Origin of the sequence: Nocardia sp. CA-129566 (assembly GCF_050956075.1) — a bacterium.
Taxonomy (GTDB): Bacteria; Actinomycetota; Actinomycetes; order Mycobacteriales; family Mycobacteriaceae; genus Nocardia.
This window is the reverse complement of record NZ_CP192085.1, coordinates 7,802,308-7,857,209: the sequence shown is the minus strand read 5'-3', so window position 1 is coordinate 7,857,209 and position 54,902 is coordinate 7,802,308. Positions and strand designations below refer to the sequence as shown.

The window sequence follows — 54,902 nt, the reverse complement described above, 5'->3', positions numbered from 1 at the left end:
GGCAGCATTCTGCGCAGTCTGTCCCAGGTCGGCGCGACCGTCTTCACTCCGCAGTTGGCCAGCGTCATCGCCCAGGTCTGCGCCGACTTCGAAGCCTTCACCCCACTGGTGCAGGCGCTGATCACGGTGGCGCGCACCATTGCCGACAACCAGACCATGCCGACCTCGCAACTGGTCGGCAGGCTCGGTCCCGCCTTCGACGGCGGCGGCAAGTTCGCGGGCGCGACGATTCAGGTGCTCGATCAGATCCGCGATATCAAGGTCCTGCAGAGCGACCGGGAGCACTACGACCGCGGTGTTGCCGCGATGACCGGGAGCATTCTGCCCGCGCTGGGCACCACACTCAGCACCGCGGGCGGATATTTCGCCGACGGCACCGACATGCTCGCGCCGATGCTGAATGTGTTGGCGCAGATGGTGCCCCGGCCACAGCAGTCCGCCGCCGAACTGCGGGCGCTGCTGGAACGGCTGCGGGCCGCCATGCCGGATACGGCCGATGGCCCGGTGCTGAATCTCGAGGTAGATCTGCGCGGTGTGCCGGGTATCGCGGTGCCGCTGCTCGGTCGAGCGGGTGTGCGATGACGGTGCGTGCCGCCGCGTGGCGGCTCGGTGTCTTCGCCGCGGTGATGATCGTGGTGCTGTCGCTGGTGCTGACGGCGATCAAGCGGCCGGTGGCCGGTGACACCGAGGCGCACGACGCGCTGTTCACCGATGCCAATGGCTTGAAGGTCGGCGATGACGTGCGCATGTACGGCGTGCAGGTGGGCAAGGTCGAGGGCATATCGCTCGACGGCGTCAGGGCCGAGGTTCGGCTCACCGTCAAGACCTCGACGCCGATCTACGACAACAGCACCCTGGCCATTCGCTACCAAAATCTCACCGGCCAGCGGTATATCGACCTGCAGCAGCAGCCGAATCCCGGTGTCCGACTGGCCGCGAACGCGGTTGTCGACACCAAGATGACGGTCCCGTCCTTCGATGTGACCAGCCTGTTCAACGGCCTGAAACCAGTGCTGGCCACCATGTCCGCGGAAGCGATCAACCAGTTCACCGAGAGCATGCTCGCGGTGATCGAGGGTGACGGTTCCGGGCTGGGTCCGGCGATGGATGCCATCGGCAAGCTGAGCACCTACGTCGGCGACCGGCAGGCGGTGATCGCGACGCTGGTGCGCAATATGTCCGATATCGCCGACCGCGTCGGCGGCCGGGTGCACTATCTGGTCCCGCTGCTGGCCCGGCTCACCGATATTTTCCAAGCGCTGCAATCGAATATCGGTGGACTGGCCGAATTCGCGATGAACGCGCCCTCGGTGCTCGGCCCACTCGAACGGCTGCTCGCCACCGTCGGCCTGAGCGCCGACAGCGGCGCCGATATCGACGGGCTCATCCGCAGGCTGTTCCCCGACCCGCAGCTGGCCGTCGACGTCTTCGGCAAGCTGCCCGGCCTGCTCGCCTCGATCGACAACGCCGTGCCGCGCACCGTCGCGGGCTGGAAACCGGAGTGCAGCAAGGGAAATGCGGAGCTGCCGAAGCCGGTGCAGGTGCTGATCGGTGGACAGAAGGTGGCGGTATGCAACGGATGAATCGCTGGTTCGGCGGCAATGGACCGATCCTCGACGAGCCGTCGCGACTGCGCAAAGAGGTGCGGCTCGGCATTATCGGCGCGGTACTTGTGGTCATCGCGATGGGCGCGGCCGCGGCGCTCTACGTCATACCGTTCGGCAAGGCGACCTATACCGCGGAGCTGTCGGAGGCGCAGTCGGTGAAGTCCGGTGACGACATCCGCCTTGCCGGCGTCTCGGTCGGCACGGTGAAATCGCTGGAGTTGAAGCCGGATAAGGTCATCATGCGCTTCACCGTCGACTCCGACGTTTTCGTCGGTGACCAGACCTCGCTGGACGTGCGCATGCTCACGGTAGTCGGTGGCCACTACGTCGCGCTGTTCCCGGCGGGCACCGCGCCACTGGGCGACAAGCCGATTCCGACCGACCGAGTTCGCCTGCCCTACAGCCTGGTGCAGACCTTCCAGGACGCGACGGCACCGATCGGCAAGATCGATGGCGATACCCTGCGGCGCAATCTCGCGGCGCTCGACAAATCCGTCGAGGGCGCACCGGAGAGCCTGCGCACCACCCTGGACACCGTCGGTGGCTATATCGATGCCATCGATCGCCAGCGCACCCAGGTATCGAACGCCATTGCGGTGGCCGATGAATACGTGACCATGTACGACGGCGCGAAAAGTGATCTGCGCAGATTGATGGACAACGCCAATCTGCTCGAGACCGTCCTCATCGATAAGCGCGCCGAACTGCGCGCGTCGGTCGCGTTGCTGAACAGCGTGGTTCAGCGGATTGCCGCGCTCGCGCCGTCCTGGGATTCCACCCTGAAGCCCAAGGCCCAGCAGCTCGCCGATGCCCTGCCGCGGCTGGAACAGCTGGGTGGTCGGCTGGAGCCGATCATCGCCTCCGCGCACGACCTGAGTGAGAAGTTGCGGGGGCTGGTGATTCCCGAGGGCGGGCTCGTGGTCGACCAGTCCGGCGAAACCATGACGGCACCAGCGGGTCTGGATCCGGCGCAGGTCTTGGGTACAACGGTGTGTGTGCCGCTGCCCGGAAAGGCGTGCTGATGCTACATCGTGTGCTCGGCTCGCAGGCCTTCATGTCGATCGCGGGTGCCGTCGTGGTCGCCGCACTGGCCACTGCCGGATATCTCATCGCCTTCGATCCGATGAAGAAGACCGAATCCCATTGCGCGATCATGCCCGACAGCATCGGGCTGTACGCGGGCAATCAGGTGACGATGCGCGGGATCACCGTCGGCACGGTGACCTCGGTGGCGAACCAGGGCAAGACCGTGCGGGTGGATTTCGACGTCGACGCCGACTATCCCGTCTACGCCGACGCGTCGGCGACCACCGTGTCGGATACCGTGGTCGCCGATCGCAATCTGGCCGTACTGTCCAGCGGCAAGAACACCGCGCACTGGGACCGAGGGCAGTGCATCACCAAGACACTGACACCCAAGAGTCTCACCGAAACGCTGACCGCGCTGTCATCGCTGTCGGATCAGCTCATCGGACCCGATCCGGCCCAGCCCAATTCGCTCGCGAAGGGGCTCGCCTCGCTCGATGCGGCGACCGCGGGCACCGGCCCGCAGGTCAATGAACTGATCCGCAAACTCGGGTCGGCGCTGAAATCGCCCGATGCCGATATCGGCCATCTGGCGGGCATTTTCGATGCCTTCGCATCGGTATCGCAGAAGGTGAACCAGTATTGGGGGGATCTGCAATCCATGCTGGTCCGGATCGGACCGGCGCTGGATCAGGCGAGTACCGAATTGCTCGGTCCCGCGGTGCAACTCTTCGACGGCCTGCGCCAGGTTCTGCCCATGCTCGATGACATCACCACGATGTTCGGCGATCCGATTCTGCGCGCGCTCGACGCGAGCGTGCCGCTGATCAAGCTGTTGCGCGCCAATGTCGGTTCGCTGCGCGATGTCGTGCTCATGACACCCGCCCTCATCTCGGCATTCCGTACCGTGGTCGCCGATGGCGCGCCCGGCATCACCTATGCGCCGCCCAAGGTGGCCATTCGGCAAGACAACGCCGAACAGGTCTGTGCCGCGGTGAATGCCGTCGCGCCCGGCAAATGCGTCGGTTCCGAGAACGGCATGGTCGATATGCAACTCGTCCCGCTGGTACTGGGATTGGCAGGTGGACGATGAGGAAGCGGCTGGCGGCGGTCGTGCTCGCGGCCGCAATCGCCCTGGGCGGCTGTGCTTTCGATCCGTCGTCGGTGCCGGTGCCCGGCACATCGATGTCCGGACCCACCTATCGGGTGCGGATCGAATTCGCGAATGTGCTGAACCTGCCCGCCAAGGCCAAGGTGATCGCCAATGGCGCGCAGATCGGCACGGTCGACAAGGTCACCGTCGTCCCGGCCGCCGATGCACCCGCGGGCCGTGGCGGATTCGTGGTGGTCGATACCGATATCGCGAAGTCGGTGCAGTTGCCGACCACGACCATCGCGGAACTGCGGCAGAACACCGTGCTCGGTGATATCCACATCGCATTGACCACGCCGTCCAATGGTTTCGGTTCGCTACTCGGACCCGGCGGCAGCATTCCGATCGACCGGACCAAGCCGCCGGTGCAGCTCGAGGACACCATGGCCGCCATGGCCTTCTTCGTGCAGGGTGGTGCGGTCGGCCAACTCCAGGACATCATCAACCGCTTCAATTCGGTACTGCCGCAGGATCCCCGGGAGACGGCGCGCATTTCGAAGGTTATGGGCGGCGACGCCGCGGATCTGGCCGCCGATCTGGACCAGGTGGATGCGCTGCTGAACGGTCTGGTCACCAATTCCCAAGTGCTGCACGATATTCAGCCCGAGCTGGACAATATCCTCAGCGCGGATTCGGTGCGACAGGTGAATGCGGCGACGAATTCGATTGCCGGAGTGACGAATATCTTCGGCGCGCTCGGACCCGTCGGCACCTCACTGACCTGGCTGGCGCCGCTGGTGCAGTCCAATGACGCCATGCTGCGGGCCTTCGTCCCGCTGCTCACCGGCGGGCCATTGGACCTGCGGTCGCCGTCGAATATGGCCATGCTCGTCGCGTTGTTGCGCGACAAGATCATTCCGTTCGTCGAGCACGGTCCGAAGGTGAATGTCACCGGCGTCGAGACCGATGCGGTGGCCGAATCCGAGCAGGTGGATCGGATCATTCACACGTTGCGCATGATCGGAGCGGTCCGATGAAGGTGGGTTCGCTGGCCTCGCTCGGCGGTATCGCCGCCATCCTGATCCTCGGCGCGGGCTATCTGACGTTCGGCGTTGTGCGGTTCGATCCGTTCGCCGATTACACCGATGCCTCGATGGTGCTGCGGAATTCGGGCAGTCTCGGGGTAGGTTCGCCGATCCTGCTCACCGGCATGCAGGTCGGCAAGGTGACTTCGGTGCAGAACACCGCGGCCGGGGTAGAGGTCGGCTTCCGCGTCGACAAGGGACATAAGCTGCCGACCGACAGCACCGTCACCATCGAGCAGCTCTCCGCGCTCGGCGAACCGTATGTGCAGTTCGTGCCGAACACCGATGGCGGTCCGTACCTGAAGGACGGACAGCGCCTGGACACCAAGGACATTCGCACACCGCTGTCCATTCCGGAGGTGGCGCGGCTGGTCACCAAGACCATGAACCAGCTCGACCCCACCGTGGTCGGCTCGATCGTCGATACGCTCGGCAAGTCGATCTCGGGCACCGCGCCAGTGATGCCGGAACTCGCGCGCTCGGGCGATCTGCTCGCCGCCACCATCATGACCAGGGCACCGAAGATCGCCGAATTGCTCAATAGCTTTCAGCTCGCCGCCGGCGATATCGCCTGGGCCGGTCCGGCCACCACAGTCGGCGCGCCGAATCTGGTGCGGTTCGGTCAGGCGCTCGACGATCTCGTCGCGGCGGTCGGTCGGCTGGTCACGGCCGGGAACAGTCCGCAGATGTACCTGGAGGGCAATGGCCTTGTGCCGTTTCTGCAACGGGTGACCGAGTGGATGGACAAGGTCGGGCCGGAGCTGAAATCGCTGATCCCGGGATTGCGGCCGCTGGCCGACGCGGTCACCGCCGGCGCACCGCGCGTCGACCTCAGCAGCCTGATCGGTCAGGCGCTCCACGAAACCGGCGATGACGCCGTCAAGGTGCGCGTCGGTGTCAAGTAGTGCGCAGTCCGGAGGGAACACGCGCCGAAAAACCTGATCTTTCCCGCCGTGACTTCGGTAGCCTGCCTGCAGAGTTTTCGTGAAGGTAGTCCCTACTCGGCACGAAGGCGGTGCGATGGTGGAATCCGGCGGTGCGGCACCCGGCGGCAATCGCGGAACCGATAACACCCGCGTCATGACCATCGCGGCCATCGTCGCCGCCGCACTCGCGCTGGTGGTCGCGATCGTGCTGCTGCTGGGATCGAATCAGGATTCGAACGACGACGGGCCGACCTCGATCGTGCATTCCACCTCCGCGACGGTACTGACCACCGCCCGCCCGGCCCCCGCGCCCCCGATCTCGCCGCCATCGAATCGCTCGCCGACATCGGTGCATATAGGGCACAAGCGCGGCGACGACTGCTCACACGACAACATCATCGCCCAATGGGACCTGCGCAACGGACTGTGGGTCTGCACACCCCTGCTGCAGGGCGCCGAGCTACATCAGGTCGGCGACGACTGCTCCCATGACGGCATTGTGGCGCAGTGGGGCCGGTCGCCGGAGGGCCACTGGACTTGCGTCCCGCAGAACCCGAGTGTTCAAGAGGTCCCGCCGGCGGCCGAGACCCCGGTCCCCGCCCCGGTCCAGACGCAGCCGAACCCGGCCCCGAACCCAGCGCCGGTACCGGCACCGGCGCCGAATCCAGCGCCGGTACCGGAGAATCCGGTCCCGAATCCAGCGCCGGAGAATCCGGTCCCGAATCCGGCGCCGGTGCCGGAGAATCCGTTCCCGCTTCCGGCGCCGGCACCGATGCCGGACAATCCGTTCCCGGGTCTACCGCCGCTGCCCAGGATTCCGGGTCTGCCATAGCTCGGATTGTTCGGGAAAATCGTTCGACAGGGCTGAGATGCTCGGTTGGTGATCGTTGTCCCCGAATTCTTCGCCGATCGTCTCGTCAGGATGGAGCCCGCGGCACGGGTGTGGGTGGATGGTCTGCCCGAGCTCGCGGCCCGCTACGCCGAGCGGTGGCAGCTGCGGTTCGAGGGCGAGCTCATGCACGGTTACGGCGGTTTGGTGCAGCCCGCTGTGCGTGCCGATGGCAGTCAGGTGGTGCTCAAACTCGGCTATCGCACCCCGGAGACCAGGGACGAACCGGTCGCGCTCGCGGCCTGGCAGGGCAATGGCGCGGTGCGATTGCTCGATAGCGACGCCGAGCACGGCGCCCTGCTCCTCGAACGGCTCGATCCCACCAGGTCATTGGAGTTCGAGCCCATCGACGACGCGGTGCGGATCATCTCCGTGCTGCTGCGCAGGCTCGCCATCCCGGCACCGCCCGGCATCTCCCGCGACCTGCGCACCGAAGCCGAGCGTCTGGTCGAGGAACTGCCGAAGGATTGGCAGCGCTTGGGCACCCCCTTCCCGCGCACGTTGCTCGACGCCGCCGTCGAGGTCTGCGCACAGCTCGGCCCGAGTGCGGACCGGCTCCTGGTGAACGAGGACCTGCACTATGAAAACGTCCTCGGCGGTGCTCGCGAACCCTGGCTCGTCATCGACCCGCAGCCCTTGGCAGGCGATCTCGAATTCACCACCCTGTCCCTGCTCTGGAACCGCCGAACCGAATCCAGCCTGGATGACCGTTTCGCCGCCGTCGTCGATATCGCCGGACTCGATCCGGATCGTGCCCGCGCCTGGACCCTGGTGCGAGCCGTGCGGAACTGGCTCTGGTTCGTCGAAGACGAGGACACCGAGGACTTCGGCTGGCCCGCCGTCCAGGTCATCGCTGCGTGGGCCGTGCGCTGACATATCGGCGATGCGAAGAAAACGACTCCACGCCACCCGCCCGGCCGACGCCCCATGGCGAAACCGCCAGCGTCCCAGACCAACTGAGACGAGGCCGCCCAACTTTACCGCCCGCCGCCCGGCCCGCCGTCGCTACTGGTGAACGCCGCCGGGTGCACTACGTGCCGAAGGCGGGCAGCACGAACCGCTCGACTAGCGTCCGTTCCTCGGCGGGATCGGTCGCGGGCCAGAACAATAGCGAGAGCACGACGCGGACTATCCACTGTCCGGCGATCAGATCGTCGCCGGTGCCGGTGAGCTGCGTTGCGGCGCTGGCCAATCGGGTATTGCTCGCGAGGTATTCGTCGACCTCCGCGGGGGTGGTCGTGGCGAGGAAGGCCGTGGCGACCGGGTCGGCGCGGACGGCGGTCAGGGCCGCGAGAATCGCGTGGGTGATGCGGTCGGAGCCGGTGTGGGCCGCGGCGGAGTGCTGGATGGTTTCGGCGATGCGGGCGGTGGCCTCGGCCAGGACGGCATCGCGCAGTGCCGATTTGCCGCCGACGTAGCGGTAGACGGTGGCGCGAGAGCAGCCGGCCTCGGCGGCGACGTGATCGATATTCAGTCCGGCCATGCCCTTGCGGGCGATGAGGTCGGCCGCGGCGGCATGGATGCGCTCGATCGCTAGGTCACGGCGGTGGCCGCCAGCGAGCCAATCGGTCATCGCGACCTCCTGATGCTCCGACGAAGAAATCGGAATTCTCCGACAGATACGATTGAAAAATTTTGTCTCAGCGTGAGACATTCTAGACGAGATCGCCCAGCGGAGCGGCAGGTGGGCGGCAGGCCTCGAGACGGCGCGCGATCTGTGGATTCGATGCCGAATTATCAGTTTTCCCAGGCTATTGACGCAGGTGGTCGAGGCCGCGAAATCTGGTGTGCGGAAGTAGAAATCGTGCGTCGGAAAGGCGGAGCGAATGACCCGCGCGCTGAATGACATCGACCTGTTCGACCCCGGGCTGCTCGACGATCCCTACCCGCTCTACGACCGACTGCGCACCGACTCGCCGGTGTACCGCATCGCGGATACCGGTTTCTACCTGATCAGTCGCTGGGACCTGGTCGTGGAGGCGACCACGCGCGCCGCCGACTTCTCCTCGAACCTCACCGCGGTTCTGGTGCGACAGCCCGATGGTTCGGCCGGGGCCTTCGATCTGGACGGCGGGGGACAGGCGATCCACGTCCTGGCCACCGGTGACGACCCGACCCACCAGGCCCACCGCAAACTGGTGCTGCCCGCCTTGGTCGCCAAACGCATTCGCGCACTGGAACCCGCCATCGTCGCCACCGCGGATCGCCTGTGGGCGCGGGGTTTCGACGCCGGACGCATCGAATGGATGTCGGCCATGGGCGACCGACTGCCGATGACCTTGGTGGCCGGCCTGATCGGCCTGCCCGACCAGGACATTCCCCAATTGCTCGCTTGGAGCTATACCAGCAATGAACTGATCGACGGCGTGCTCACGACCGACCGGCTGGTCGCTGTCATAACCGCCGCCACCGAACTCGCGGGCTATCTGCGCCAGCAGCTCGTGCGAGCCTGCGGCGATCCGGGCGACGACCTGCTCGGTGATCTGGCGAAGGCCTGTGCCGCAGGCGAACTCACACGCGATGTCGCCGTCCTGATCCTCATCCAACTCGTCGGCGCTGGCGGCGAATCCAGCGCGGGACTCATCGGCAACGCGACCCGTATTCTCGCCACCGACCTCACTCTCCAGACCCGTCTGCGCACGGATCCGGACCTGCTCACCCCGTTCCTCGAAGAGGTCCTGCGCCTGGAATCCCCGTTCCGGGCCCACCACCGCCACGTCGTGCGCGACACCACGCTCGGCGGCACCGATCTCCCCGCAGGTAGTCACCTGCTCCTACTCTGGGCCGCCGCCAACCGCGACCCCGCCGTCTTCGCGGCCCCCGACGAACTTCACCTGGACCGCCCGGCCCAGCGCAATCACCTGGCCTTCGGTAAGGGCATCCACTTCTGCGTCGGCGCGGCCTTGGCCCGGCTGGAGGCGCGCGTGACCCTGCAGACCCTGCTGACTCGGACGGCCGCGTTCCGGCTCGCACCCGATCCCGATGCGGCCCAGTGGGCTCCGAGCATCTTGGTGCGCCGCCACCGCCGCCTCGACCTCGTCGTCGAATAGGCTCCAGCGGCCACAAGCCGTCGCGCGTCTGCGAGCAATCGCCGATTGAGCCCTTGTGCAGCACGGATGCTCATCCGACGCGAGCGGGTATCGGCGGCGTTTATCGAGGCACTGGTTTCGTCCCACATGCCGGAGTTCTCCTTCGCGGGAAATGTGGCCTTGCGGAGGACCGAGCTCCTCCGACGGAAGGAGTTACGGTCCGCACCAACCGGGCATCATGGTCTGCGTGGTGGATTCGGGTGTGACCAGGGGCGTGGACTGGCTGCTCGATGCGCGCGCCCTACCGGTTCGGCTGGGGGTGCTGCTGACATCGGCGATCGGCTGTCTGCTGCTGCTTTCGGATGCGCCGGGTCCGGTGGACTGGATCATCGGCCTGCTCGCGGTGTGCGCGACGGCGGGCGCAGTTCGATGGCCGTTCGCCACAACACTGCTGGTGACCGGGCTGTTGGTGCTCGGCTTCGAGATCGGCGGTACGGGTCCGCTGGTGCCGAAGGTGGGTGCCGCCATCGCGCTCATCGAACTCGCCGCCCGCCGCGGTGGGTGGCAGCCGTGGGTGGCGGCGGGAGCGTTGGGCGGGGCGTATCTGCTGCATCCGGCCGGGGCGGCCGCCGCGACCGGCTACCGAGCGCTCGTGATGGCCGGTGCGCCACTGCTGATCGGACATCTGCTGCACGCCGCCCGCGAGGGTGCGGATCGGGCCCGGCGGGCCGCAGGGGAGATCGCGCAACGTCGCGAGGCCGATATCGCGGCCGCACGGGCCATGGAGCGGACCGCCATCGCCCGGGAATTGCACGACCTGATCGCCCATCACGTCTCGTCCACCGTGCTGCGGGTGGGTGTGGCCCGGCATGCGGTACCGGACGCGCCGCCCGCGGTGCGTGAGGTGCTCGACGATATTCACGCCAGTGGCACCGAAACCCTCGCCGATCTGCGCCTGCTCGTCTCCGTGCTACGCGATCCGGCGATGGCGGGCGAATCCTTCGTCGCGCCAGCGGATCTGCCGGTAGCGATCGCTGCCGTCGCGGAGCGGGCCGAACAGCTGGGGACCATGGTGACGGTGCAGGTCGACGCTGCCGTGACGGAGGTGGACGCGCTACGGGCGTTGACCTTGCTGCGCCTGGCGCAGGAGGGTGTGGCGAATGTGGTCAAACATGCGGGTTCGGGTGCCACGGCCCGGCTGACGATCACCGTACGCGCCGATGGCGCCGTTGATTTCGTCTTGTGCAACAACGGGATCGGGGCAGCGAATGGCGCCGGGCACGGCCTCGGATTGGTCGGATTGCGCGAGCGCGTCGAGCTGCTGGGCGGTGAGTTCATCGCCGGGCCGGGTGATTCCGGTTGGCGACTCGACGCATCCCTGCCGCCCGCGATTCGGGTGGCGTCGTGAGAATCCGGGAGAGCGTGCGGCCATGACCATTCGAGTATTGATCGTCGACGACCAGCAATTGGTCCGGGCCGGGCTGCGCATGCTCTGCGAGACCGATGACGAACTCGAGGTCGTCGGGCAGGCGGCCAGCGGGGGAGAGGCCGTGCGGCTGGCCGAGCAGACCACACCCGATGTCATCCTGATGGACCTGCGCATGCCGGGAATGGACGGAATTCGCGCCACCGAACGGATTCTCGCGATGCGGCCATCGATCCGCATCGTCGTCCTGACGACCTTCGACGATGATGACCACCTGTATCCCGCGCTCGCGGCGGGCGCCTGCGGATTCCTCGTCAAGGACGCCTCGCCCACCGATCTGCTCGATGGCATCCGCCGTGCCGCCGCGGGCGAATCGCCCTTCACTCAGGCGGTACTGCAGCGCCTGGTGGATTCGGCGGTATCCGCGCGGGAGGCGACCACGACGAACGATGATTTCGATGCACCGCAAGGACTTACCCGACGCGAAGCCGAGGTGCTCGCCTTGGTATCGACGGGTCTGTCCAATGCCGAGATCGCCGAGCGCCTACATCTGGGCGTCACCACGGTCAAAACGCATATCGGCAATCTGATGACGAAAACCGGTGCCACCAACCGGGTTCGACTCGCCGTACTCGGCGCGACGAACGAGCGTCGGCGCTGAGTCCTCAATGCGGATGCTGCGCCGCATATCTCGCTCGTTCGAGCGCCCGCCGCCGCGCCCGCTCCGGATTCTCCAGATCCGAGGGCAGCCCGTGCTTCGCCAGTCGATGCGCCCGATTCATCGGCATGAAGGCCGCGGTGTAGAAGAGCGCGAGCAGCAGTGCCAGCAGCACCATCGACCCGCGCAACCACAATTCTCCTGGAAACAAGAGGAATACGGCGAACAGCGGACTGAACGGCACCAGGCCGCGCACGATATGGCGCGGGGTCGCGTATCTGCCGGTGAGGTCATTGCGCACCCACTCGCGCAACGAATCCGGCAGGCGCCGTCCGAAGGCGTAGCCGAGCCACTGGAAGGGATTGGGCCGGTTACTCATGCGTGTGCTCCTGCTGTGGCGGCAAGCGACCGCCGTGCGGCCGTATTGACCCGGGTCAATACCTCGTGCAGTTCCTCCAGATCCGCCAAGGTCACCCCGAGCCGCTCCACCACCGCGGGCGGAATCTTCACGGCCTGCTTGCGCAGCTCCACTCCGGCCGGGGTCAGATCGACAACGAGGTTCCGCTCGTCGCGGCTATCGCGTCCTCGGGTGATCAATCCGGCCGACTCCAACCGCTTGAGCAGCGGTGACAGGGTCGGCGAGTCCAGCTGGATCGCCTCGGCGATGGCCTTCACCGACATCGGCGCCTCACCCCACAGCGCCAACATCACCAAATACTGCGGATGGGTGAGCCCGAGCGGTTCCAGCAGCGGTCGATACACGCCGAGTACCGCCCGATTGGCGACGGCCAGCGCGAAACATACCTGTCGATCCAGCCGCAGCGGATCTTCCATCTCCATGGCTCCTCCTAGGTCCCCATTTACTGTAGCGCGTGAATAGTTAGTGCATGAACTATTGTGACCGACACCCCATCGGATGTGCGGGATCCACGAGCCGGGCATCGTTAGCGTGGAGACATGGGTCCCGACCGTGCGTACCTGCGCATTCAGGAGCTGGACGCCGTGCGCGGCGTCGCCCTGTGCGGGACTCTGGTCGTCGATATCTGCCAGCTCACCGATATGCGGGCCACGGTCGAGCCCGGAATCGTCGATCCGATACGGCACCTGCTCTCCGTACTGTTCGAGGGACGGTTCTTCCCGATCTTCTCGTTCCTGTTCGGGCTGAGCTTTTCGCTGTTGCTCGACCGCGCAGCCCAGCGCACCGATCGCCCGCGACTGGTACTGGCGCGCAGACTGATCGCCCTCGGTGTCCTCGGCCTGATCCACCAGGTGTTCCAACCGGGTGAGGCGTTATTGCCATACGCGATCGTCGGATCGGTGATTCTGCTGCCCGCGGCGAGCCTGCCGCGCTGGGTGCTGCTGCTTGCCGGGTTGGTCTGCACCATCGGGGTGCCGGTCGCGCTCGGCGGCGGATTCGGCCTGGTACCCGGCCTGTTCCTACTCGGCCTCGCCGCCGATCGCTTCGGCCTCGCCGAGGATCTGAGCGAGCTGGGCTGGCAGGTCGTGGTGGTCTTCGCGCTGGCCGCGCCCGCCGCGGTGGTCGTGGGGACGTGGGAGTACCGCATACCGTATGCCGAGCTGTGGACCGGCAGTGTGGCGCCGTTGGCCGGACTGCTCGGCGCACTCGCGTATCTCACCGGAGTCCTGCTCGTCCTGCGCACCGAGACCGGCGAGGTATTCGCGGAGGTGCTCGAGCCGATGGGCCGGATGGCGCTGACCAACTATCTCTCGGCAACCGCGCTGATCCTGACCGCCGACCCGTGGCTGCACCTATCCGATTCCAACCGCTACGGCACACTGCTCGGCCTGGCCTTCGCGATAATCGCGGTGCAGGCGCTGTGGAGTTACCACTGGCTGCGCTGGTTCCGCTATGGCCCATTCGAATGGGTCTTGCGGTGCGTGACCTGGTGGCAGCTGGTGCCCAATCGCCTGACGCGGCAGGAACGCCGGAAACTCACAGTGGCATACGGGCGCGGTCGCTAGGGAAATCTCAGCACACTACCGCTTGGTCGGTGATGCCTTCTCGGAGATCACCGAAATGTTGTTGAGCGGTTTCGCTTTCGGGCTGACCGGCCTGAAACTCGGTGTCGTGCTGGACGATACCGGCGATGACCGGCCGTGCTTGCTCGGTGTCGTGCTGGACGATACCGGCGATGACGGGCCGCGCTTGCTCGGTGTCGCGAGTGCCGTTGTCGCCGTGGTGGTTGTGCCGCGGCTGGTGTGGTTGCTGACCGGCCTACTTGGCGCCGACGCCCGCGGACCGGATCGCGTCGAGCACTTCACCGTAGGACAGTGTCGAGTTGACGGTGATGGTTTCGGAGGTCCGGTTGACGTCGACCGATTGCACCCCGCCGAGGTTGTACAGTGCGCGCTCGGCGACGAAGGCCTTTTCGTCCGAGTAGTCCGTCATATCGAAGGTGTAGGTCATGGTGACCCCTCCTTGTCGGTGGTAATCCTTCGGTTTCGCGCATAGCCGGATCGGCCGGTTTCAAACGCCGCGCCGGGCGTGTGTTTGATTCTCGAACTACCGGGCATAGCCAGAAAGTAATGTCAACCAGTACAGCGGGATTGTCATGATCATTATCATCGGGCTCGTCGTTCTCATCAGCGCGGTTGTTATCGGCGTTGCGGGAGTGGCGGCCAATACGGGTGAAGTTCGTACATCATCCAGCGATTTCGGGGTATTCGACTATCATTTCACCGCCTCGGCGGGGGAACTTTTCCTCTATGGAATGGCGATCGGGGCGATCGGGATGCTCGGCCTGAGCCTGCTACTCGCAGGTGTCTGGCGCAGTTCCCGCCGTAGCAGCGCCGTACGTCGTGACCTGCGGCAGTCGCGCCGGGAACTGGCGGCCAAGGACAAGGCGGTCCAGCGTCCGGCCGCCCCAGCGGCCGGCTCACCGCCACCCGCCCCCAAGCCCGCCGCACCGGTCACCCCGCCGCCGGGCGGTAAGCCGGTCTGGAGCTGGAATCGGTTCCTGCGCCAGCACAGCGGCGCGGACGCGGTCGAAACATCCGGCCGCACAACGGTCAAAACGACCAAGTAAAGGAAAAAGCCATGATCATCCTGGGCTTAATACTCCTCATTGTCGGATATCTGCTCAGCATTCCCCTGCTGACCACCGTCGGAATCATATTGCTGGTCGTCGGTGCGGTACTCGCACTCATCGGATCGGTGGGCCGCCACCCGGTCGGCGGTCGACGACACTACTACTGACCGAGGTGAACGGGCCGGGGCGAGTTCGTAATTCATGCCCCGGCAACGCCCGCCAATTGACCGATGCCATAGGTGACCGCCATGGCCAGCGCACCACCGATCACCACCCGCAGCACCGCCCGCACTCGGTTGCTACCGCCGAGGCGGGCGCTGACCGACCCGGTGATCGCGAGCGCGACCAGCACCGCCGCGAACGTCACCGGAATGCGCGCCGTGGTGGGCGGCAGAATGATCGCGAAGAGCGGCAGCAGCGCACCGAGGGTGAATGCGACCGCCGAGGATCCGGCCGCCTGCCACGGATTGGTCAGCGCGCGTGGATCCAGGCCGAGTTCGGCCTCGGCGTGGGCGAGAAATGCGTCGTGGGCGGTCAATTCCTCGGCCACCTTGTGCGCCGTCTCCGGTGACAACCCCTTCGCCCGATAGATATCGGCCAGCTCGGCCAACTCGTAGTCCGGTTCGTCGGAGAGTTCCTTGCGTTCCTTGGCGAGTAATGCGCGCTCGGAATCTCGCTGGGTGCTGACCGAAACATATTCGCCGACAGCCATCGAGATCGCGCCAGCGGTCAGTCCGGCGATGCCCGCGGTGAGGATGGTCGAGCTGCTGGTCGTCGCGGCGGCGACACCGACAACCAGACCGGCGGTCGATACGATGCCGTCATTCGCGCCGAGCACGCCCGCGCGCAACCAGTTCAACCGGGAGGTGAAGCCCTCACCGTGCGGCTCGTGCGGGTGCGGTGCACCTCTGCTTTCCATACGCCGCAGACTATGTCAAAGCCCGCAAAGTATCAGCTAGCCGGACGGCCAGCGCCACGATGGTCAGGGTCGGATTCGCATGGCCGGTGGTCGGGAAAACCGAGCTGCCCGCGACGAATAGATTCGCCACTCCGTGCACCCGGCAGTCGGGGTCGACCACGCCATCGCGCGGATCCGCCGACATCCGCGTGGTCCCGGTCGGATGCGCCCAGTCGGTCAGCATCAGCGGCAGCGTGCTGCCTGCACGAGCACAGTCGTACAGTGCGGGCGCCGGATATCCCAGCCGCACGAACTCCTCGACCGCCAACTCCGCCGCCCGGCGCACGGTGCTGTCCTCCTGCGGATTCACCCGCCAGTCGACCCGGGGCAGCGGCACACCGAGGCGATCGGTGCGATCGGTCAGGGTGATCCGGCTGTCCGGGTTGGGCAGTTGTTCGACCGTGCAGCGCAATTCGATTCGATCGAGTTTGTGCGGCAGTCCGGTGTGCTGGATGAGCCTGCGCCGCGCGCCGGCCAGCAGCAGTCCGGCATGACTCACCGCGACCCGCGCGTCATGTCGATCGCCACGCCCGCGCAGCAATTGCTTGACCGACTCCCATGGATCGTCCTCGGCCGGAACCTCCTGCAGCCACAGCGCGCAATTGAGCAGCCCCTCGGCCTCCTGGACCTTCGCGGACAAAGCGACACCGTGCAGGAAGGTGTGCTTGCCGTGCGGCGTCTTGACCACGTATTTGCCGAAGCGCTCCAGTGCACTGCCCGCCACGGCCGGATCCAGCGCGCCGACCGCGCCGCAGCGGTGATCCATCAGATAGCGCCCCACCATATCGTGCCGATTGCCGATGCCTGCGGACACGATCCGTCGCGATGCCAGCAGCAGACGCGGATTGCCGATACCGCCGGTGGCCAGCACGAAGGTATTCGCGCGCACCGTTCGCGGCGGCGGCTCGGCCCCGGAGACCTGGAGCGAAACAACCTGTGCGCCTTCGGGATCGGTGTCGATATGGGTGACAGTGGCATTGATGAGCACCCGGACATTCGGTGCGACAAGGTCTTTCACATGCGCGCCGAAGCGCTTGCAGTCGAACGGGTCCACCGGATCCCGGCTGATCTGCCAGAAGTACGGGCGCAAACGGGTCGGGTCGAGCGCGTGCTCGGGTTGGGTGCGACCGGCCAACTCCCAGAACGCGTCATCGGTGAATCCGCTGCCGTAGCCGATCCCGATATGCTCGGCCGCGCGCGTCAGAAATGGTTCGAGATCGGCCGCGCCGATCGGCCAGCCGGATCCGGAAACCCATGGGCGGCGGGCGAAATCGAGGTCATCGAGCAGACCGCAGCGACCGCTCCAGGTGTGGGAGGCGCCGCCGAGGATCCGGTCGCCCGCGGCCCGATCCGATTGCGCCCGGCGCGCGCCCACATTCTCGATTTCGGCGAGTGCGTCGACCTCTTCGGTCGCGGTCGGACCGCCGCTCTCCAACACCAGCACGCGCCGGGGGGATCGGGCCAGCTCGGCCGCGATGGTCAGCCCGGCGGGACCGGATCCGATTACACAGACATCGGCGGTGAGGGCGTCATCGCCGACCGCTCGCAGATCATCGATTCGCAACGGCGGTCCTCTCCCACAACCGTATACACCCCGACGTCGCGCCCGTACTTTCCCCGCGCGAGCGTCTCGTTCACTGTAGGAGCCCGGACATCCGTTCGTTCCCGGATCAACAACCTCGGCTGAAGAACGCCCGCACATAGCCCGCGGACTGGCGGATGTACATCCAGGTCCAGAACTTCACGCCGCCGTCACTGGGACTGGCCACCATGGTCAATTCGCCGTCGAAGCATTTGCTCACGATGTACCTGGCCCGCGAGACATGCGGGGTGTAGGTCACCACGATGAGGTGGTGCCAGCCGTAAAGCCTTGCCCGTCGCCCGATCTCGCGCGCCTCACCGTCGGTGGTCCACGGATTCGGCACGAAACAGCTGACGGTGAATTCGAAGCGGGGCGCGCAGTACCGGTCCATCACCGAATCGTCTTCGCCGGTGGACCGCGAAATCAGCAGCTGTGGCGCGTATCCGCGTTCGGCGAGATCGAGTCCGACATCGAACCGCTCATAGGCGGTGCCGCCCAACACCACGATCGCATCGGCCCGGCGCAGCGGATCGGTCTGCGGATGGACATACACCGGCAGACCACCCACACCGAGGACGGCGACCAGGGCGAGCAGTGTGCCGATGAGCAAACCAGCTCGTCGTAGGCCGGGCACGAATCCGACGATACCGAAATCCCCGCAACCCCGACGTCGGTGCAGCACCTGCCCGTTTCGCCGAATCTCGGTGTGGCACAGAATGACCCTCGATCAGGACAGTGGAAGGCCGTACGATCAACCGCTCGGCCCTCCGACTGTGGTTGACCATGCGCAAAAGCGCTGAGTTCTACCGGTATTCGGGATTCTCGAAGTCGAATCGGCAGCCCGCGTCCCATTCGGAGCGCTGATTGCCGTGTGCGGGGATGCCGTTGTTGTCCTTGAGCATCCGGGCCAGATGCAGCAGGTTCCAGGTCATGAAGGTGGTGTTGCGATTGGTGAAGTCGTTCTCCGGGCCACCGGAACCGGGGTCCAGATATGACGGACCGGGTCCGGCCTCGCCGATCCACCCGGCATCGGCCTGCGGCGGAATCGTGTAGCCGAGATGTTGGAGGCTGTAGAGGATATTCATCGCGCAGTGTTTGACGCCGTCCTCATTGCCGGTGATGAGACAGCCGCCGACCCGGCCGTAGTAGGCGTACTGGCCGCGCTCGTTGAGGACCGACGAATTTCCGTACAGCCGTTCGATGACGCGTTTGGTGACCGAACTGTTGTCGCCGAGCCAGATCGGTCCGGCCAGCACCAGAATGTCGGCGTCCATGACCTGCTGCTGCAGCACCGGCCATTCGTCGGTGGCCCACCCGTGTTCGGTCATATCTGGCCAGACCCCGGTCGCGATGTCGTGATCGACGGCGCGGATATGCGAAACCCGCACCCCGTTCTTCGCCATGATGCGGGCACTGACATCGATGAGACCCTGCGTATTGCTCGGCTCTGGAGAGGGCTTGAGCGTGCAGTTGATGAACAGCGCGCGAAGATCGTCGAAGGTAGTCATGTCCGAAGTGTCGGTCGGTCCCGGTGCCGCGACAAGGAGTTCGCCCGGCATGTCACGGACTCGTCAGACCTGGTCATTCAGACTGGTAGCTACTTCAGATTTGGGTGGGACCGGGCGCACCGGCTCATTTCAGGGGCTGCTCCCTGATGGCGAGTTGCTGCTGGCCGCGAACGAAGCTCACCTCACGAATGCCGAGCGCGTCGTGCAGCTTTCCCGCCGGGAGGGTGACCGGCTTGGGCGCGGGCCCGTCGCCGGGATGGGGGAGTGGGTAGGCGGTGGTCGTCCCGCTGTGGAAGGTGATATTGCCCTCGGTCTTCGTGAACAGTTGGTGCACATGGCCGTTGAGACAGGTCACCGATGCGAAGCGGCGCAGGTAGCTCAACGCCTGGGTGGCGTCGTCGGTACCCCAGCCCCAGTCCGGATACATGGCGAACAGCGGGATATGGCTGAAGACGATGATCGGGGTGTCACTGGACAGCGGTGCGACATCCTTGCGAATGAACTCCAGTTGATCCTGGCCGAGATGGCCGAGCAGATTCAGATTGAGCGTATTGACCAACGCGATCACGTGCACGCCCGCGATATCGAAGCTGTACCAGCCGTCCCCGCGAGTCCCGGCGCCGAAGGCGGCGCGGTATTTCTGCCCGGCGTCGTCGATCGAATCGTGTTCGCCGGGAACGGTGAAGACGTGTGGAGTATTCGTCGCGGTCAGCATCTGCTTCACCTGATCGAATTGTTCCGGGGTGGCCAAATGGGTGAGATCGCCGGTGTGGATCACGAAATCCGGTGTGTAGCCGAGGGCATTGATCTGGCCGATCGCCTCGGCGAAGGTGTCGGTGACATCGATGTTCGCCGGGCCCTGGAAGCCGAGATGGCTATCGCTGAGTTGGGCGAAACGTAGTTCCGGTCGCGGCGTGCTGTCGGCACGGGCCGCGGTGCCCGCCACCTGCGAGATGACTTCGCCTCCCACGACGGACAAGCCGACCGCGGCGCCGAACCAGGCGGAGTGGCGCAGCAATTGGCGGCGGGTCATGGCCTGCGGGTCGCGGGGGTCGTAATCGTCGGTCGGCGTCATTTCGTCACCACCACGGTGGCGTGCATGAACGGGTGGATCGTGCAGATGTAGTCGAAGGTTCCCGGTGTGGTGAACACGAAGGTGTACGTCGCGCCGTGACCCATGCCGGGGGAGCGGAAGCTCGAGTCGTTCGCCGCTACGGTATGCGGTTCTTCATCGCTATTGGTCCAGGTCACCGTGGTGCCGACGGGGACAGTGAGTTTCGCGGGTGCGAATGCGAAATTCCGGATGTCGACGGTATTCGCGGTCGGCGCGGCGGCCGCGGACGATGCGGTCGTGGTCGTGGCTGCCGCCGTCGGGGCAGTGCCGGTCATCCCGTGCCCCGGGAAACCCGGTGTGGTGCCGCCGGTTTGGTGGAAACCGATCGTTGGTGTGGTGTCGTTCGCGGGTGCCGAACTGCCGCAGGCCGTGGCGATCAGCAAGGTCGGGATTGCGGCGAGCACGGCCGTGACGAGTCGTGCAGCGGTGCTGGCGGGTCTCATGGCACCAGGCCTCCAGGTCTGTCGGTGATCCGCGCTCTCGCGAACCGTTCACTGACAGATAGGAGCCGGTGTTACATCACGCGGGCTTCGTGGGTGCGAAAACCTCTATGACACCGGCATTTTCCCGAACCCGCAGCTGCGGCAGCGGTGCGGGCGCTATTGGCAGCTGATGGGTCAGCACCTGGCCGGTAACCGTGAACGAGGTCGAATGGCAGGGGCAGCGCAGCCGGTCGTCGGCATTGTCGAACCACAGTCGGCAGCCCTGATGGGTGCACACACCGGACACCGCGGCGATCGCCCCCTGTACCCGGCGGATGAATCCGGTCACCGTGCCGACGTCGAAGGGGCGCGTCATCCCCTCGGCGACATCGGAACTCGACGCGACTGCCAGCCAGGTGCCCTGTACGGGGTCGAGTGTCGATGCGACGGGCGGATTTCCGGGACCGCGGGTGAGTGCGCGGTCGACGACCACACCGGCGGCCGCGGCGGCCGCCGCGATCGACGTCCCAGCGATGACCTGGCGGCGTGTGCCGATCGGTGAAACCTGTTGATCGGCAGGACTATCCAACTCGGCGGCCAATCGTTGTCGTAGCTCCTCGACGAATTCCGCACGTGGTGTTTCATTTTCGTGCTCCGCGGCCCGCAGTTCGATCGCAACTCGCAGTTGTGCGGCCTCATCCGGATCCGGGCGAAAGTCCTTCGGCTTGCGGCCGCGCAGTAGCGCGTCGATGTACCGGCGCAGTTCGCGGGCGCTCATCGCGGTTTCCTTTCCAACTGGGCCGCCATCCGCAGCGCTCGGTGCTGCAATACCCGCGCGTTGACGGCACTGATCCCCAACTCGGCCGCCGCCTCCCGCACCGAACACCCCTGCAGAAACCGCAGCTCCAGAATTCTGCGATATCGCTCGGGCAATTGCTCGAGCATCGCCCGCGCCCGCTCCGGTGCATCGCTCGTTTCGGGATCGGCGGTGTCGGCCTGCGGCATATCGTCGTCGATGGTGGTGATCTCGCATCCGAGGCGTCTGCGCCAATGCTGCGCGAGCACCGACTTGGCGGTGGCACGCAAATAGGCCCGCACCTCCGGGATGCTCGCCGAAACCCGCAACGGCCGCAACGCCGCGAGGAAGACCTCACCGGTGAGATCCTCCGCATCCGCGCGATTGCCGACCTTGGCCAACATCAACCCGTACACCCACCCGACATTGTCCTGGTAGACCGCATGCCAATCGGTGTACGTGTCCTCGGACACCACCCGCAGCTCCCGCCCGGTCCTCGGGGCCGCGGTTCTCGCGGACCTCGCCCGTCCCTGCATGAATCGTGCCTTCCGAATCCAGTTGCGGACCAGTCACCTCGTCCACAACCAGATACCGACGCAAGTTACACCCCCACCGATCGGGTGAGCCGGATTCGGGTGCGAACGGTTGCGCTGTCGGGCCGGATGGCTCGGCCGGTCGGGAGGAAGTGGGCATGCGCGGTTTCATCACCGATTCGACGGCATGTGGCCGATTGCGGCTGACGGATGGTCTGCCCGAGCCGGATCCGGCGGCCGACGAGGTCGTGGTGGAGGTTCGTGCCCATGCCGTGAGCGTCCTGGCAGCTGAGCCATTCGCCGTGATTTTCGGCCCGAGCGCGCCGGATAACGGGCTGCGAAAGGGGGATTGAGCTGCGGCGATATCGGTGGCGATATCGGCTTTCGGGCACATTGGTCTTGGACAGTTGTACCGGTCCTGTGTTGTCGTGTGGCCATGACAAAGATCGGTAGAAGCGGCGCGAGGTCCATCCTGTTGACGATGGCGCTGCTGCCCCTCATCGGTGCGTGCGGGAGCGAGTCGACGGGGCCGGCCCCGGCAGCACCGACCACGGTGGCCGCCGCGGCCCAGCTGAGCGGCCTCGAGCAGCAGCATGCGGCTCGGCTCGGCGTATTCGCCGTCGATACCGGTTCGGGCAAGACCGTCGGCTACCGCCAGGACGAGCGGTTCGCGATGATGTCGACCTTCAAGACACTCGCCTGCGCCGCGCTGCTGCGCGAGCATCCGCTCGCCACCGGGTATTTCGATCAGATCATCCATTTCACCGAGGCGGATATCGCGGCCGCGGGCGGTTCGGCGGTCACCGGTACCCGAATCGAGAGCGGTATGTCGGTATCGGAATTGTGTGATGCGGCGATCACCCGCAGCGATAACGCCGCGGGCAACGAGCTGCTGAAACTGCTCGGCGGCCCGCAGGCCCTGACCCAGTTCCTGCGATCCATCGGCGACCAGGTTTCCCGACTGGATCGCTGGGAGCCCCAGCTCAATACCGCCATCCCCGGCGACGAACGCGACACCACCACACCAGCGGCGATCGCGGCCGACTATCGGGCGCTCACCGTCGGTGACGCACTCGCCGCGCCCGAGCGTGCGCGGCTGACGGCATGGTTGGTCGCCACCACCACCGGCGATAGCCGCATTCGCGCTGGCCTGCCCGCCGAATGGAAGACCGGTGACAAGACCGGCACCGGAGACTACGGATCGGCCAATGATGTGGCCGTCACCTGGCCCACCGGCAGCGCGGCACCGATCGTGCTCGCCGTGCTGACCACTCATACCAGTCCAGATGCCAAGGCGGACAACGCATTGATCGCGGAGGCGACCAGGGAGGCCGTCACATCGGTGCGGTGAGCCCGGTCGGCCGCTGCTGCGCCGCTTCGCGCCGAACAACGGTAGGTGTTGTGCCCCACCATCTTCGGCAGCATCGGGTGAAGGTGGCCTGTTCGGAGAGTCCGATCAGCGAGGCGACCTGACTCATCGGCATATCGGTGGTGGTGAGGTAGCGGCGGGCCTCGGCGCGGCGCACGGTATCCACGATGGTGGCGAAGGAGCTGTCCTCGGCGGCGAGGCGACGTTGCAGGGTGCGCGGATGAATTGTCAAAAGTCTTGCGACAGCGGTGATTTCCGGTGGTGAGGTACCCAGCAGCTGTTGGACGGCGGCGCGGACCTTCGGCGCGATGGCGGCATCCGCGCCGCCGGATTGTTCGGCCAGGAATGCCATGGCCAAGCGGTGCAGGTTCTCATCGCCGCCGCTCAGCGACAGCGACGCCAGGCGGCTCGGCATGCGCAATACCGCTGCGGGGCGCTCGACTCGCACGGGCGCGCCGAAGAACTCCTCATAGACCCGGATCGGCGCGACGGGCCGATATGGCAGTTCGACCGAGCGCAGCCCGTACCGCTCGTCCACCAGCCGTTGGCAGGTGCGGTGCACGAAGGCCAGCCCGAGATCGGTGCCCTGCACCGGTGTCGGCAGGCCGGGCTGGATTCCGTATCGCAGCGCGATCACGCCGCGATCGCCGTAGGGATCGGGTTCGAGCGTGAGGTGCAGCGAGCGCGCGTGCAGGAACAGATAGCGCGAACAGCATTCGAGGACATCGGCGAGGGTCGGTGAATTCCGGATGGCCAGGGCCAGCGGGCCGAGCATATCGAGATCCTGCCGCCGCGAGATGCGCAGGCCGAGATCGGGACAGTCGAGTCGATGCGCGGCCAGCTCCAGCGCCGCGGCGACCGCCTGATCCGGTACCAGCAGATCGTCGGTATCGAGGGCGGCGATCGGCAGCCCGACGGTGGTGGCGAAGTCCTCCGCATTACCGCCGAGCTCGGCCACCGTCGCGCGGAACCCGCGCAGCCCCGCGGACCGAATCACCGACATGTCGCTCAGAATCAAATACTTGTCGCGCAAAGTCAAGAATCCGGTACGCTGCCCTCGCAGACTGGAGTAATGAGGCGAGCATCGCGCAGCAATTCGATGACCGATGGTGGCCCGGTAGTGGGTGGGACCGAGACCGCCGTACTTCCGGACCACCTCGATATCGTGATCGTCGGCGCCGGACTGTCCGGCATCGGCGCCGCGTACCGGTTGCAGACCGAATGCCCGGGCAAGACCTACGCGGTGCTGGAGGCGCGCGCGTCACTGGGCGGGACGTGGGATCTGTTCCGCTACCCCGGGATTCGCTCGGATTCGGATATGTTCACACTGGGCTATCCGTTCAAGCCGTGGCGCGACGCGAAGTCGATCGCCGATGGTCCATCGATCCTGCGCTACGTCAAGGAAACGGCCGCGGAGTTCGGCATCGACCGGCACATCCGCTACAGCACCAAGGTGGTCGGCGCCGACTGGTCCACCGAATCGGCGCGCTGGACGCTCACCCTCGAGCAGCGCGGCGCCGCGGGTGTCACCGCGCGCCGCACGCTGACCTGCAACTTCCTCTATGTCTGTGCCGGTTATTACAACTACGACCAGGGCCACTCCCCAGAATTTCCCGGCATCGACTCCTTCTCCGGACAGGTCGTGCATCCGCAGTTCTGGCCCGAGGATCTCGACTACACCGGCAAACGAGTCGTGGTCATCGGCAGTGGTGCGACGGCCGTCACGCTGGTGCCTGCCATGGCCGAGCAGGCCGAGCTGGTGACCATGCTGCAGCGCTCACCGACCTGGATCAGCGCCGTCCCCGGCCGGGACAAGCAGGCCGACAAGATCCGTGAGCTGCTCCCGCCGCAGTTGGCGCACCGGGTCATCCGCACCAAGAAGATCCTGTTCAGCATTGGTTTCTACCAGTACTGCCGCCGACGTCCCGAGGCCGCGCGCAAACTGCTCACCGGTTTGACGACCCGAATCCTGAAGGACCGCAACGCGGTTGCCGAACACTTCACGCCCGACTACGACCCGTGGGATCAGCGGCTGTGCGCCGTACCCGATGCCGACTTCTTCAAGGCGATGAAGAAGGGCACGGCCGAGGTCGTCACCGATCACATCGAAACCTTTGTGCCCGAAGGGATCCGACTGAAGTCCGGCCGAATCCTGGAGGCGGATATCGTGGTCACCGCGACCGGACTGCAGCTGCTGGCCTTCGGCGGTATCGCCCCGCAGGTCGACGGGCGGCCGGTGCCGCTCTCCGAGCAATTCGTCTGGCAGGGTGCGATGCTCACCGGCGTGCCCAATTTCGCGGTCTGCATCGGCTACACCAATGCCTCCTGGACATTGCGTGCCGATCTGACCTCCCGATTGGTCTGCAAGGTCATCAACCACCTGGACCGCAACGACTATGAGGCCGTGGTGCCGAAGCCGGAAGGCGAGCTCGACGAGCGCCCGCTACTCGATCTGGCCTCCGGATATATCCAGCGCTCGATCGGCGACTTCCCGCGTCAGGGTGATCGGCATCCGTGGAAGGTGCGGCAGAACTATCTGCTCGACTCGGCCACGACAATGCGCACCAGTCTGCACAAGACGCTGGCTCCCACCCCGCGCTCGGCCGTCCGTCACGCCGAGCTCTCGGTTACCCACTGACCCGTCGCATAGCCGGTGGTTATCCCGCATAGCGTGCACCCTATGCGGAGTCATCACACAGTTTGCGTCAGCGGGGTACGGGCTGTGGTGTCCAGTTGATTCGGTGGTCGAACATCCAGTTCAGGGGGGTGACGCCAGTTTTGGCGGCCTTCTTCAGAAAATAGGGTGTGAGCAGGCGGACCAGCAGGCGGCCCAGCCCGCTGGATGCCTTGTCGCTACTGGTTTGCGCGCCGTGGGCGACCACCCGCTCGACGCGTTCGCGGCGGCGGTCCTCGAAGGCGGCCAAGGCCGCCGCGGTGTCCGGAATATCGCGCAGGCAGATCGCCAGCGTCACCGCGTCTTCCACCGCCATCGACACACCCTGGCCGGACGATGAGGCCACCGCATGCGCGGCATCGCCGACAATGACCATCTTGTCGTTGTGCCAGGTGGCGACCGTCGGCATGTCGTATTGGTTGAAGGCGGAAACGAAAGTGTCATCGGTGGTGGCGGCGACGATCCGGGCCGCGGGACCGCGATCCGCCGAGAGCAATTCGACCAGCTGTGCCCGCCACTGCGCCGCGCTGGCCGAATCCTGCGCTGAAAGCTCCTGCGTCCGAGGCATATTGGCGAACCACCAGATCTCGCCGTCCGGCGCGACGAAGTATCCGAAGAACGCCTTCTTCCCGAAGATCATGCTGTACACGCCGGGGCGCAATCCGAGTTCCCGGTGCAGGGCCGCATCGGTGACGAACCCGCCGAGTCCGTAGATGCCGAGGAAATGCGCCTTCGGCGCGGCGGGATCGATGATTTCCCTGGTGCGGGAGCGGATTCCATCGGCGCCGATGAGTACGTCGGCCTCGATCGTGGTGCCGTCCGCGAAGGTCGCGCGGACGCCATCGGCGGTCGAGATCGCATCCACCAGCCGCTTGCCGTATTCGAACCGCACCCCGCGCCGCGTCGCCTCGGCATTGAGCGCCCGATACATATCGCGGCGCTTGATGCTGTGGGTGACGGTTCCATCCGGCAGTGTGCCGCCGATCGGCATATCGGTGATGTGCTTACCCGCGCTGGTCGAGAAGGACAGCGTGGCGGTCGGATGCCCGATCTCGGTCACCACATGATGCGCGTCCAGCAATGCCAGTGCCGACAGGCCGTTCACCGCGACCGTCAGATATGCGCCGATCTGCCCGGCCGCCGCCTCCTCGTAGGTCTCGCACACGATGGGCTCCAAGCCCGCCTGCTGCAATGCCATCGCGGTGACCGGCCCGGCGATCCCGCCGCCGATGATCAGTGCCTTCTTCATGGGGTGTCTCCCGAATCTCTCTTGACGCTGCGGTATCTTGGCTATCAAGACATTAGTAGTTTGACTATCAAGAGGCTTGAATGTCAAGAGAAAAATCCGATGCCCCGGATGAGCTGGCCGAACTGCGTGCCGAGGTCGGCCGCGAGGCGCAGGCGCTGCAGGCCGCGGTCGACGCCGTCGACCAGGCCGCCGCGACCCATCTCGGCGTCAACCGCACCGACCTGCGCTGCCTGGAAATCCTCTTCGGCGGCGAATCCACCCCCGGTGCCCTCGCCGCCGAATTGAGTCTGACCAGCGGCAGCGTCACCACCATGCTGGACCGGCTCGCGAAACTCGACTACGTCGCGCGCCATCCCGAACCCGGTGACCGGCGCAAGGTCATCATTCGGATCACCGATAGGGCAATGGCCGAAGCCATGCGGATCTACGGTCCGATCGCACTGGAAGGCGCGGGGGAGGTGGCGCGCTACAGTGCCGCCGAATTGCGAACTGTCCTGGACTTTTTGCGTCGGTCACGCGAACTGCAAGACCGTCACCGCACCCGGATCGCGGATCTGGGCGAGCGTTGAATTGTCGTCCGCAAGTGGGTGTTAAGGATTGCCCATGGTCGGCACTGACATGATCACCGCCATGATCAGACGGCGGAACGCAGGGTTGGTAGTGGTAGTGGCGGCAGGCGCGATGCTCGTCGCCGGATGTAGCGACAAGGAGGATGCGGCGGATCGCTGGAACTCACCGGCGCCCACCACATCTCGGGAACAGCTCGTCTTGACCCCGGCGGAATTCCCTTCGGGCACGACGAAAGTGGATCTGCCGCAGGACAAGCTCCAGTCGGCCGTCGGCGATGTCTCGGCCATCCAGCAGAATGCCACCTTCACCCCGGCGGAATGCGGGTCGACGCAGCAGGATCTGGGTGCGGCGACCAAGGAACTGCTCGGGCAGTCATCGATCGCGGCCGCGACCGGTAAGTCGAGCATGATGTTCGTCGAGTTCGTCTCGGGCCGAACCGGAAATCTGCAGCGGATCGCCGATGGCAACAAGCGGTGCGGACAGGTCCAGATGACCTCGACCCTGGACGGTCAGTCGGTGACCGCCACCGAGCACGTCGAGAATCAGTCCGTGCCCCAGGAACTGAAGGGCGCCAACGCCATTGCCTACCGCGTGAGCAGTACCGCGACGGCGGGTGCGGGCGGGCCGATGACCACGGCCGCGTATATGGGTTATGCGGAGGTGCGGGGCATGACGGTCGCGGTGCGCGTTGCCGCACTCCAGGATTCGCTCGATCAGACGGCCTTCGAGCAGTTCTTCGTCGCCGCGGTACAGAAGGTCGCCAACGCCACCTAGCCTACTTGCGGACGATCAGCTCCAGCGCGATATTGTCCGGGTCGCGGAACTCCAGGATATGGCTGAACCCGATGTCCTTGATATCCTCGCGCGCGACCCCACAGGCATCGAGATGCGCTGCGGCAGCTTCCAATTCGGCCAAGGAGCCGAGCGGAAACGCGAGATGATCCAGTCCGACCCGGTTTTCGTCGAAGCTATCGGTGCCGACCGGCCGCAGTCCGATCATCCCGTGCTCCATCCGATAGATCACCCCGCCGAACAGAAATCCGAGCTGCTCCCGCGTAGCCGCATCAGCATCGGCGGGCACCTCGAGCGCAACCGGCCACCCGAACACCTTCTCGTAGAAGGCCCGCGACCGATCGATATCGCAAACGGTCAGCCGGACATGGGCAATGGCACTCGTCGCAATAGGCATGCCCCCATGCTCGCACCCACCCCCACCTACCCGCCGGTTATCCCTTCCCACCAGGCGTTTAGGTAACAACCACCACCATGCGGTACCGTTTCCTCTGCCGACGCGGGGTGGAGCAGCTCGGTAGCTCGCTGGGCTCATAACCCAGAGGTCGCAGGTTCAAATCCTGTCCCCGCTACAAAGATCCAGGTTAGAGAGACTACGGTCTCTCTGGCCTGGGTCATTTTTCCACGTGACTCGACGCCTATTCGACGCTTTTGTCTGGGAACACGACAGTTCGGGAGCTTCTGCCGGGTGTTGGCGAACGCTATCCAGCCGCGCACTGAGACTGGCGCCGATGCCCTCACCGGCGATACGACGTCGTTCGTCGCCGCAGCAACTGGATCGTCGTCGCTCTGACGGTTCGCGCCGTGTGGCGGTTCAGCAGTAAGCTCCGATTTCTCCAAGACGTACTGCCCGCAGCGCGACATACTCGCCGCATGACGACCTACGAGGAGCTTGCCGGCTTCGATGCCCTGCTCGCTCTATGCCGACGCTGGCACGAGTTGTGCAGCGCAGACCCCGTCGCCCTGCATGCCTTCTCTCACGACATCCATGCGTGGCATGACGAGCGGCTTGCGGCTTATCTCGCCGAGGCCCTTGGCGGGCCCGCGCTCTACCGTGCCGGGTACGGCGACGAGACCTACGTGCAGCGCATTCACGCCGGAATGGGCGTACACGTCGAGCTCGACGAGATATGCTGTCGGCTGTTCGACCATGCCCTCGCCGACATGGGGATGACCGGTGCGGCGGGTCGTCGGCTTTCACGCTACTTTCGGGATGCGACCGTGGCCATGCGCGCCTACGGCGACAGCGAAGACCTCGTCCCCGAGGGACTGCCGTTCAACCTGGCGTGACTGCTTGTTGCGCGTTTCACCGGCTGCCACCACACCGCATCCCCCCATCAAGGTGATCGAGCACCATCGTCGCCGCACGCTCACGCTGCTCGACTGGGGAATGCTCGAAAAGGACTGCGTCCCTTCTCGACAGACGGAAGCGGCATCAAACCCGAGACGATTCACGGGCCGTAACCTCGTTCTACGGAGGAGCCGTAGTTCTCGACATAAGGTGGTCGATTCTTGCTGACCGCGACGAGCCGGATCACCGTATTATTCTGCCTCGCATACACATTCGCTGCGCGAAAGGCTTGTCAGATCGGGAAGTTCATCCTCTGTCGTAGCCGTCCGCTTGGTCGAAGAGATCACCGCTGATGATCCACAGATGGCCGTACGGGTCACTGAGACGACCTTCACGTTTCCCATACGGCCGGTCCTCGATCGGCACGATCACCCTCGCGCCGCGATCGGACATCCGCTGGGCCACGCCGTCCGGATCGCCGGACACCACGGTGAGCAGCACTGGTGACCCGTTCGTGGTTGAAGGCGAGTACCACCCCCAATCCGTGACGGCTTCGGCCACGGCGATGTAGTGTCCGTGCAATTCCAATTCGGCGTGGACGATCCGGCCGGTGTCATCGGTATGGCGGACCTTCAGGACCGCGCCGAGCGCATCGATGTAGAACTGGAGTGCTGCGTCGGCGTCCGCGACGATCAGCTTCGGGAACAGGGTTTCTGGCATGGCACCATGATCAGACACCGTGGTGGCGCCAGCCTTGGAGATTTCGGCGCTCCTCCGATAGCCACTGCGTCGGATTGGTGCCCATCAGCGCGTGAAATTCCCCGACGAGGTGACTGTGGTCGTAGAAGCCGGCTCGGCAGCGACCACAGACCACGACGGCGCGCCGGCCGAGGCACGTTTGAGCCCGGCGCCCAATCGCGCGATCCGCGCAGCGAACTTGGGTCCAATGCCCGTGTCACGGTTCATGACGTGTCGCAGTTGCCGCTCGCTGAAGTGCATTCTGCTCGCCAGTTCCGCCGTGGACAGGCACCCGCCGCTTTCCCTCAACATCTTTACTGCGGCCCACGCCTCGGTCGCGCGCAGCTCAGGGTTCGCCATCAACCGTTGTAGCAGACGGTCTCGCATGAGGTGTTCCCGCTCGGCGTGGCTCGCGCAGTCCGACAATTCATCAGCCAGCGAATCCGTCCACGGCACCACGTCCGCGGCGTCCACGCCGCCGGCGTCGAGCATCCGCAGCGGAACACCCAGCAGCCGATGAGCCGCCTGTGGTGACAGTTCAACGTAAACGCTGCGTTGGTGCGTCCGCAGCCCGAGGAGGGGGACGGGAACACCTGGTCGCATCAGACCGGCGACGACCGCTCTTCGCGTGACGCTGCGTTCTTCGTAGGTGATGTCGAAACCGCCATCCAAGCTCAACACCAACCGCGCGGTGAGCGACGGCAGCGCTCGGTGCACTCGCGGCGCCGCGGTGTGCTCGCTGCAGACGACCGTCGCGATCCCCGAAGCCCGGCATGCCTGCTCGAGTTGCATCGCCTGAATGTAGTGGTCACGCCGTACCGTCAAACCTTTAGTCGCCAGGCCGCTCACTGCTACGTCGCCCGTGCTTGTCTTCGCGGCTTCTTCGCCCGCTCAGCTCTTCTCGGCGGAAGCGGACTGCGTGATCGCGGGGAGCAGGACGGTTACGACCAACAGGAATGGGGCGAGCGCGGCGATCGAGCGAAGATCGTTGTAGATGTTCCAGTGGTGCAGCACGCTCGCGCTGTTGGCAGGCAGCGCTTCCGGGTCCCACGTCTTGATCTGCTTATTGAGCGGCACGTTGCCGAAGTACGTGACAAGCAGGCAGGCCAGCGCCGACGCACCGGCCACCGCTGCGACCAGCCGCTCGCGCCCCCGGCCGATCGTCGCCAAGGCCGCACAACTCAGCAGCACCGCTGCCATCAGCGGCGGCATGAGTGGGGCGTTGCGGTTCATCAGAGGTACCCGGAACTCGAGCTGGATGTCGGTGGGTACATCGAAGAACGTGGGAAACACAATCAACCACCCATAGGCGAATGCACCCGCGAGCACACCGCTGGTAAGCACTGCCGCCAAACGTACAACCGGTATCGCCCGGGCGGAAGTCGCGAGCTTGGTGTTGATGAGTGTGGTCATGACAACTCCATATAGATCCTAATGAATCGGATTCAAATGAATCTATCATAGGATTGCGGAATGTCTAGCGGCGATGCGAGTTCGGTTGAGTTACGTCTGGGGTTGCTGCTGCGCCAGGCGCAGCGTCGAGCCGCGGCGGTCGCGGCGACGGCGCTAGCATCCCTCGGCCTCAGCGGTCGACACTTCGGCGTCATGCTGTTGCTCGCCCGGGACGGCATATCGACACAGAAGCAATTGCTCACCGACCTGGGCAGCGACAAGGCAGGCATGGTGCGCACGGTCGACGAATTGGACCGCCGCGGATTCATCGTCCGCTCCCAGTCGCCCCACGACCGGCGGCTATACCACCTGAGCTTGACCGAGACCGGCAGGACGGCCTTCGACGCAGCCCGCGAATTGGCCGACACCGCAGCGCAGGACATCTTCGCGGGGCTGACCCCCGAGGAGCGAATTACGCTCGCCGACTTGCTGTCCCGAGTCGCCAACCCGCCACCGCCATAGCGCTGGCGGACCAGATCAACTGCCCGACAGCAGCCAACGGCCAACCCTGGGACATCAGAATTGCTGCAATGCCGCTGACGTCGGTTGCCGGATCATTCGGACCCGGTGCGGGGTCGTGCGCTCGCCAGCTGTCGGCGTGGGCTGAAAAAGCGAGCATGTGTGAGGCGGCAGTGAAGCCCATTGTGAGACAGCGTAAAAGCCGCATCGAATGATCAAATCGCGCCGCCTGTCTTGCACGGGCCGATTGCGGACAGCTAGCGTCGGTTTTGCGGCGGTAGTGTGCCGAAATCCTCTTCCGCTGCCGACCTTTCGTATGACCGTGCACCACAACAGATTCCGCCGATCGTCGCGTACCCGGCCACCACCGCCGTGATCACGATCAAACGCCCGACCCGTACGGGGCGCCGGTGCATCGCGGCGAATCGGCCCGGCCGTCTTGAATCCCATGTCCTGTCCAGTGCTGAAAATTAGTAGGGCACAACACGTTTGGACATAAACAAATGGGCACCGGCGGACGGCCGGTGCCCTGCCGTGAGCTAGAGGCAGCTGGGGATCTGGCCCGCCAGGCAGCGCAAGATCTCCGAGGAACCACTCGCGCTTCCGGTTTCCATGGGTGTCCCGATGGTGTCGGCGGTCGTCTGCTGGGTCGCGGGCGCCTCGTCGGCCGCTGTGAGCGGCAACCCGGCGGTGGCGTTGGCCGCGCTTACCGGGGTGAGCAGAGCGGCGAAACCGACTAGTACGAAAGCGATTCGACGTTGCATCAAAGTAAATCTCCTGACTCGCTGGATAATTCGCCTAGTGCGAACGATCTACAGCGAAGATCGCCGGTGCCCGAGCGGCTGTTACTTCACCACTATTCCGGCGGCGCGTGGCGTTGCTGACCGCTGGTGCCGCGCTGGCGGCGGGTGGGGCCGCCACTCGACCGTTCAGCTGGTGGGCGACTGCGCTGGTGGTGCTTGCGGTGGTCGTCGTTTTCGTGCTGGTGTGCCGCGCGAGAACCGAGCGGAGGGGGATGGATGCCACAGCGCTCGGCATTCGATCCGGTAAAACCGGGCCGCGGCCTCGGCGAGCACCGTGCGGCTCTGCGAGCGCGGCCGGCGGTCCATATCGCCACACCGGATCGCCGAATCGGCCGCTGCTACATCGATGGTAGGACCTGCAAGTCCGAACTCTCTACCAGGCCAACGTATTTCACCGATTGATCAAAGCTTCGCGAGATCAGGTGCGGACAATCGCTTCGGGAGCGCGAACACTCCTGCGGCAATCGCGATCAGTATGCCTATTGCCCACCACAGGGTTTGGGCGAAGGTGCGAGACATGTTGTGCGCGTTGGCTTGTAGTCCGGCCTGGGTGAGCGCCTGCTGGAGCGGTTCGGCGAACGGTTGCCCGGCTGGGGGCTGGCAGCTGGCCGGTACGGCGGTGGGGTCGGTTGCGGCGGAGCGATCGTGGACGCAGGCACGGAAATGGGTGAGGATCTGCTCTTGGGTGGAGGCCGGGACGTCGAGCTGGGTGAGTTGTTGCCGCAGGGCGGGGATTGCTGCGGTGCTGCCGTGGGCGGAGGTCTGGTCGAGTTGGGCGAAGAAGAATACCCCCGCCAGCGCGACACCGAGTGCCATGCCGACCTGTTGGATCGTCGACAGCTGCCCGGACGCGGACCCGGCATCATGCGCGGAAACGCCCGACAGGATCAGGTCGACGGCGGGAGCGACGAAGACTCCGAATCCGAATCCGCTGACCGCGAGTGGCACGAACATCTGCAGGGAGGTGATGCCGGAACCGTAGTGCGCGGCCAGATACAGGTACATGCCGAATCCGGCGGCATTGATCAGCGCGCCGGCGAACATGACCATCCGCCCGTAGCGCGGCACGAACACCTGCACGCTGGTCGCGGCTCCGGCGGCCGCGGCCACCGCGAACGGCGCTGCGCTCAACCCGGCCCGCAGCGCGGTCCAGCCCAGCCCCGCTTGCAGATACAGCGTCCACACCAGGAAGTAGCCGCCGAGCGCGATCCAGAACAACAGCCACACGGCCATGCCAGCGGTGAAGGAGCGGGCCCGGAACAGATCCAGCACCACCAGCGGTGATCCGACCGTCGCGATCCGGTGCCGCTCGAAGATCACGAATACCGCGAGGACCAGCGCGGATGCGGCCATCAACCCGAATGCCCATACCGGCCAGCCCAGGGCGCGACCCTCCGTCAGCGGATACACCAGCAGCAGCACCGCGCCGATCGCGAGCACGGTTCCGATCGGATCCAGTCGGTCCGCGGTGGCCGAGCGCGACTGTCGCACCAGGACCATCGCCGCCGGAATGGCGAGCAGTCCGACGGGCACATTGACCAGGAAGATCGGCCGCCACGCCCAGCCGAACAGATCGGCCTGCACCAGGATTCCGCCCACGATCAATCCGGCCACCGACGCCGAGCCCAGCACGCCGCCCCAGATGCCGAGCACCTTGCCGCGCTCGGCGATCGGGAACGACACCTGCATGATCGCCAGAATCTGCGGGATCATCAGCCCGGCCGTGGCGCCCTGGACCACCCGTGCGGTGATCAGCCAGGTGGGTCCCGCGGCGATCCCGCACGCCAGCGAGGCCACCGTGAAAAGGGTAAGTCCGACCAGCAGGATGGTTTTGCGGCCGAATAGATCGCCGAGTCGGCCACCGGTGATCAGCAGCGCCGCGAACCCGAGCAGATAACCCGACACCACCCACTCCAGATCCGCGTATGGGGCGTCCAGATCCCGCTGTATCGTCGGCAGTGCGACGTTCACGATCGTCACATCGAGCAGATCCATGAACCCGGCCACCAGCAGCACCACCAAGGCGAGCCAGCGCCGCCGATCCGGCGTCGGCTCGACCGAGACCTGTGTCGAGAGGTCGGGTCGGGTATCGGGGATGTCGGATATCTTCTGCATCAGCTCGCCCTTCCCGTTCGGCCCAAGCGAGGCGGATCCGATTCCGCTGGCGTGTCATGTCACCCCGGTTTCGGTCGTCATAGATATGACGGATCACGACCCGTCGACATGACAGGCGGATCGGGACGGGAAGGAGATAGCGCCGATGACCGATGAGACCCAGTGGCTCGGGCAGCGTTTCGAAGACCACCGCGCCCACCTCACCGCCGTCGCCTACCGGATGCTGGGGTCGGCGACGGAGGCCGATGACGCGGTCCAGCAGGCATGGCTGCGGCTGGACCGCGCCGACACCGCGGGCGTGCGCGATCTGCGCAGTTGGTTGACCGCCGTCGTCGCCCATATCTGCCTGGACATATTGCGCGCCCGCACGGCACGCCGCGAAGAGTTGGTCGGCGCGCTACCGGCCGATCTGCCCGTCGTGCCCGCAGACACCGTGGATCCCGAAGAAGAGGCGGTAATGGCCGACTCGGTCGGGCTCGCACTGCTGGTCGTGCTCGATACCCTTACCCCCGCCGAGCGGCTGACCTTCGTATTGCACGATCTGTTCGATCTGCCCTTCGCCGAACTCGCCCCCATCATCGGCCGCACCCCGGCCGCGGCCGCGCAACTGGCCGCCCGCGCCCGCCGCCGCGTCCGTGGCACATCCGTGGCCGATACCGACCGCACCATCGCCGATGAACGCCCCGTCGTCGACGCCTTCCTCAAGGCCGCCCGCGCCGGTGATTTCGACGCGCTCATCGCCGTACTCGACCCGAATGTCGAACTACATGCCGATGGCGTCGCCGCACCCAGCGGACAACCGGTACGTATGCACGGCGCGCGTCGCGTCACCGCCAGCGCCCTGATGTTCTCCGCCCGCGCCCGCTACACCCGCCCCGCCCTGATCGACGGCCATGTCGGACTGGTCGTCGCCCCCAACGGAATCCTGGACTGCCTACTCGCCTTCACCATCACCGACCACCACATCGCCACTATCGACATCATCGCCGACCCCCAACGCCTCGCCACCATCTCGCTCGCCGTGCCCGATGTGACGCAGCCGCCGAGGCCCGAAGCCTAGCGCCGGAACAACTTTCGCCAGCGATATGCGGTGTCGCGTTAGTGGCAGCCGTCGGGCCACCGCGCCCGCCCGTGCCACGACTGCTCGCCGCGGCCTTCGACTGGTCGACGATCGAGCGCTGGCCGCAGGGATCTCCGGAACCGGTCCGCGCCATGAAAATGCGGCCCCGACCGCTCACGTTGGGGTGCGTCGGCGAACGGAATCGCCCGGCCTATCGCAGTCCTGCGGGCCGTTGTGCCGCGCGGCGCTCACAGTGGGCGGGATTGCGCCCTCGACGTCGTGGATACCCTGCGAAGGGTAATCAATCGAAAAGCGAGAGGTAGCAATATGATCCGTAAGGTTCTTCTGACAGTTACGGCTGGAATCCTGATCAGCACACCTGCTACAGCTTCGGCCGATGTCGCGGTTCCTGATTTCGTCGCCGACCAGTCCGCTACCGCACAGGAGGTGGCGATCAGCACCGGATCGGGAGTGGCGGATGCCGTGATCAATGGGCTGATTGCCGCGATCTTCGGTCCGAATGACCCGTCGACGTGCAAATTCCCTTACTGCTTCTGAGGATGTGCTGCTGACGCACAGTGAGAAGGCCCCGGCTTGCTGACCGGGGCCTTCTCAGCGGATAGGTGCCGTCAAATTTCACCGATACGAGGGCACAGCGGTCACTCGTGGCCGTTGACAAATGCCGCGATCTCGTGGAGTCCGGGCCGGTACCCGTTCGTCGTGTCGACCACGATCGTGGGTACTTCAGCGAGACTCGGTCGAATTCGTGGCGCATTTCGACTGATCGCCGGACAGCCCACCCTGGTGGCCAAGGCGCGTGCGAGCGTCGTCTTCCCAGCTCCCGGCGGTCCGCTCACGACGACAAGGGTGGGCAGGCGAGTCATGGTCACAGTAAAACGTGCGCGGGTGAATCCTCGCCCGTCAGATCACCCGACCGCGGTGAAATCGCCAAGGGCCTAACCGCGCCGGTGGAGCAGCTACGTCCTGCACCGACGTCGAGTCCACTGCTGCGCTGAACGATTCGACCGGGAAGTCGTCCGGCACCCTATCCATGTCCGTTCGGAGCCGATGCACGTCGAGTGGTCGTCCGACTCCGAATCGCCTCGGCCACTTCGGCAACCGCAGTGCGAATCATGACCCCGTAACCATCGTCGCCGAGTGCGTCCAGGCAGTCTCGTGCCGCATCGATCTCCCGCTGAGCCGCATCGAACGAGCCGAGGCGTCGATAGTTGTCCGCGAGGTTCAGATGCAGCGACGGATAGAAACCCCGGATATCGAGATTCGCGTTGTGCCGCCGCAGCCGGTCATTCGTCAGACAGTCCGCGGCGTCCAGCGCGCGCACATCCCAGCAAAGCGCCTGTGCCGCATCGTCGTACAGATCGGCGAGATAGTGCGCCAGCGTGCATCGATGCAATGGATCACCCTGCGGACCCATCGTTGCCCACAGGTCGAGCAGGGTATTCCGGGCGGCCACCGGCGAGCCCGCCCGTCCGAGCGCGACCGCCCGCGTAATGGCGTCCATCGTGCCGTCTGCTGTGTCGGTAGAAGTCATCAGGTGCGTTCCTTCGTTCTGTCGGCAGTCAAGAGGTGCACTACTTGGAATTCGCAATGGCAGTGGGCATCACGAGTGTCGTCAGATCTCCGTCCGTCGCGGACCGGACGACAACAGGTGCGTCGGCGGCAGCCACATCGAGCATGATCTCCGGACCGATCGCACTAACCAACGCAGGACGTAATGTTCTGGGGGAGAAGGCGATTTCGAGATCGGCACCTGTCACGGATGCCGGAATGCGTTGGGGCTCATTCGCTTGCGACTCGCGACAACGAGGCGAGCCGTATTCGAACTGCCCACCACGAGTCGCCGATAGCCCCGACCTGTCGGCGACCAAGGCGATCGGCGCCGAATCCTCGAGTAAGGCGAGCAACGCATCCCGCGCCACCACCATTCGCGTCCGAACCGGAGCCAGGCCCGCCAACATCGCACGGTAATCCGGGAACGCTTCCTCGAGAATGGCGCATCGACGCTCGCTGCCCCCACCGGTCAGCACGAGCTCGCCCGCTGCCGACCGCACCGAAACCTCAGCCAATCCCTGCAACCAGGAGCCGATTCCGCCGAGCCCGCCCGCATCGACAACCGCCGACCACGCCTTGCCGCTCGGCCGCACCGGCACCACCGCCCGCGTCGAAAGCCGGTACCGATCCGTCGCCGTCAATGTCACCGAATCCGCACTCGACTCCACTAGAACACCGGCAAGCACCGGTATTTCGCGACTCCGAGCCGCCGCGGCCCGTACCTGCTCGATGGCCGCCGACAACACCGCCGCGGGCAGCACCACACCCGCCCCGATCTCCTCCTTGATCACCCGCGCAACCACCGCGGCCTCCCGTGCCCGCCGCGCGAGCTCCGACACATGCGCATCGAGTAACCGCTCCGCCCGCGCACCGTCGCCATCCAAAATCTCCGCAACGACCTCCAGCGGCATCCCGATGCCCCGCAGCCGCCGAATCATCACCCCTCGATCGACCTGCGCCTCGCTGTAATACCGATATCCGGTCGCCCCATCCACCCGAACCGGAACCAGCAACCCGCAATCGTCATAGAACCGCAGCGCACTGGCCGTAAGCCCACAGGCCCGCGCCAGCGCGCCGATCGTGATCAACCCGTCGTCCGCCACCGGCCCATCATGGAGCCTCAGGTAACCCGAAGGTCAAACCGTGGTCCGTGATCAGGACCGGTGCACCGGCCCGTGCGCCTCGGCGCAGTGCGCGTCATCGGCGGAGAGCTCGAGATCCGAGGAATGGTCCACCTGCAAAGTCGTGTGCTCCAGCGCGAATTCGTCGTGCAGTACCGTCTCGATCGTCGAGCGAACCGCATGGCAGTCGGCCTTATCGTCGACGAGGACATGCGCCGACAGCGACGGCTGTCCGGAGGTGATCTGCCAGACGTGCAGGTCGTGCACCTCCGTCACCTGCGCAATCGCGACGATCCGCGCGCCGATGGCGTCCGGATTCAGGTGCGCGGGCGCGGCCTCGAGGAAGATCCGCCCCGATTCCCGAACCAATGACCAGCCCGCCTTGATCATCAACGCCGCGACGACCAGTGCTGCGATCGCATCGGCACGGGCGAATCCGGCCAGCCACACCACCGCGCCCGCGATGGCGGTCCCGATGAAGGCATAGAGGTCATTGAGGATGTGCTGGAACGCGCCCTCGACATTCAGGCTGGTCCGGTTGGCGCGGCTGATGCTCCACGCCGCGGCGATATTGACGACGATCCCGACCAACGCCGTGATCAACACCAATGGTCCTGCGACATTTGGCGGGTGGATCAGCCGATTGATGCCCTCGTACACGAACCATGCCGCGAGCAGCAGCAAGGTGATCCCATTGGCCTGTGCCGAAAGGATCTCGACCCGCTTGAACCCATAGGTGTATCGCCCTTGTGCCGGCCGTCGGGCCAACCGGATCGCGATCATCGCGAGCACGATCGATGCGGCATCGGTGAGCATGTGCGCGGCATCGGAGATCAGCGCGAGCGACTGCGCCAGCAGGCCGACGATCACCTCGGCCACCATGAACGCGACGATCAGGCCGAGCGCGATGGCCAGCCAGCGCGGATCCGAATCGGCCGAGACGCCGTGGTCGTGGCTGTGTCCGTGTTTGTCAGCATGGCCGGAGTGTGCATGGTCGGAGTCATGCGGGTGGTCCATGTGCTCAGCCTCGCTGACCACCGCTGCTGACCGCTTCGGCGACACGCACTGTTCGCCCATAGTCGAACGCCCCTTCCGCTTGACATCGCTACCGTTCGACAGACTAGCCGATCTTGCACTCATGCGCATGTATGAATATGGATCACCCGCGAACGCCGCGAGCAACAGTGTCGAATTCGTGATCATGCGAACCGACCGGCCCGACTACTATGCGGTTTGCACCTCTGGCGTGATCAACAACCACGGTATCCGGGCGGTGCGGGCCGGCCCGGATTGTCGGGTCGGTCCGATCGGTAAGTGTGCGCCAGCGAGCGAACCATGGACACAGCCGCCACTGCGCGCCGCGGAGCCGAGCGCAGCGAGACGGAGTTAGCGCAGAGGGGTTTCGATGGACAGGCCTGGGTGGGCACCCGAGGGCGTGGATATGCAGCAGGCGAGCCCGGCACGGATGTATGACGCCCTGCTGGGCGGCTCGCACAACTTCGAGATCGATCGCAAGGCCGCGGAGGCGGGCAAGCGACTGGTCCCCGACCTACCGCGCCTCGCGCTGAGCAACCGAGCCTTCCTACGCCGCACCGTTCGATTCCTGGTCGATCAGGGGGTGCGCCAATTCCTCGATATCGGCTCGGGCATTCCGACCGCTGGCAATGTGCACGAGGTCGCGCAGTCCCTGGATCCGGATATCCGTGTGCTGTATGCCGATATCGATCCGATCGCCGTCGCCCACGCCCGAGCGATCCTGCAGGACAACGACAAGGCCGCCGCCGTCGAGGCGGATCTGCGTGAGCCCGAGGAACTGCTCGCACGCGTTCGCGGGACCGGCCTCATCGACTTCGAGCAACCGGTCGGGGTTCTCTTGGTCGCGGTACTGCATCTGCTCTCGGATGAGGACCGGCCGGTCGAGAAGGTTTGCGCCCTGCGTGCGGCCGTTCCCGCCGGAAGCTATCTCGCGATCTCGCATCTGACCTCGGAAATGCGCCCCGAGGACGCGGACAAGCTCGGCCACAATGCGGCCAATGTGACCCGCGTCGGCATCCATTTCCGCTCGAAGGCCGCCATCACCGCGATGTTCCAGGGATGGGAGCTGATCGAACCCGGCGTCGTCGAGCTACCCGCCTGGCGGCCGGAATCCGATCGCGACCACCACGAGACGCCGGGCCGCTCGCTCGGCCTCGCCGGCGTCGGGCTGAAGGTCTGACCGGAGCGGTGGCAGGGGGTTCGAGTGGGGACGCGTGAACTGGCGGTGCGATGGGCGGATGCGCTCGATGGCGCCGTGGCTCCGACCCTCACCCGCACCCAAATCGAAATCCTGCTAGCGGATCTGGCCGATGTGCTGGTCGCGGCGGTGCGCGGGACGCGGGCGGTCGAGGTCGCCCATGACGCCGCCGCGGTCCTCGTCGCGGCGAACTATCGTGACTCGATGGCCGTCAGCCGGTCGGTGCTGGTCATCTGCCGGGAGATGGTGCGGGAAATCTGCCCCGCCGGAACCGAATCCGAGTACGAGGCAGTGCGCGAGCGTGCGATAGTTGTCGCTGCCGAGTTCGCCGCGGGTTTCACCTCCGCGCTGCGGAGCGCGGCATTAGGGGAGCAGGAAACCACACTCGCAGCGGCACTTTCGGCCGCGCAGGAGGCCGAGGTGCGAAGGCAGTTGTCGGAGGCCAGGTTCGAAGCGGTCTTCGCGGGAGCGTCGGTAGGTATCGGGACGGTGGACGTCACCGGGCGAGTGCTGGAGGTGAACGCGGCCATGGCCGATATGCTCGGCCTACCCGCGGCGATGATGCCCGGGAGAACGGTCGCCGAACTGCTCGGGCCCGCGAATATCGGTGACGCATATGCCAATTTGGAGCACCTGCTCAGCGGTCGGACCGACCGCTTCCGCGTCGAAACCGACCATCTCCGCCGCGACGGCACCATCACCAGTATCGACCTGTCCATGTCCGCGGTGCGTGACAACGGTGGGCGGGTCCGCTTCCTGATCGGCGTCGCCGTCGATGTCACCGAACGCAAACAGCTCGCCGATCGGCTGTGGCACGACGCCAATCACGACAGTCTGACCGGCCTGCCCAATCGTGTGCAGTTCTTCAACCGACTGGCGAGTGCCGTTGCGCCAGTGGGTGTTTGCTACCTGGACCTCGACGGTTTCAAGGAGGTCAACGATGCGTGGGGGCATACGGTAGGGGACCGGGTACTCCGCGACGTCGCCCAGCGACTGCGTGGATCCGTCGAACCCGTCGGTGGATTGGTCGCGCGAATCGGCGGCGACGAGTTCATCGTCCTCGTCGAAAAATGCACGGGCGCAGAACAATTGGCCACGATTTCCGGACTGCTGCTCGATGCGCTCGCTACCCCGATGCAGGTGGCCGGGCGGCCGGTGATCGTAGGCGCCAGCATCGGAACGGTTTTCGCCGAAGAACGACCCACCGATATCGACGAGATGATGCATGCCGTCGACACCGCGATGTACCGCAACAAAGCCGCGGGAGGACGTCGCCTGCGGCACGAATCGCGTTAGCCGCCAACGGAAGGTCACGATGTTCTCGATATCGCTCGGCGCGGATGGCGCCGAACTGCGCCCGCTCGAACCGCGCCACGCCGTGGAGCTGCTGGGCCATATGGACCGAGGGCGGGAGTCCATCGGGCAATACATCAAGGTTGCGGACGCGGTGACGGATCTGGAGTCGAGCCGTACCTACCTGCGGCAGTACGCGGAGAAGGCGGCGGCCGATACCGGGCGGCTCTATGGGATCTGGGCAGCAGGAAAGCTGGTCGGCGGCGTTCTGTTCCGGACGATGGATCTAGCGCTCGGCGTTGCCGAGGCGGGGTGCTGGCTGGAACCCGCGGCCGCGGGCCATGGCCTGGCGACCCGGGCCGCCCGGGTGATCATCGACTGGGCCATCGAGGAGCGCGGCATCCACCGGGTGGAATGGCTGGTCGCGGCACCGAATCGGGCCAGCATCGCGCTGGCTCGGCGCCTCGGAATGACCAAAGACGGTGTGCTGCGGGAGTTCTACCCGCATCGGGGGCAACGGTTCGACGTGGAAGTCTGGTCGGTGCTGGCCCCGGAGTGGCGGGCGGCCAAGGGGTCGGTCTAGGAAGTGCGGTTCGCCAGGGTGCTGGTCCCGGCCAGCGCCACCACCGCCCCATGCTCGCTGACCAGCCACTGTCCGCATATGCAGCGCAGGTAGCTGGTGGCGCCGTGCGAGGACACGAGAGTCGGGTCGGACCAGGAACAAGACGGGCAGGTGGTGATCATGCGTCCAGCCTGATGTAATGACCTAGTGCATTTCAACCCTTACGGAGGTGCGGCGGCCGAACTCGCCGCGCGCCTGGTGAACGCGGACCCGCGGCAAGACCTGCTGCGGTTGCTCGCCGAATCCGGCTACAAGCCGCTCGGCACCCTCGATGCCCGCCAGACCGCCGAACTGCGCCGCTGGATCGCCAGGCTCGCCGAGGTCTTCACCGAACCGAGCGTCGAGTTGCTCAATGCTTTGCTGGCCGAGACGACCAGCCAGCCCTATATATCGACGCACGACGGCCGCGCACCGCACCTGCACTACGCCCGCGAGGATGCGCCGGTCGATGAGCGCGTCAAGGCCTACACCGCCGCCGGGCTCGCGGAGCTCTTCTGCGAGGATCCCGGCCGCATCGGACGCTGTGCGCGAGCGGGCTGCGATCTGGTCTTCGTCGATACCTCGCGCAATGGCCGACGTCGCTTCTGCTCGACGCGTTGTTCCAACCGGGTGCATGTCGCCGAACACCGGGTCCGCCGATCCGATGGGGCTGGGCGGGGGATCAGCGCGCGAGCGTGACCGGCAAGGTGACCAATCCGTGTGCGCGCCAGGATGATCGGTACTCGAGCTCGGGCTCCGCAATGGCCAGTCGAACGTGGGGGTATCGAACGAACAGCTCCGGAATCACCACGTCGACAATCAGATCGGTGACCTGGGCGCCGAGGCAGTAGTGCGGCCCGCGGCCGAACATCAGGCTCGGTCGGCCCGCGCGCGCCGGGTCCGAATCGGCGCCGAACAGTGAGAGCAGAACGGTGTCGCCCTTGGGGATCGTGTGGTCGCCGATCGTCATGTCTTCGACCGCGAATCGCCGGATCGCGAACGGTAGGGGATTCGCGGCGTCAATTACCTCGCGACGGCGGGCCGACCAGTCGCCGAGCGGATCCTTCGACGTGAGCAGTGCCGCAAATATGTTGCTGCACAAGTGAGCCGCATTCTCCAGCCCCGCCAGCATCATCAGAAAGGCCAGCGAGACCAGCTCATCCTCGGAGAGCAGGTCGGCGTCATCGCGGGTCCGCACCCACCCGCTGATCAGATCATCGCCCGGTTCGTCGCGCTTGGACCGCACCACGTTTGTGAATGTCTTCGCCAGCCAGGCGACGGCTTCCGCCAGCCGCGTTGCTGACTCGTTCGACGAGGCGTCGAATGTCGCCATCGCAGTGGCGGCATCGCGCAACTCGCCGTGTCGATCGGCGGGTACGCCGAGCAGTTCGCCGATCACGAGTGCGGGCACGGGGACACAGATCTCTTCGAGCAGATCGACTGTGCCGCTGGCATTTTCGTCTAGCGTCCGAAATGTGGCCGCGTTGATTCCGCCGACCGCGTTCCGAAGTGATTCGGCTGACCTGCGCGAGAACGCGGGAGCTGCAAGCCGCCGTATCCTCGAGTGCTCGGCCCCGTCCATATTCAGCAGGTTTCGATCCAATGCGGGCGGCAACGAGAACCCCGAATACCCACCCCCGGAATGCCGCTTGTCCACACTCAGCCGCGCATCGGCCAGCAGCGCGGACACCTCGTCATACCCGCTGACCACCCAAACCGGTTGTCCACCAGGCAGTTCGGCTATGCGTACTGCCCCACGCCACTGCGCATGTGCACGCCACCGCGATCGCCCCGCCGTCCCGATCGGACACCTATCCACCACCACTCCTCACTGCCGCCCGCTTCGAGGATATTGCGCCGGATAGCGGTCGCCCGCTTCACCTTCGAAACCGCCTACCTCGCCCGCTGCGACGTCCAGCAGGCGGGTGGTCGCGACATTCTCGAATACTGGATCCCCGCCGAGGATCTCGCCGAGCTCAACACCCATATTGTCGGCAAATCGAAGTAGCCCACTGTTTCCCGCCCAACGCCCCCGTCCCGGCTGGGTCGGTATGGACCCAGCCGGGACCGGGGCGTCCGGGTGCGGCTTCAACTCACGACGCGGAAATGATCCCGCCATAGATCCCCCAGGTCCGCCCCTTGGACTTGCAGCTGAAACTGCCGTGAAATCCCTGCTCACACCGCGCCCCGGCATACTCGATATACGACCCCCACGTACCGGCCCCGGTCTTGACGTCCGCAAGATCCGGATTGCCACCCGCCAAGGTATGCCTTCCGACGGTGAACGTCGGATGCGCGGGCAACCACGCCTGATCGATCACAATGTCCCGCGCGGGCAAGGGGAATGGCAGAAAGCTGTACTGAACCAGCGCCTGACTCGCGAAATCACACCCAACACTGCCATCCCCAGCGATCGAGCAGTTCGTGGACCCGGACGAGAAATACACCGTATCCCCATCATCGGCCTGCGCCGCCCCCGCAAATAGCACCGGCACCAACCCCGCCACCGCCAATACCCCAACAACCCGTTTCACGATGTGTCGCATGCGAACTCCTCAACGATGTCGATAGTGCGAAAACCGAACCGACTTGTCTTTCGAACCCACCCAACTATTCGTTTCAACCATCACCGTAGACGGTCTTCCCACGTCAGTACCTCAGCGCCGTCGCAGCTACCGCCCCGCGCGACAACTCCGCATGTGACCACCACCGCCCCACACCTGCCAACGATCTCGTCGTGTGCATCCGGGCACCCCGTCCTTCAGTCGGGCACCTCATATGCGGGCTGCCCGGCTACGACAGAGTGTGCCCGGTCCGTGCTTGGGGCAGTCGCATCGCAGCGAACGCCGCTAGCACATGCGCGGCTGGGCTATTCTGCCGGTTCACCGACCAGGTTGGGGGGCATCGTGAGCGCAGCCGACGAGCAGGGCGTGGAGGGCCACAGCCAGCGCATTTCGAGGCTTTCACCTGCTTTGGCGCCGCTGTGGAGCGCCTTCCATAAGCGCTTGTCCACGGGAAGACCGGTGCAACGTGTCAAGGTCGGCCCCCTCGATCCTGATCAACAGGCAGCGCTGGCTGATTTGCTGGGACTATCGCGATTGCCGGGGCAGTACAAGACCATATCGCTGATGGACCTGGACGAAGTGCTCGCTGACATCACGGGCTGCACAACCTACGACGTGGTCGAGCACCTGCTCGGACCGGTCGGTGATCGCGCCGCCGAGCTGCGCAACGCGGCCGAAGAGCGAGACCAGTTGTGGGCGTGGCTTTCCGAACACGAGGTCGTTGCGGCCCAACCTGCGCTCGGCGAATGGGTGGTCGCCATCCGCCGCAGCGGTCTCATCGCCGGATCGACCGTTCGAACGCAGGCCGAACTCGAACGCGCTTTGCAGGTGCTGCACGAATTGCCAAGCGCCGGAACACCACTGCCGGTATTCGCGGACAGCGTGCTCGGTGATCCACATGGTCTCGACGAGGGCAGCCGACTACACACCATGGTCGTCCGTGGCTTGGCGGTGATCTACGGGATCGACCCGCCAACCGATGCGGGGCAGCTCCGAGCCCTGTGGGACCGAGCCGGTATCGCCGACGACGAAATATCGTCCACCGTCCTCGCCGCGGGATTACTTATCGATGGCGGGACAGCAGTTGGCCGAATCCTCCGGGAGTGTGCCGGTGCGGGGCAGGCCGCCGCGCTCACGCTCCAGCAGCTGCGGGCATTGCCCCGCATCATCGCAGCGCCGAGTCGGGTGTGGGTCGTCGAGAATCCGAGCGTGCTCGCCGTGGCGCTGGCCCGGTTCGGCGACTGCTGTCCGCCGCTGGTCTGTACGTCCGGCTGGCCGAGCAGCGCCGGGGTGCTGCTGCTGCAATTGTTGGCGCAAGCCGGTGCCGAGCTGTGCTACCACGGTGATTTCGACGGTGAAGGCCTACGCATCGCTGCCAATGTCATCGCCCGGGTCGGTGCCGTCCCATGGCGGATGACCACCGCCGATTATCTGAATGCGGTCGGTGAAGGGCCCGCGGTGGGTCGGGTCACGCCGGTGCCGTGGGATCTGGGTCTGTCGGCGGCCATGACCCGTGTCGGCGTTGCGGTTCCGGAAGAGCGGGTTGCGCACCGACTGCTCGACGAGGTCGCGGAGCTGCACGTGCGGTGAGGATCCCATCTGTCGGTCCCTGGGGCTAGGGTGGGCGGCTGTACCAGTTGCGCAAGGGGAGTCGCCGTGGACCCGATTCGTGTCCCGCCCGAGATGTTCCGCTTCACCAGCGGTGACCGAGCCAATCTGTATGTGTCGGTCCTGCATGCGTTCGGTGAAGCGAACGAGCGGCTCGAAACCTCGCTGGGCATCGACGACATCCGAACTCGGCTGCGTGCGGTTGGTTGGCTGGAGGCGCTGGAAGACAACGACCTGACGGCGGCGCTCGATCAACTGCGCCTGTGGAACCTTGTCGACGTCATCCAGAACCACTCCGAAAACTATCGGACCGCAAGCGAATACGAACATCGCAACTTGCAGTATTCCCTGACCAGACAGGGTGAGGCCGCGTTCGCGGGCGTCGTTCACGCGATGACGATGCTTGCATCCACCGGAGCACTACAGACCGCCGTACTCGACGCCATCTCCGATCGGCTCGGCGATCTGCTGTCGGAACTGGAATCGGGTACGGACCGCCGGGTGTTCAGTACGCTCAGCGAACTCGAGGCGCATCTCGAGGCATTGCGGGGCAATTCCAAACAATTCAATGGCGAACTGCAACGGTTACTCCGAGCCGAAGGCGCGGATCTAACAGTGTTCCATGAGGTCAAAGCAGCGACAGTTGCCTACCTTCAGGAGTTCCTGACCAATATCGAGCACCGCACGCACGCCATCACCACCCGCATCAGCGCCATCGAAAACTATGGGATGCAGCTGATGCATCATCGCGCTCTACTCGGCGCCGAGCTACCACAACTGACCGGCACCGATCCCGGGCTTGTCTGGCTGGAACACCGCCGCGCCCGCTGGGAAGGACTGCGGGCATGGTTTCTGCCCGCAGATGGTTCCGTACCCCGCATCGAGCAACTGCACCTGGTCGGTCGCAAAGCCATCATCACCTTGCTCCAGGTGCTGGACCGGATCACCGAGTCGCGGCGACGTTCCAGCAGTGCGGTATCCGACTTCCGGGAGCTGGCGAGATGGTTCACCGTGATTCCAGATCAAGACGATCTGCACCGGTTGTGGTCCACCGCCTTCGGGCTGAGCTCGGCGCGGCACCCGCACCTCGCGCACCCCGATCCCGAGTTGGTGAGCTCGACGTCAACGTGGACCGATGCACCTCCGGTCGAGGTTTCCCCGCTGCTCAGGTCGGCGGGCCGGACCGAGCGCTTCAGCCGCACCGGTCGGGTCCGAGATGTGGCCGCGATCAAGGCCACCCGCGCCGAACAAGCCGCGATCGAGCGCGCGGAACTGGAAGCCGCCTGGAACATGCTCGATACCGGTGGCGCCGTGCGGATTTCCGCATTCCGCCAACTCGATCACGCTGTATTCGAGCGACTGCTGGACCTGCTGGGCCGGGCCCTCGGTAATGCGCCGCAATCGGATGGAACCCGACGCGGCAGCACCACCGATGGACGGATCGAAATAGTCCTGCGGCTGCCACAGGACGGCGGGCGAGCCGAGCTGAAAACCCCGCGCGGACTGTTCAGCGGTCCCGACTACATCCTCGAGATTACTGCCCCCGGCGAGCGCCGAGGTCGGCGAGCGAGCGGAGGACGATCATGAGTGAACTCGCCAACCAGCTGGTGATCGCGGAAAAAGAGGAAATGTCGCGCGGCATACGGCAGTTGCTCGCCCACCCGTTGATCACCGAACACAGTGCACCGGAGGGATTCGACCTCATTCGGCGCAGGCGTGAGCCGATCGCGAAGTGGTTCGACTATTACTGCGGCTGGACGCTGACCATCGAACCGCGGCTGGGTTACGCACGACTGATCAAAGTTCGCGCCGCCACCGATCCCACCCGACCGGCGCGCCGACTTCGTTCCGGGCGAGCACCTTTCGATCGTAGGCGCTACGTACTGCTCTGCGTGGTCGCCGCCGAGCTGTTCGCGGCTCCGGTGACCACGATCGGTTTGCTCGCTGATCGGGTGCGGTCGGCCACTGCGACGGATCCGATACTGGCCGACTTCGACACCGCGAGTCGTAGCGAGCGGATGGCATTCGTCGACGTGCTGCGATTGCTCGAATCCTTCGGCGTGCTCGACGCTGTCGACGGCAGTGCCGACGCGTATGTGGAGTCGAGTGCGGCGAAGGTGCTGTATCGGGTCGACACGACGCTGTTGCTGCGACTACTGGCAGCTCCGGTCGGTCCATCCCAGCTCGGTGTGCCTGCCGAGGAAGTGCCGTTGCGGGTCGAAGATCTTTTGGCCGAGATATCCCGTGAACGTCGCTATGGTTTGGCCGGTTCGAAGTCCGGGCGGCACACCGACACCGCGGCCGTATCGGATGCGCAACGCAACCTGTGGCTGCGGCACACACTTTTCCGTCGCCTGATCGACGATCCGGTGCTGTACTTCGACGAGCTGTCCGACGAGGAGCGCGGCTACCTCTCGTCGCCGACAGGTCGGCGACTATTGCGCGGAGCGGCCGAGCAGGGCGGGTTCGTGCTCGAGGAGCGGGCCGAAGGGATCCTGCTGGTCGACGTCGACGGTCTCGCGACCGACAGCCGATTCCCCGACGACGCGGCCACGGCGAAGGTTGCGGCATTGCTGCTCTTGGACGCTCTTCCGGGGCCGACCACTATCGAGCACGTGCGCCGGGCGGCGGCTGAGCTGTTGGAACGGTTTCCACGCTGGGCACGCAGCTATCGCGGGGACGACGGCATTGCTCAGCTCGTATCCGACGCGATCGCCGTACTGTCTGCGTTCGGTCTCGTGCGGGTCACCGAATCCGGATTGGTGATACCGCGGGCCGCGGCAGCACGGTATCGGGTCGGCAGCGTCCGGATGTCCGATAACCGAGACGGGGGCGAGGAGTTGTCGACATGACCAGTACCGGTCAGGTTTCGCGTTCGGCCGAGGTGGCAAGTGCTGCCCAGCTGACGAGGGCTGTCCATGTGGCGAGAACTCCCCAGATGACAGGTGCTACCCGGGTGGCAAGTGCTGCAAAGGTATTCGAACGAAGGCTGGTGCGCTCGTGACGGTGACCGTACTCCGTAGCCCCCGCTCCGACGCGGATGTCGAGTCGGCAGTTCGCTGGATCCCTTCTCGCGCAGGCATTCTGAATATCTGGCGCTACTACGACGAAACCTTCGAGTTCCACGAGGGTCGCCTACTGCTACGCGGCCCGAACGGCAGCGGAAAATCCAAAGCATTGGAACTGCTGCTTCCGTTCCTCTTCGACGCCAACCTGCGCGCCAATCGGCTGTCCACTTTCGGCACCGGTGAGCGCACCATGCACTGGAACATGATGGGTGAGGGGGCCACCGGAACCACCCGAGTCGGCTACGTATGGCTGGAATTCCAACTGGCAGAAGACAAATGGTTCACCTGCGGCGCACGTCTGCAGGCCAGCAGCCATACCACCACTGTCCACCCCGACTATTTCACCACCAGCCTGCGCATCGGCACGCCGGACGGCATCTCGCTGACCACCGACGGACGGCCGCTGACCCGCACCGCATTGGAGGAATCGCTCGGTCCAAACGGCGCTGTTCACCCCAACGCGGGCGAATACCGCGCCGATGTTCGTTCGATCCTCTTCCCGACGTTGAACGAGCAACGCTACGACGCACTCATCACCGCGCTGCTCCAACTGCGGACACCCAAGCTGTCCCAACGCCTCGACCCCGCGTTGCTGTCGACCCTGCTCTCGAAGGCCCTCCCGCCCCTCGGTCAGGACGAAATCGAGGACCTCGCAGAGGGATTCGAACGGCTCGACGCGCAGCGCGAGCGGCTTGTGCGGCTGGAGGAAGAGGTCGCCGCGACCCGCACGCTGGCCCGTCAGCAGAAGATCTATGCCCAACGCGTGCTTCGCGCCCGTGCCGCCGCGTTGATCTCGGCGACCACCGAGTTGGAGAGGTTGTCCAGTGCGGCCAAGAAGTCCGCCGAGGATTACGAGTCCACTGCGGAGCGGAAAGCCGAGACCGAAGCACGGATAGAGACGCTGGAATCCGATCGTTCGGAGGCGGAGGCCCGCAAAGAAGGGCTGACGGAAAGCGAGGCGTACAAGCAGGGACAGGAGCTGGACCGGCTGCGTGCGGACACCGCCAAGGCGCAGGACAGGGCCGCCGGAATTCGCTCCGCAGCGGGGCATCTTCGCGCTGCGGCAGAGAAAGACGATTCGAGTTACCGGGCCGCCGCCGCGGTGGAACAGCGTCAGGCGCAGGTCGTTTCCGGTCTCGGTGCCGAGGCCAGACAAGCGGCGGTTCGCGTCGGCATGTCGAGCGTGTATGACGAGATCGCAACTGCATTACCTCTCGAATCCGGCCAGACCCCAACCGTGCTGCCTGTCACGGATCGAGCGCGGCCCTTGCTGCGTGGCGCGCTACGTGGCAAAAGGGACCAGATCGACGCGATCGGCCGGGCACTCGGTGCCCACGAACAAGCAGTCGAGATGCGACAACAGGTCGAACGCGAATTGGATTCGGCTCGAACGTTATTCGCCGAGGCAACGGACCGGCGCGGACAGGCGGTCGAAGCACGCGAAACGGCAGTGGACGAACTGAGCGCTGGATTGCTCGCCTGGGCCAGCGGCTGCCGCGAGCTCGTGTTCACAGACCCGCACGCGCTGATCTCGCGGGTCGAATCCGAATCGGCCGTGCTCACCGCGGTGAACGCGGTAGCGACCGCAGTGCTGGGAGATATCACCAGACGGGAAACATTGTGCGAGTCGGCGATCGCCACCGCACGTGGTGAACGCGAACAGCTTGTCGCCGAACGGGATCGGCTCGCCGACGAGCAAGACATCCCGCCGGCCGCGCCGCCGTGGCGGACCACCGATCGCACCCGGATGTCGGGCGGACCACTGTGGCGGCTCGTCGACTTCGACGACGCCGTACCCGAACCCACTCGGGCCCGGATCGAGGCGGCACTCGAGGCGTCGGGACTGCTCGACGCGTGGATCGGGCCGCGCGGCGATGTCATCGGCCACGACGTTTTCGCAGATCCCACCCTACTGACACCCATGACCGGTCGCTCATTGCTCGACGTCCTGATCCCGGTGTCGGACAGCGACGTCGAATCTGCGGCCTTGCGAAGACTGTTGAGCACCATCGCATTCGAAGACCACCTGCCCGCCGGATCCGTCGCGGCGATCGGTGCCGACGGCAGCTGGCGCCTCGGCAATCTCACCGGCAGCTGGACCAAGGCGCAGCCCGCCTACGTCGGCGCCCAGACGCGACAGCGCTCAAGAGAACGCCGGATATGCGAGATCGCTGAACTGATCGGACAATTCGATGACACACTCGCCGAACTCGCCAGCGAACAACAGGCGCTCGCCGTTCGACGCATGACAATCGGCACCGAACTCGACGCCAGGCCGGGGCACGACGACCTGACTGCCGCCGAGCAGCTGCTCACCAGGGCCGAATCGGATCTGGCCGCCGCCGACGGTGTCGTCCACCGCAAGATCGAGGACGTGTCGGCACGAGAACGCGCAGTGAAAACCGCCCTGCTCGAACTGTCGGGCCTCGCCTCGGAAAGCGGACTCCCGGCCGACCGCAGGTTGCTCATCACGGTGTCGACCGCGCTCGACACCTTCAGTGATTGTGCCGAGAAATGGCTCGACGCTTACGGATTCCTGTTGTCTGCGCGCGGGTCCGCAGAGCAACTTGCCGAACAACTTCGGCGCTCGTCGGGACTCGCCGAGCAACGCGAGGCCGAAGCGAGCGAGGCCGAAGCCGAACACCGAAGGCTGGCAGCAAAACTCGACGCCATCGACCAGACCATCGGGCTCGACTACCGCGAGGTACTGGCTCAGGTTGAGCAGCTGCGAACGCGAATCAAAGCACTCGGCGACGATGTCCGTACCGCCGGTAAGGAGGTGAACGACCTCAACGGCGATCTCGGCAGACTAGAAATTCGGCGCCTCACGGATGCCCAGGCACATCAAGAAGCATCGAATGCACGCGACTCCGTGGCACAGCGGTTCCGCCACCTGGCAGCGGGCGACTTCCCCGCCGACGGCGACATCCCAGACCTCCCCAAATTCCGCACCACCCTCACCGAATCCGAAGGTGTCCGAGCGACACTCGACGCGGCCCGCCTCGTGGCCGCTGCCTGGCCGACCATCCCACACGCCCCCAGCAACCTGGGCGACGCACTGAGCCGACTCGCCCAATCCGTACACGACAGCCGCACCGCCCTCAGCGCCCGCGCCGACCTGGACCTCGAAACCGACGAAGACATCCAGGTCTTCTCAGCCGTCGTCGACGGTGTCCGAGTCGGCGCCGCCGAACTACTGCGCCTACTGCGCACCGAAGCCGACCAGGCCACCCACGAAATCACCGCACAGGAACGAAAACTCTTCGACCAAACCCTGACCGGCGATACCCGTCGCCACCTCGCCGCCCGCATCCGTCAAGCCAACGAACTGGTCGACGGCATGAACGCCCGCCTCGAACGAGTACGCACCGCCTCCAACGTCGCCGTACGCCTCGTCTGGCAGGTCGCCCCCGACCTCCCACCCGGCACCAAGGCGGCCCGCGACCTACTCCTCAAAGACCCAGTCCGCCTCACCGAGTCCGATCACGAATCCCTGCACCAATTCCTGCGCGACCGCATCGAAGAAGCCAAAGCCGACGACACAGCAACCAGCTGGGAACAGCAGTTGGCCCAGGTCTTCGACTACACGGCATGGCATCGCTTCGTGGTCAAGGTCGACCGCGGGAACGGCGAGGGCTGGCAACTGCTCACCAAGAAGCTGCACGGCGCACTTTCCGGCGGCGAGAAAGCAATCGCTCTCCACCTACCACTGTTCGCGGCCGTCGCCGCGCACTACCAGGCGGCACCACGGGCACCCCGGGTGATCATGCTCGACGAGGTGTTCGTCGGTGTCGACACCACCAACAGAGGCCAAATCTTCGCCCTGCTCTCAGCTTTGGACCTGGATCTAGTGCTTACTTCTGATCACGAGTGGTGCACGTACTCGGAGCTCAGCGGCATTGGAATCCACCAGATTCTGACCGGAGATGGGGACGAGGCGGTCACGACGGCTCGGTTCACCTGGGACGGCCACGAATTGTTGTCGGACTGAAGATGCCCAGCGATGCGTCGCCGAAATCCGATTAGCTCCGTGAGCCTGTCGCAGGTTCTGACCTGCGGCGGTTCGCTGCGCAGTGCGCGGTTCCGGGGTGCGGTTGACGCTGGCCTGGATGGTCGTCGGGTCCGCGCGGTGCTGGTGCGGACGAGCATTCGCCAGCCGTGCCCGGATTGTTATGGCAAACAACAAATATCTTCGCGAATCTGTTGTGCGCCGCGTCACACTCGAATATGTTGTGTCGAACAACATTCGCTCTTGCTCGACCGCCCGGCCTGTTCGGGTGGTGGTTCGACGAAAGGCTCGCCCTCATGCGTAAGGGGATCCTCGGCATCGCGGCCGTATCGGTTGCGCTTCTCACCTCGCTCACTGCCTGCGGGGACGACAATAAGGACGCCGGTGGTGGGGGCGCCAAGATCGGCGTGATCCTGCCGGACAGCAAGACCTCCGCGCGGTGGGAGACGGCGGATCGGAAGTATCTGCAGGCGGCGTTCGACGCGGCGGGGATCAAGGCGGATATCCAGAACGCGCAGGGGGATAAGAACGCCTTCCAGACCATCGCGGATCAGATGAT

Annotated in this window: 59 protein-coding genes and 1 tRNA gene (2 of these 60 only partly in view); 34 read left to right on the top strand and 26 right to left on the bottom strand. The window is 65.5% G+C overall.

What is annotated here, in order from left to right; translation table 11 throughout:
• The 8 genes from ACQP0C_RS34925 to ACQP0C_RS34890 form a co-directional block, all read left to right on the top strand.
• Window positions 1-582, top strand: the 3' portion of a protein-coding gene (locus tag ACQP0C_RS34925) for an MlaD family protein (RefSeq protein ID WP_433727045.1). It extends 453 nt beyond the left edge of the window; the window shows 582 of its 1,035 coding nt (coding positions 454-1,035); the start codon falls outside the window, past its left edge; the stop codon is at window positions 580-582.
• Window positions 579-1,583, top strand: coding sequence for an MlaD family protein (locus tag ACQP0C_RS34920; RefSeq protein ID WP_433727043.1), 1,005 nt, complete (start codon window positions 579-581; stop codon window positions 1,581-1,583). The genes ACQP0C_RS34925 and ACQP0C_RS34920 overlap by 4 nt, the downstream gene beginning before the upstream one ends.
• Entirely contained in the window at window positions 1,571-2,629 is a 1,059-nt protein-coding gene (locus ACQP0C_RS34915) for an MlaD family protein (protein ID WP_433727041.1), read from the top strand. Before ACQP0C_RS34920 ends, ACQP0C_RS34915 begins: the two co-directional genes overlap by 13 nt.
• Entirely contained in the window at window positions 2,629-3,726 is a 1,098-nt protein-coding gene (locus tag ACQP0C_RS34910) for an MlaD family protein (RefSeq protein WP_433727039.1), read from the top strand. Before ACQP0C_RS34915 ends, ACQP0C_RS34910 begins: the two co-directional genes overlap by 1 nt.
• Entirely contained in the window at window positions 3,723-4,763 is a 1,041-nt protein-coding gene (locus ACQP0C_RS34905) for an MlaD family protein (RefSeq protein ID WP_433727037.1), read from the top strand. Before ACQP0C_RS34910 ends, ACQP0C_RS34905 begins: the two co-directional genes overlap by 4 nt.
• Window positions 4,760-5,716 carry an MlaD family protein gene (locus ACQP0C_RS34900; protein WP_433727035.1) on the top strand — a complete coding sequence of 319 codons (957 nt, stop codon included), beginning with the start codon at window positions 4,760-4,762 and terminating at the stop codon, window positions 5,714-5,716. The genes ACQP0C_RS34905 and ACQP0C_RS34900 overlap by 4 nt, the downstream gene beginning before the upstream one ends.
• A 115-nt stretch (window positions 5,717-5,831) precedes the next feature.
• A complete protein-coding gene (locus tag ACQP0C_RS34895; protein WP_433727033.1) occupies window positions 5,832-6,569 on the top strand; it encodes a hypothetical protein in 738 nt (245 codons plus the stop codon).
• A gap of 48 nt (window positions 6,570-6,617) precedes the next feature.
• Window positions 6,618-7,499, top strand: a complete 882-nt coding sequence (locus ACQP0C_RS34890) for an aminoglycoside phosphotransferase family protein (protein ID WP_433727031.1) — start codon at window positions 6,618-6,620, stop codon at window positions 7,497-7,499.
• A 157-nt stretch (window positions 7,500-7,656) separates the two neighbouring features.
• Here ACQP0C_RS34890 and ACQP0C_RS34885 read toward each other — a convergent pair whose 3' ends face one another.
• Window positions 7,657-8,199 (bottom strand): TetR/AcrR family transcriptional regulator, encoded by a 543-nt coding sequence (locus ACQP0C_RS34885; RefSeq protein ID WP_433727029.1) that lies wholly within the window; start codon window positions 8,197-8,199, stop codon window positions 7,657-7,659.
• Window positions 8,200-8,452: 253 nt separating this feature from the next.
• On the opposite strand from ACQP0C_RS34885, the gene ACQP0C_RS34880 reads away from it, so the two are divergent.
• The 3 genes from ACQP0C_RS34880 to ACQP0C_RS34870 all read left to right on the top strand — a co-directional run bounded on the left by ACQP0C_RS34880 (window position 8,453) and on the right by ACQP0C_RS34870 (window position 11,742).
• Complete coding sequence (locus tag ACQP0C_RS34880; RefSeq protein WP_433727027.1) at window positions 8,453-9,676, top strand: cytochrome P450; 1,224 nt, start codon at window positions 8,453-8,455, stop codon at window positions 9,674-9,676.
• Between the two features lie 217 nt (window positions 9,677-9,893).
• Window positions 9,894-11,063, top strand: a complete 1,170-nt coding sequence (locus ACQP0C_RS34875) for a sensor histidine kinase (RefSeq protein ID WP_433727025.1) — start codon at window positions 9,894-9,896, stop codon at window positions 11,061-11,063.
• Between the two features lie 22 nt (window positions 11,064-11,085).
• Window positions 11,086-11,742, top strand: a complete 657-nt coding sequence (locus tag ACQP0C_RS34870; RefSeq protein WP_433727023.1) for a response regulator — start codon at window positions 11,086-11,088, stop codon at window positions 11,740-11,742.
• 4 nt (window positions 11,743-11,746) lie between these two features.
• Here the strand turns inward: ACQP0C_RS34870 and ACQP0C_RS34865 are convergent, their stop codons facing one another.
• The gene (locus ACQP0C_RS34865) at window positions 11,747-12,118 is read right to left on the bottom strand and encodes a DUF5313 family protein (protein WP_433727021.1); all 372 of its coding nucleotides are present in this window, start codon (window positions 12,116-12,118) and stop codon (window positions 11,747-11,749) included.
• Window positions 12,115-12,579 carry a MarR family winged helix-turn-helix transcriptional regulator gene (locus tag ACQP0C_RS34860; RefSeq protein WP_433727019.1) on the bottom strand — a complete coding sequence of 155 codons (465 nt, stop codon included), beginning with the start codon at window positions 12,577-12,579 and terminating at the stop codon, window positions 12,115-12,117. Before ACQP0C_RS34860 ends, ACQP0C_RS34865 begins: the two co-directional genes overlap by 4 nt.
• 117 nt (window positions 12,580-12,696) lie before the next feature.
• Here ACQP0C_RS34860 and ACQP0C_RS34855 point away from each other — a divergent pair, with 117 nt between their 5' ends.
• Window positions 12,697-13,722, top strand: a complete 1,026-nt coding sequence (locus ACQP0C_RS34855) for a DUF418 domain-containing protein (protein ID WP_433727017.1) — start codon at window positions 12,697-12,699, stop codon at window positions 13,720-13,722.
• A 253-nt stretch (window positions 13,723-13,975) separates the two neighbouring features.
• Here ACQP0C_RS34855 and ACQP0C_RS34850 read toward each other — a convergent pair whose 3' ends face one another.
• A complete protein-coding gene (locus ACQP0C_RS34850) occupies window positions 13,976-14,167 on the bottom strand; it encodes a heavy-metal-associated domain-containing protein (RefSeq protein ID WP_433680554.1) in 192 nt (63 codons plus the stop codon).
• Window positions 14,168-14,312: 145 nt separating this feature from the next.
• Here ACQP0C_RS34850 and ACQP0C_RS34845 point away from each other — a divergent pair, with 145 nt between their 5' ends.
• Together ACQP0C_RS34845 and ACQP0C_RS34840 are read left to right on the top strand one after the other, a co-directional pair.
• Window positions 14,313-14,786, top strand: coding sequence for a hypothetical protein (locus ACQP0C_RS34845; protein WP_433727015.1), 474 nt, complete (start codon window positions 14,313-14,315; stop codon window positions 14,784-14,786).
• 11 nt (window positions 14,787-14,797) lie between these two features.
• Window positions 14,798-14,956 carry a DUF6131 family protein gene (locus tag ACQP0C_RS34840; RefSeq protein WP_433727013.1) on the top strand — a complete coding sequence of 53 codons (159 nt, stop codon included), beginning with the start codon at window positions 14,798-14,800 and terminating at the stop codon, window positions 14,954-14,956.
• A gap of 32 nt (window positions 14,957-14,988) precedes the next feature.
• Here the strand turns inward: ACQP0C_RS34840 and ACQP0C_RS34835 are convergent, their stop codons facing one another.
• The 8 genes from ACQP0C_RS34835 to ACQP0C_RS34800 form a co-directional block, all read right to left on the bottom strand.
• On the bottom strand, window positions 14,989-15,708 hold the full coding sequence (locus ACQP0C_RS34835) for a VIT1/CCC1 transporter family protein (protein ID WP_433727011.1): 720 nt from the start codon (window positions 15,706-15,708) through the stop codon (window positions 14,989-14,991).
• Window positions 15,709-15,718: 10 nt separating this feature from the next.
• Window positions 15,719-17,311, bottom strand: a complete 1,593-nt coding sequence (locus tag ACQP0C_RS34830) for a GMC oxidoreductase (protein ID WP_433727009.1) — start codon at window positions 17,309-17,311, stop codon at window positions 15,719-15,721.
• 106 nt (window positions 17,312-17,417) lie between these two features.
• Window positions 17,418-17,963: a YdcF family protein gene (locus ACQP0C_RS34825; protein WP_433727007.1), complete on the bottom strand. Its 546-nt coding sequence runs from the start codon at window positions 17,961-17,963 to the stop codon at window positions 17,418-17,420.
• Between the two features lie 169 nt (window positions 17,964-18,132).
• Window positions 18,133-18,888 (bottom strand): flavodoxin family protein, encoded by a 756-nt coding sequence (locus tag ACQP0C_RS34820; protein ID WP_433727006.1) that lies wholly within the window; start codon window positions 18,886-18,888, stop codon window positions 18,133-18,135.
• A gap of 73 nt (window positions 18,889-18,961) precedes the next feature.
• Window positions 18,962-19,912: a metallophosphoesterase family protein gene (locus tag ACQP0C_RS34815; RefSeq protein WP_433727004.1), complete on the bottom strand. Its 951-nt coding sequence runs from the start codon at window positions 19,910-19,912 to the stop codon at window positions 18,962-18,964.
• Complete coding sequence (locus ACQP0C_RS34810) at window positions 19,909-20,394, bottom strand: cupredoxin domain-containing protein (RefSeq protein ID WP_433727002.1); 486 nt, start codon at window positions 20,392-20,394, stop codon at window positions 19,909-19,911. Before ACQP0C_RS34810 ends, ACQP0C_RS34815 begins: the two co-directional genes overlap by 4 nt.
• A gap of 76 nt (window positions 20,395-20,470) precedes the next feature.
• On the bottom strand, window positions 20,471-21,151 hold the full coding sequence (locus tag ACQP0C_RS34805; RefSeq protein WP_433727000.1) for a Rieske 2Fe-2S domain-containing protein: 681 nt from the start codon (window positions 21,149-21,151) through the stop codon (window positions 20,471-20,473).
• Window positions 21,148-21,705: an RNA polymerase sigma factor gene (locus ACQP0C_RS34800; protein WP_433726998.1), complete on the bottom strand. Its 558-nt coding sequence runs from the start codon at window positions 21,703-21,705 to the stop codon at window positions 21,148-21,150. The genes ACQP0C_RS34805 and ACQP0C_RS34800 overlap by 4 nt, the downstream gene beginning before the upstream one ends.
• Before the next feature lie 155 nt (window positions 21,706-21,860).
• Here ACQP0C_RS34800 and ACQP0C_RS34795 point away from each other — a divergent pair, with 155 nt between their 5' ends.
• Window positions 21,861-22,055, top strand: coding sequence for a hypothetical protein (locus tag ACQP0C_RS34795; protein WP_433726996.1), 195 nt, complete (start codon window positions 21,861-21,863; stop codon window positions 22,053-22,055).
• 83 nt (window positions 22,056-22,138) lie between these two features.
• The gene (gene bla, locus ACQP0C_RS34790; protein WP_433726994.1) at window positions 22,139-23,053 is read left to right on the top strand and encodes a class A beta-lactamase; all 915 of its coding nucleotides are present in this window, start codon (window positions 22,139-22,141) and stop codon (window positions 23,051-23,053) included.
• Here the strand turns inward: bla and ACQP0C_RS34785 are convergent.
• Window positions 23,037-24,074, bottom strand: coding sequence for an AraC family transcriptional regulator (locus ACQP0C_RS34785; RefSeq protein WP_433726992.1), 1,038 nt, complete (start codon window positions 24,072-24,074; stop codon window positions 23,037-23,039). The two genes, bla and ACQP0C_RS34785, sit on opposite strands and share 17 nt — an antisense overlap.
• Before the next feature lie 96 nt (window positions 24,075-24,170).
• Between ACQP0C_RS34785 and ACQP0C_RS34780 the strand changes: the two genes are divergently transcribed.
• The gene (locus tag ACQP0C_RS34780) at window positions 24,171-25,709 is read left to right on the top strand and encodes a flavin-containing monooxygenase (protein WP_433734732.1); all 1,539 of its coding nucleotides are present in this window, start codon (window positions 24,171-24,173) and stop codon (window positions 25,707-25,709) included.
• Window positions 25,710-25,776: 67 nt separating this feature from the next.
• Here ACQP0C_RS34780 and ACQP0C_RS34775 read toward each other — a convergent pair whose 3' ends face one another.
• Window positions 25,777-26,994: an FAD-dependent oxidoreductase gene (locus ACQP0C_RS34775; RefSeq protein WP_433726990.1), complete on the bottom strand. Its 1,218-nt coding sequence runs from the start codon at window positions 26,992-26,994 to the stop codon at window positions 25,777-25,779.
• An 80-nt stretch (window positions 26,995-27,074) separates the two neighbouring features.
• Between ACQP0C_RS34775 and ACQP0C_RS34770 the strand changes: the two genes are divergently transcribed.
• Complete coding sequence (locus ACQP0C_RS34770) at window positions 27,075-27,563, top strand: MarR family winged helix-turn-helix transcriptional regulator (RefSeq protein WP_433726988.1); 489 nt, start codon at window positions 27,075-27,077, stop codon at window positions 27,561-27,563.
• 34 nt (window positions 27,564-27,597) lie between these two features.
• A complete protein-coding gene (locus tag ACQP0C_RS34765; RefSeq protein WP_433726986.1) occupies window positions 27,598-28,338 on the top strand; it encodes a hypothetical protein in 741 nt (246 codons plus the stop codon).
• Window position 28,339: 1 nt separating this feature from the next.
• Here ACQP0C_RS34765 and ACQP0C_RS34760 read toward each other — a convergent pair whose 3' ends face one another.
• Window positions 28,340-28,753, bottom strand: a complete 414-nt coding sequence (locus tag ACQP0C_RS34760; RefSeq protein ID WP_433726985.1) for a VOC family protein — start codon at window positions 28,751-28,753, stop codon at window positions 28,340-28,342.
• A 101-nt stretch (window positions 28,754-28,854) separates the two neighbouring features.
• Between ACQP0C_RS34760 and ACQP0C_RS34755 the strand changes: the two genes are divergently transcribed.
• Window positions 28,855-28,928 (top strand) — tRNA-Met (locus tag ACQP0C_RS34755).
• A gap of 301 nt (window positions 28,929-29,229) precedes the next feature.
• Window positions 29,230-29,646 (top strand): oxidoreductase, encoded by a 417-nt coding sequence (locus ACQP0C_RS34750; protein WP_433726983.1) that lies wholly within the window; start codon window positions 29,230-29,232, stop codon window positions 29,644-29,646.
• Window positions 29,647-29,953: 307 nt separating this feature from the next.
• Here ACQP0C_RS34750 and ACQP0C_RS34745 read toward each other — a convergent pair whose 3' ends face one another.
• The 3 genes from ACQP0C_RS34745 to ACQP0C_RS34735 all read right to left on the bottom strand — a co-directional run bounded on the left by ACQP0C_RS34745 (window position 29,954) and on the right by ACQP0C_RS34735 (window position 31,798).
• Entirely contained in the window at window positions 29,954-30,367 is a 414-nt protein-coding gene (locus tag ACQP0C_RS34745; RefSeq protein WP_433726981.1) for a VOC family protein, read from the bottom strand.
• Window positions 30,368-30,451: 84 nt separating this feature from the next.
• Window positions 30,452-31,177 carry a helix-turn-helix domain-containing protein gene (locus ACQP0C_RS34740; RefSeq protein ID WP_433726979.1) on the bottom strand — a complete coding sequence of 242 codons (726 nt, stop codon included), beginning with the start codon at window positions 31,175-31,177 and terminating at the stop codon, window positions 30,452-30,454.
• A 99-nt stretch (window positions 31,178-31,276) separates the two neighbouring features.
• Window positions 31,277-31,798 carry an anthrone oxygenase family protein gene (locus tag ACQP0C_RS34735; protein WP_433726977.1) on the bottom strand — a complete coding sequence of 174 codons (522 nt, stop codon included), beginning with the start codon at window positions 31,796-31,798 and terminating at the stop codon, window positions 31,277-31,279.
• Between the two features lie 60 nt (window positions 31,799-31,858).
• Between ACQP0C_RS34735 and ACQP0C_RS34730 the strand changes: the two genes are divergently transcribed.
• Window positions 31,859-32,299, top strand: coding sequence for a MarR family winged helix-turn-helix transcriptional regulator (locus tag ACQP0C_RS34730; RefSeq protein WP_433726975.1), 441 nt, complete (start codon window positions 31,859-31,861; stop codon window positions 32,297-32,299).
• A 536-nt stretch (window positions 32,300-32,835) separates the two neighbouring features.
• Here ACQP0C_RS34730 and ACQP0C_RS34725 read toward each other — a convergent pair.
• Entirely contained in the window at window positions 32,836-33,060 is a 225-nt protein-coding gene (locus tag ACQP0C_RS34725) for a hypothetical protein (protein ID WP_433726973.1), read from the bottom strand.
• A 441-nt stretch (window positions 33,061-33,501) separates the two neighbouring features.
• Window positions 33,502-35,214: an MFS transporter gene (locus ACQP0C_RS34720; RefSeq protein WP_433726971.1), complete on the bottom strand. Its 1,713-nt coding sequence runs from the start codon at window positions 35,212-35,214 to the stop codon at window positions 33,502-33,504.
• Between the two features lie 145 nt (window positions 35,215-35,359).
• Here ACQP0C_RS34720 and ACQP0C_RS34715 point away from each other — a divergent pair, with 145 nt between their 5' ends.
• Together ACQP0C_RS34715 and ACQP0C_RS34710 are read left to right on the top strand one after the other, a co-directional pair.
• Window positions 35,360-36,274 (top strand): sigma-70 family RNA polymerase sigma factor, encoded by a 915-nt coding sequence (locus ACQP0C_RS34715; protein ID WP_433726969.1) that lies wholly within the window; start codon window positions 35,360-35,362, stop codon window positions 36,272-36,274.
• A gap of 279 nt (window positions 36,275-36,553) precedes the next feature.
• Window positions 36,554-36,832, top strand: coding sequence for a hypothetical protein (locus ACQP0C_RS34710; RefSeq protein WP_433726967.1), 279 nt, complete (start codon window positions 36,554-36,556; stop codon window positions 36,830-36,832).
• 101 nt (window positions 36,833-36,933) lie between these two features.
• Here ACQP0C_RS34710 and ACQP0C_RS34705 read toward each other — a convergent pair whose 3' ends face one another.
• From ACQP0C_RS34705 to ACQP0C_RS34690, 4 genes are all read right to left on the bottom strand, one after another.
• On the bottom strand, window positions 36,934-37,158 hold the full coding sequence (locus tag ACQP0C_RS34705) for an AAA family ATPase (RefSeq protein ID WP_433726965.1): 225 nt from the start codon (window positions 37,156-37,158) through the stop codon (window positions 36,934-36,936).
• Between the two features lie 161 nt (window positions 37,159-37,319).
• The gene (locus ACQP0C_RS34700; protein ID WP_433726963.1) at window positions 37,320-37,826 is read right to left on the bottom strand and encodes a hypothetical protein; all 507 of its coding nucleotides are present in this window, start codon (window positions 37,824-37,826) and stop codon (window positions 37,320-37,322) included.
• 40 nt (window positions 37,827-37,866) lie between these two features.
• On the bottom strand, window positions 37,867-38,949 hold the full coding sequence (locus ACQP0C_RS34695) for a MerR family transcriptional regulator (protein WP_433726961.1): 1,083 nt from the start codon (window positions 38,947-38,949) through the stop codon (window positions 37,867-37,869).
• Window positions 38,950-39,000: 51 nt separating this feature from the next.
• Entirely contained in the window at window positions 39,001-39,984 is a 984-nt protein-coding gene (locus ACQP0C_RS34690; RefSeq protein WP_433726959.1) for a cation diffusion facilitator family transporter, read from the bottom strand.
• A gap of 388 nt (window positions 39,985-40,372) precedes the next feature.
• Between ACQP0C_RS34690 and ACQP0C_RS34685 the strand changes: the two genes are divergently transcribed.
• The 4 genes from ACQP0C_RS34685 (at window position 40,373) to ACQP0C_RS34670 (ending at window position 43,793) form a co-directional block, all read left to right on the top strand.
• Window positions 40,373-41,182 (top strand): SAM-dependent methyltransferase, encoded by an 810-nt coding sequence (locus ACQP0C_RS34685; RefSeq protein WP_433726957.1) that lies wholly within the window; start codon window positions 40,373-40,375, stop codon window positions 41,180-41,182.
• Between the two features lie 24 nt (window positions 41,183-41,206).
• Window positions 41,207-42,496 carry a diguanylate cyclase domain-containing protein gene (locus ACQP0C_RS34680; protein WP_433726955.1) on the top strand — a complete coding sequence of 430 codons (1,290 nt, stop codon included), beginning with the start codon at window positions 41,207-41,209 and terminating at the stop codon, window positions 42,494-42,496.
• 19 nt (window positions 42,497-42,515) lie between these two features.
• On the top strand, window positions 42,516-43,076 hold the full coding sequence (locus ACQP0C_RS34675; RefSeq protein ID WP_433726953.1) for a GNAT family N-acetyltransferase: 561 nt from the start codon (window positions 42,516-42,518) through the stop codon (window positions 43,074-43,076).
• 186 nt (window positions 43,077-43,262) lie between these two features.
• Window positions 43,263-43,793, top strand: coding sequence for a CGNR zinc finger domain-containing protein (locus ACQP0C_RS34670; protein ID WP_433726951.1), 531 nt, complete (start codon window positions 43,263-43,265; stop codon window positions 43,791-43,793).
• Here the strand turns inward: ACQP0C_RS34670 and ACQP0C_RS34665 are convergent.
• A complete protein-coding gene (locus tag ACQP0C_RS34665) occupies window positions 43,777-44,505 on the bottom strand; it encodes a hypothetical protein (protein ID WP_433726949.1) in 729 nt (242 codons plus the stop codon). The genes ACQP0C_RS34670 and ACQP0C_RS34665 overlap by 17 nt on opposite strands.
• A 309-nt stretch (window positions 44,506-44,814) precedes the next feature.
• Here ACQP0C_RS34665 and ACQP0C_RS34660 point away from each other — a divergent pair, with 309 nt between their 5' ends.
• Window positions 44,815-45,102 (top strand): hypothetical protein, encoded by a 288-nt coding sequence (locus tag ACQP0C_RS34660; RefSeq protein WP_433726947.1) that lies wholly within the window; start codon window positions 44,815-44,817, stop codon window positions 45,100-45,102.
• A gap of 85 nt (window positions 45,103-45,187) precedes the next feature.
• Here ACQP0C_RS34660 and ACQP0C_RS34655 read toward each other — a convergent pair whose 3' ends face one another.
• Window positions 45,188-45,640: a hypothetical protein gene (locus tag ACQP0C_RS34655; RefSeq protein ID WP_433726945.1), complete on the bottom strand. Its 453-nt coding sequence runs from the start codon at window positions 45,638-45,640 to the stop codon at window positions 45,188-45,190.
• A 15-nt stretch (window positions 45,641-45,655) separates the two neighbouring features.
• Here ACQP0C_RS34655 and ACQP0C_RS34650 point away from each other — a divergent pair, with 15 nt between their 5' ends.
• The 5 genes from ACQP0C_RS34650 to ACQP0C_RS34630 all read left to right on the top strand — a co-directional run.
• A complete protein-coding gene (locus ACQP0C_RS34650) occupies window positions 45,656-47,248 on the top strand; it encodes a TIGR02679 family protein (RefSeq protein WP_433726943.1) in 1,593 nt (530 codons plus the stop codon).
• Between the two features lie 66 nt (window positions 47,249-47,314).
• Window positions 47,315-48,853: a TIGR02677 family protein gene (locus ACQP0C_RS34645; RefSeq protein WP_433726941.1), complete on the top strand. Its 1,539-nt coding sequence runs from the start codon at window positions 47,315-47,317 to the stop codon at window positions 48,851-48,853.
• The gene (locus ACQP0C_RS34640; protein ID WP_433726939.1) at window positions 48,850-50,118 is read left to right on the top strand and encodes a TIGR02678 family protein; all 1,269 of its coding nucleotides are present in this window, start codon (window positions 48,850-48,852) and stop codon (window positions 50,116-50,118) included. The genes ACQP0C_RS34645 and ACQP0C_RS34640 overlap by 4 nt, the downstream gene beginning before the upstream one ends.
• Window positions 50,119-50,272: 154 nt before the next feature.
• Complete coding sequence (locus ACQP0C_RS34635) at window positions 50,273-54,325, top strand: TIGR02680 family protein (protein ID WP_433726937.1); 4,053 nt, start codon at window positions 50,273-50,275, stop codon at window positions 54,323-54,325.
• Window positions 54,326-54,639: 314 nt separating this feature from the next.
• Window positions 54,640-54,902, top strand: the 5' portion of a protein-coding gene (locus tag ACQP0C_RS34630) for a sugar ABC transporter substrate-binding protein (protein WP_433726935.1). The gene runs 820 nt beyond the window's last position; the window shows 263 of its 1,083 coding nt (coding positions 1-263); its start codon is at window positions 54,640-54,642; its stop codon lies off the right edge, out of view.

Bases quoted from the DNA above. Each gene is read 5' to 3' on its own strand.
- ACQP0C_RS34920 (WP_433727043.1), top strand. From the start codon at position 579: ATGACGGTGCGTGCCGCCGCGTGGCGGCTCGGTGTCTTCGCCGCGGTG.
- ACQP0C_RS34915 (WP_433727041.1), top strand. From the start codon at position 1,571: ATGCAACGGATGAATCGCTGGTTCGGCGGCAATGGACCGATCCTCGAC.
- ACQP0C_RS34910 (WP_433727039.1), top strand. From the start codon at position 2,629: ATGCTACATCGTGTGCTCGGCTCGCAGGCCTTCATGTCGATCGCGGGT.
- ACQP0C_RS34905 (WP_433727037.1), top strand. From the start codon at position 3,723: ATGAGGAAGCGGCTGGCGGCGGTCGTGCTCGCGGCCGCAATCGCCCTG.
- ACQP0C_RS34900 (WP_433727035.1), top strand. From the start codon at position 4,760: ATGAAGGTGGGTTCGCTGGCCTCGCTCGGCGGTATCGCCGCCATCCTG.
- ACQP0C_RS34895 (WP_433727033.1), top strand. From the start codon at position 5,832: ATGGTGGAATCCGGCGGTGCGGCACCCGGCGGCAATCGCGGAACCGAT.
- ACQP0C_RS34885 (WP_433727029.1), bottom strand. From the start codon at position 8,199: ATGACCGATTGGCTCGCTGGCGGCCACCGCCGTGACCTAGCGATCGAG.
- ACQP0C_RS34880 (WP_433727027.1), top strand. From the start codon at position 8,453: ATGACCCGCGCGCTGAATGACATCGACCTGTTCGACCCCGGGCTGCTC.
- ACQP0C_RS34875 (WP_433727025.1), top strand. From the start codon at position 9,894: ATGGTCTGCGTGGTGGATTCGGGTGTGACCAGGGGCGTGGACTGGCTG.
- ACQP0C_RS34870 (WP_433727023.1), top strand. From the start codon at position 11,086: ATGACCATTCGAGTATTGATCGTCGACGACCAGCAATTGGTCCGGGCC.
- ACQP0C_RS34865 (WP_433727021.1), bottom strand. From the start codon at position 12,118: ATGAGTAACCGGCCCAATCCCTTCCAGTGGCTCGGCTACGCCTTCGGA.
- ACQP0C_RS34860 (WP_433727019.1), bottom strand. From the start codon at position 12,579: ATGGAGATGGAAGATCCGCTGCGGCTGGATCGACAGGTATGTTTCGCG.
- ACQP0C_RS34855 (WP_433727017.1), top strand. From the start codon at position 12,697: ATGGGTCCCGACCGTGCGTACCTGCGCATTCAGGAGCTGGACGCCGTG.
- ACQP0C_RS34850 (WP_433680554.1), bottom strand. From the start codon at position 14,167: ATGACCTACACCTTCGATATGACGGACTACTCGGACGAAAAGGCCTTC.
- ACQP0C_RS34845 (WP_433727015.1), top strand. From the start codon at position 14,313: ATGATCATTATCATCGGGCTCGTCGTTCTCATCAGCGCGGTTGTTATC.
- ACQP0C_RS34840 (WP_433727013.1), top strand. From the start codon at position 14,798: ATGATCATCCTGGGCTTAATACTCCTCATTGTCGGATATCTGCTCAGC.
- ACQP0C_RS34835 (WP_433727011.1), bottom strand. From the start codon at position 15,708: ATGGAAAGCAGAGGTGCACCGCACCCGCACGAGCCGCACGGTGAGGGC.
- ACQP0C_RS34820 (WP_433727006.1), bottom strand. From the start codon at position 18,888: ATGCCGGGCGAACTCCTTGTCGCGGCACCGGGACCGACCGACACTTCG.
- ACQP0C_RS34815 (WP_433727004.1), bottom strand. From the start codon at position 19,912: ATGACGCCGACCGACGATTACGACCCCCGCGACCCGCAGGCCATGACC.
- ACQP0C_RS34810 (WP_433727002.1), bottom strand. From the start codon at position 20,394: ATGAGACCCGCCAGCACCGCTGCACGACTCGTCACGGCCGTGCTCGCC.
- ACQP0C_RS34805 (WP_433727000.1), bottom strand. From the start codon at position 21,151: ATGAGCGCCCGCGAACTGCGCCGGTACATCGACGCGCTACTGCGCGGC.
- ACQP0C_RS34800 (WP_433726998.1), bottom strand. From the start codon at position 21,705: ATGCAGGGACGGGCGAGGTCCGCGAGAACCGCGGCCCCGAGGACCGGG.
- ACQP0C_RS34795 (WP_433726996.1), top strand. From the start codon at position 21,861: ATGCGCGGTTTCATCACCGATTCGACGGCATGTGGCCGATTGCGGCTG.
- bla (WP_433726994.1), top strand. From the start codon at position 22,139: ATGACAAAGATCGGTAGAAGCGGCGCGAGGTCCATCCTGTTGACGATG.
- ACQP0C_RS34785 (WP_433726992.1), bottom strand. From the start codon at position 24,074: ATGTCGGTGATTCGGTCCGCGGGGCTGCGCGGGTTCCGCGCGACGGTG.
- ACQP0C_RS34780 (WP_433734732.1), top strand. From the start codon at position 24,171: ATGACCGATGGTGGCCCGGTAGTGGGTGGGACCGAGACCGCCGTACTT.
- ACQP0C_RS34775 (WP_433726990.1), bottom strand. From the start codon at position 26,994: ATGAAGAAGGCACTGATCATCGGCGGCGGGATCGCCGGGCCGGTCACC.
- ACQP0C_RS34770 (WP_433726988.1), top strand. From the start codon at position 27,075: ATGTCAAGAGAAAAATCCGATGCCCCGGATGAGCTGGCCGAACTGCGT.
- ACQP0C_RS34765 (WP_433726986.1), top strand. From the start codon at position 27,598: ATGGTCGGCACTGACATGATCACCGCCATGATCAGACGGCGGAACGCA.
- ACQP0C_RS34760 (WP_433726985.1), bottom strand. From the start codon at position 28,753: ATGCCTATTGCGACGAGTGCCATTGCCCATGTCCGGCTGACCGTTTGC.
- ACQP0C_RS34750 (WP_433726983.1), top strand. From the start codon at position 29,230: ATGACGACCTACGAGGAGCTTGCCGGCTTCGATGCCCTGCTCGCTCTA.
- ACQP0C_RS34745 (WP_433726981.1), bottom strand. From the start codon at position 30,367: ATGCCAGAAACCCTGTTCCCGAAGCTGATCGTCGCGGACGCCGACGCA.
- ACQP0C_RS34740 (WP_433726979.1), bottom strand. From the start codon at position 31,177: ATGCAACTCGAGCAGGCATGCCGGGCTTCGGGGATCGCGACGGTCGTC.
- ACQP0C_RS34735 (WP_433726977.1), bottom strand. From the start codon at position 31,798: ATGACCACACTCATCAACACCAAGCTCGCGACTTCCGCCCGGGCGATA.
- ACQP0C_RS34730 (WP_433726975.1), top strand. From the start codon at position 31,859: ATGTCTAGCGGCGATGCGAGTTCGGTTGAGTTACGTCTGGGGTTGCTG.
- ACQP0C_RS34725 (WP_433726973.1), bottom strand. From the start codon at position 33,060: ATGCAACGTCGAATCGCTTTCGTACTAGTCGGTTTCGCCGCTCTGCTC.
- ACQP0C_RS34720 (WP_433726971.1), bottom strand. From the start codon at position 35,214: ATGCAGAAGATATCCGACATCCCCGATACCCGACCCGACCTCTCGACA.
- ACQP0C_RS34715 (WP_433726969.1), top strand. From the start codon at position 35,360: ATGACCGATGAGACCCAGTGGCTCGGGCAGCGTTTCGAAGACCACCGC.
- ACQP0C_RS34705 (WP_433726965.1), bottom strand. From the start codon at position 37,158: ATGACTCGCCTGCCCACCCTTGTCGTCGTGAGCGGACCGCCGGGAGCT.
- ACQP0C_RS34700 (WP_433726963.1), bottom strand. From the start codon at position 37,826: ATGACTTCTACCGACACAGCAGACGGCACGATGGACGCCATTACGCGG.
- ACQP0C_RS34690 (WP_433726959.1), bottom strand. From the start codon at position 39,984: ATGGACCACCCGCATGACTCCGACCATGCACACTCCGGCCATGCTGAC.
- ACQP0C_RS34685 (WP_433726957.1), top strand. From the start codon at position 40,373: ATGGACAGGCCTGGGTGGGCACCCGAGGGCGTGGATATGCAGCAGGCG.
- ACQP0C_RS34675 (WP_433726953.1), top strand. From the start codon at position 42,516: ATGTTCTCGATATCGCTCGGCGCGGATGGCGCCGAACTGCGCCCGCTC.
- ACQP0C_RS34655 (WP_433726945.1), bottom strand. From the start codon at position 45,640: ATGCGACACATCGTGAAACGGGTTGTTGGGGTATTGGCGGTGGCGGGG.
- ACQP0C_RS34650 (WP_433726943.1), top strand. From the start codon at position 45,656: ATGTCGATAGTGCGAAAACCGAACCGACTTGTCTTTCGAACCCACCCA.
- ACQP0C_RS34640 (WP_433726939.1), top strand. From the start codon at position 48,850: ATGAGTGAACTCGCCAACCAGCTGGTGATCGCGGAAAAAGAGGAAATG.